General features: G+C 64.4%; 55 protein-coding genes (1 of these 55 cut by a window edge). 29 read left to right on the top strand and 26 right to left on the bottom strand.

All coding sequences use genetic code 11. The annotated features are described in order from the left end of the window. Positions 1-1,139, bottom strand: the 5' portion of a protein-coding gene (locus ATI53_RS04470; RefSeq protein ID WP_111549813.1) for a SulP family inorganic anion transporter. It extends 490 nt beyond the left edge of the window; the window shows 1,139 of its 1,629 coding nt (coding positions 1-1,139); the start codon lies at positions 1,137-1,139; its stop codon lies off the left edge, out of view. A gap of 188 nt (positions 1,140-1,327) precedes the next feature. Here ATI53_RS04470 and ATI53_RS04465 point away from each other — a divergent pair, with 188 nt between their 5' ends. Together ATI53_RS04465 and ATI53_RS04460 are read left to right on the top strand one after the other, a co-directional pair. After that, positions 1,328-2,203, top strand: a complete 876-nt coding sequence (locus tag ATI53_RS04465) for an S-methyl-5'-thioadenosine phosphorylase (RefSeq protein ID WP_009505245.1) — start codon at positions 1,328-1,330, stop codon at positions 2,201-2,203. 84 nt (positions 2,204-2,287) lie between these two features. Beyond that, positions 2,288-2,911 carry a LysE family translocator gene (locus ATI53_RS04460; protein ID WP_111549812.1) on the top strand — a complete coding sequence of 208 codons (624 nt, stop codon included), beginning with the start codon at positions 2,288-2,290 and terminating at the stop codon, positions 2,909-2,911. 74 nt (positions 2,912-2,985) lie between these two features. Here ATI53_RS04460 and phaZ read toward each other — a convergent pair whose 3' ends face one another. After that, complete coding sequence (phaZ, locus tag ATI53_RS04455; RefSeq protein ID WP_009505247.1) at positions 2,986-4,245, bottom strand: polyhydroxyalkanoate depolymerase; 1,260 nt, start codon at positions 4,243-4,245, stop codon at positions 2,986-2,988. Between the two features lie 216 nt (positions 4,246-4,461). Between phaZ and ATI53_RS04450 the strand changes: the two genes are divergently transcribed. The 3 genes from ATI53_RS04450 (at position 4,462) to ATI53_RS04440 (ending at position 7,658) form a co-directional block, all read left to right on the top strand. Continuing rightward, positions 4,462-6,255 carry a PHA/PHB synthase family protein gene (locus ATI53_RS04450; protein WP_009505248.1) on the top strand — a complete coding sequence of 598 codons (1,794 nt, stop codon included), beginning with the start codon at positions 4,462-4,464 and terminating at the stop codon, positions 6,253-6,255. Between the two features lie 131 nt (positions 6,256-6,386). After that, on the top strand, positions 6,387-6,833 hold the full coding sequence (locus tag ATI53_RS04445; protein ID WP_009505249.1) for a phasin family protein: 447 nt from the start codon (positions 6,387-6,389) through the stop codon (positions 6,831-6,833). A 294-nt stretch (positions 6,834-7,127) separates the two neighbouring features. Beyond that, a complete protein-coding gene (locus ATI53_RS04440; RefSeq protein ID WP_111549811.1) occupies positions 7,128-7,658 on the top strand; it encodes a phasin in 531 nt (176 codons plus the stop codon). Positions 7,659-7,731: 73 nt separating this feature from the next. On the opposite strand, the gene ATI53_RS04435 is transcribed toward ATI53_RS04440, so the two are convergent. The 5 genes from ATI53_RS04435 to tldD form a co-directional block, all read right to left on the bottom strand. Continuing rightward, positions 7,732-8,358, bottom strand: coding sequence for a 3-oxoacid CoA-transferase subunit B (locus ATI53_RS04435; protein WP_009505251.1), 627 nt, complete (start codon positions 8,356-8,358; stop codon positions 7,732-7,734). Next, positions 8,358-9,062, bottom strand: a complete 705-nt coding sequence (locus ATI53_RS04430; protein WP_111549810.1) for a CoA transferase subunit A — start codon at positions 9,060-9,062, stop codon at positions 8,358-8,360. The genes ATI53_RS04435 and ATI53_RS04430 overlap by 1 nt, the downstream gene beginning before the upstream one ends. Positions 9,063-9,153: 91 nt before the next feature. Beyond that, positions 9,154-11,916, bottom strand: a complete 2,763-nt coding sequence (topA, locus tag ATI53_RS04425; RefSeq protein ID WP_009505253.1) for a type I DNA topoisomerase — start codon at positions 11,914-11,916, stop codon at positions 9,154-9,156. A 177-nt stretch (positions 11,917-12,093) separates the two neighbouring features. Beyond that, on the bottom strand, positions 12,094-13,245 hold the full coding sequence (dprA, locus tag ATI53_RS04420) for a DNA-processing protein DprA (protein WP_170134523.1): 1,152 nt from the start codon (positions 13,243-13,245) through the stop codon (positions 12,094-12,096). Positions 13,246-13,413: 168 nt separating this feature from the next. Beyond that, positions 13,414-14,835 (bottom strand): metalloprotease TldD, encoded by a 1,422-nt coding sequence (gene tldD, locus ATI53_RS04415; protein WP_009505255.1) that lies wholly within the window; start codon positions 14,833-14,835, stop codon positions 13,414-13,416. 243 nt (positions 14,836-15,078) lie between these two features. Here tldD and coxB point away from each other — a divergent pair, with 243 nt between their 5' ends. The 6 genes from coxB (at position 15,079) to ATI53_RS04390 (ending at position 20,001) form a co-directional block, all read left to right on the top strand. Further along, positions 15,079-15,957, top strand: coding sequence for a cytochrome c oxidase subunit II (gene coxB / locus ATI53_RS04410; RefSeq protein ID WP_009505256.1), 879 nt, complete (start codon positions 15,079-15,081; stop codon positions 15,955-15,957). A gap of 64 nt (positions 15,958-16,021) precedes the next feature. Then, positions 16,022-16,972, top strand: a complete 951-nt coding sequence (gene cyoE, locus ATI53_RS04405) for a heme o synthase (RefSeq protein WP_009505257.1) — start codon at positions 16,022-16,024, stop codon at positions 16,970-16,972. Beyond that, a complete protein-coding gene (locus tag ATI53_RS23175; protein WP_009505258.1) occupies positions 16,969-17,145 on the top strand; it encodes a cytochrome c oxidase system small membrane protein in 177 nt (58 codons plus the stop codon). The genes cyoE and ATI53_RS23175 overlap by 4 nt, the downstream gene beginning before the upstream one ends. Then, positions 17,135-17,716: a cytochrome c oxidase assembly protein gene (locus tag ATI53_RS04400; RefSeq protein ID WP_009505259.1), complete on the top strand. Its 582-nt coding sequence runs from the start codon at positions 17,135-17,137 to the stop codon at positions 17,714-17,716. Before ATI53_RS23175 ends, ATI53_RS04400 begins: the two co-directional genes overlap by 11 nt. 32 nt (positions 17,717-17,748) lie before the next feature. Then, on the top strand, positions 17,749-18,549 hold the full coding sequence (locus ATI53_RS04395) for a cytochrome c oxidase subunit 3 (RefSeq protein WP_009505260.1): 801 nt from the start codon (positions 17,749-17,751) through the stop codon (positions 18,547-18,549). A gap of 174 nt (positions 18,550-18,723) precedes the next feature. Next, positions 18,724-20,001, top strand: coding sequence for an O-acetylhomoserine aminocarboxypropyltransferase/cysteine synthase family protein (locus ATI53_RS04390; RefSeq protein ID WP_009505261.1), 1,278 nt, complete (start codon positions 18,724-18,726; stop codon positions 19,999-20,001). 27 nt (positions 20,002-20,028) lie between these two features. On the opposite strand, the gene ATI53_RS04385 is transcribed toward ATI53_RS04390, so the two are convergent. Together ATI53_RS04385 and fabG are read right to left on the bottom strand one after the other, a co-directional pair. Continuing rightward, the gene (locus ATI53_RS04385) at positions 20,029-20,697 is read right to left on the bottom strand and encodes a cysteine hydrolase family protein (protein ID WP_009505262.1); all 669 of its coding nucleotides are present in this window, start codon (positions 20,695-20,697) and stop codon (positions 20,029-20,031) included. Continuing rightward, positions 20,697-21,476, bottom strand: a complete 780-nt coding sequence (fabG, locus tag ATI53_RS04380; protein ID WP_009505263.1) for a 3-oxoacyl-ACP reductase FabG — start codon at positions 21,474-21,476, stop codon at positions 20,697-20,699. Before fabG ends, ATI53_RS04385 begins: the two co-directional genes overlap by 1 nt. A 142-nt stretch (positions 21,477-21,618) precedes the next feature. Here fabG and ATI53_RS04375 point away from each other — a divergent pair, with 142 nt between their 5' ends. Next, a complete protein-coding gene (locus ATI53_RS04375; RefSeq protein WP_009505264.1) occupies positions 21,619-22,617 on the top strand; it encodes a phosphotransferase enzyme family protein in 999 nt (332 codons plus the stop codon). Continuing rightward, positions 22,614-23,915: an aspartate aminotransferase family protein gene (locus tag ATI53_RS04370; RefSeq protein WP_111549808.1), complete on the top strand. Its 1,302-nt coding sequence runs from the start codon at positions 22,614-22,616 to the stop codon at positions 23,913-23,915. Before ATI53_RS04375 ends, ATI53_RS04370 begins: the two co-directional genes overlap by 4 nt. Here ATI53_RS04370 and ATI53_RS04365 read toward each other — a convergent pair. The 6 genes from ATI53_RS04365 to ATI53_RS04340 form a co-directional block, all read right to left on the bottom strand. Then, a complete protein-coding gene (locus ATI53_RS04365; RefSeq protein WP_111549807.1) occupies positions 23,907-24,677 on the bottom strand; it encodes a DeoR/GlpR family DNA-binding transcription regulator in 771 nt (256 codons plus the stop codon). The genes ATI53_RS04370 and ATI53_RS04365 overlap by 9 nt on opposite strands. A gap of 58 nt (positions 24,678-24,735) precedes the next feature. Continuing rightward, the gene (locus ATI53_RS04360; protein ID WP_009505267.1) at positions 24,736-25,212 is read right to left on the bottom strand and encodes a copper chaperone PCu(A)C; all 477 of its coding nucleotides are present in this window, start codon (positions 25,210-25,212) and stop codon (positions 24,736-24,738) included. Positions 25,213-25,239: 27 nt separating this feature from the next. Next, positions 25,240-26,544 (bottom strand): ABC transporter permease family protein, encoded by a 1,305-nt coding sequence (locus ATI53_RS04355; RefSeq protein WP_009505268.1) that lies wholly within the window; start codon positions 26,542-26,544, stop codon positions 25,240-25,242. Next, positions 26,531-27,229 carry an ABC transporter ATP-binding protein gene (locus tag ATI53_RS04350; RefSeq protein ID WP_111549806.1) on the bottom strand — a complete coding sequence of 233 codons (699 nt, stop codon included), beginning with the start codon at positions 27,227-27,229 and terminating at the stop codon, positions 26,531-26,533. Before ATI53_RS04350 ends, ATI53_RS04355 begins: the two co-directional genes overlap by 14 nt. Next, positions 27,226-27,660 carry a hypothetical protein gene (locus tag ATI53_RS04345; RefSeq protein WP_034452860.1) on the bottom strand — a complete coding sequence of 145 codons (435 nt, stop codon included), beginning with the start codon at positions 27,658-27,660 and terminating at the stop codon, positions 27,226-27,228. Before ATI53_RS04345 ends, ATI53_RS04350 begins: the two co-directional genes overlap by 4 nt. A 69-nt stretch (positions 27,661-27,729) precedes the next feature. After that, entirely contained in the window at positions 27,730-29,229 is a 1,500-nt protein-coding gene (locus ATI53_RS04340; RefSeq protein WP_009505271.1) for an alkaline phosphatase, read from the bottom strand. A gap of 228 nt (positions 29,230-29,457) precedes the next feature. Here ATI53_RS04340 and metH point away from each other — a divergent pair, with 228 nt between their 5' ends. Beyond that, positions 29,458-33,222 carry a methionine synthase gene (metH, locus tag ATI53_RS04335; protein ID WP_111549805.1) on the top strand — a complete coding sequence of 1,255 codons (3,765 nt, stop codon included), beginning with the start codon at positions 29,458-29,460 and terminating at the stop codon, positions 33,220-33,222. Between the two features lie 148 nt (positions 33,223-33,370). Here metH and der read toward each other — a convergent pair whose 3' ends face one another. From der to ATI53_RS04320, 3 genes are all read right to left on the bottom strand, one after another. Then, complete coding sequence (der, locus tag ATI53_RS04330) at positions 33,371-34,822, bottom strand: ribosome biogenesis GTPase Der (protein ID WP_111549804.1); 1,452 nt, start codon at positions 34,820-34,822, stop codon at positions 33,371-33,373. 70 nt (positions 34,823-34,892) lie between these two features. Next, positions 34,893-36,218, bottom strand: coding sequence for a PQQ-like beta-propeller repeat protein (locus tag ATI53_RS04325; RefSeq protein ID WP_009505274.1), 1,326 nt, complete (start codon positions 36,216-36,218; stop codon positions 34,893-34,895). A gap of 64 nt (positions 36,219-36,282) precedes the next feature. Continuing rightward, positions 36,283-36,939 carry a tetratricopeptide repeat protein gene (locus tag ATI53_RS04320; protein ID WP_009505275.1) on the bottom strand — a complete coding sequence of 219 codons (657 nt, stop codon included), beginning with the start codon at positions 36,937-36,939 and terminating at the stop codon, positions 36,283-36,285. A 717-nt stretch (positions 36,940-37,656) separates the two neighbouring features. On the opposite strand from ATI53_RS04320, the gene ATI53_RS04310 reads away from it, so the two are divergent. The 4 genes from ATI53_RS04310 to ATI53_RS04300 all read left to right on the top strand — a co-directional run bounded on the left by ATI53_RS04310 (position 37,657) and on the right by ATI53_RS04300 (position 39,972). Then, complete coding sequence (locus ATI53_RS04310) at positions 37,657-38,115, top strand: hypothetical protein (RefSeq protein WP_146609882.1); 459 nt, start codon at positions 37,657-37,659, stop codon at positions 38,113-38,115. After that, a complete protein-coding gene (locus ATI53_RS23170) occupies positions 38,112-38,252 on the top strand; it encodes a hypothetical protein (protein ID WP_170134522.1) in 141 nt (46 codons plus the stop codon). The genes ATI53_RS04310 and ATI53_RS23170 overlap by 4 nt, the downstream gene beginning before the upstream one ends. A gap of 111 nt (positions 38,253-38,363) precedes the next feature. Then, a complete protein-coding gene (locus ATI53_RS04305; protein ID WP_111549801.1) occupies positions 38,364-38,915 on the top strand; it encodes a hypothetical protein in 552 nt (183 codons plus the stop codon). A gap of 16 nt (positions 38,916-38,931) precedes the next feature. After that, complete coding sequence (locus tag ATI53_RS04300) at positions 38,932-39,972, top strand: AI-2E family transporter (RefSeq protein WP_111549800.1); 1,041 nt, start codon at positions 38,932-38,934, stop codon at positions 39,970-39,972. A 168-nt stretch (positions 39,973-40,140) separates the two neighbouring features. On the opposite strand, the gene ATI53_RS04295 is transcribed toward ATI53_RS04300, so the two are convergent. After that, positions 40,141-40,401, bottom strand: a complete 261-nt coding sequence (locus ATI53_RS04295; protein WP_009505281.1) for a DUF2312 domain-containing protein — start codon at positions 40,399-40,401, stop codon at positions 40,141-40,143. A gap of 154 nt (positions 40,402-40,555) precedes the next feature. Here ATI53_RS04295 and ATI53_RS04290 point away from each other — a divergent pair, with 154 nt between their 5' ends. Beyond that, positions 40,556-40,771 carry a hypothetical protein gene (locus tag ATI53_RS04290; protein WP_009505282.1) on the top strand — a complete coding sequence of 72 codons (216 nt, stop codon included), beginning with the start codon at positions 40,556-40,558 and terminating at the stop codon, positions 40,769-40,771. 132 nt (positions 40,772-40,903) lie between these two features. Here ATI53_RS04290 and ATI53_RS04285 read toward each other — a convergent pair whose 3' ends face one another. After that, positions 40,904-41,128 carry a hypothetical protein gene (locus tag ATI53_RS04285; protein WP_009505283.1) on the bottom strand — a complete coding sequence of 75 codons (225 nt, stop codon included), beginning with the start codon at positions 41,126-41,128 and terminating at the stop codon, positions 40,904-40,906. A 13-nt stretch (positions 41,129-41,141) separates the two neighbouring features. Next, entirely contained in the window at positions 41,142-41,423 is a 282-nt protein-coding gene (locus tag ATI53_RS24325) for a TraR/DksA family transcriptional regulator (RefSeq protein ID WP_375342727.1), read from the bottom strand. A 212-nt stretch (positions 41,424-41,635) separates the two neighbouring features. On the opposite strand from ATI53_RS24325, the gene ATI53_RS04275 reads away from it, so the two are divergent. From ATI53_RS04275 to ATI53_RS04260, 4 genes are read left to right on the top strand one after another with little or no spacing between them, the layout of a single operon-like run. After that, a complete protein-coding gene (locus ATI53_RS04275) occupies positions 41,636-42,502 on the top strand; it encodes an MBL fold metallo-hydrolase (RefSeq protein ID WP_009505285.1) in 867 nt (288 codons plus the stop codon). Positions 42,503-42,550: 48 nt separating this feature from the next. Continuing rightward, a complete protein-coding gene (locus ATI53_RS04270) occupies positions 42,551-42,976 on the top strand; it encodes a YeeE/YedE family protein (RefSeq protein ID WP_111549799.1) in 426 nt (141 codons plus the stop codon). A 1-nt stretch (position 42,977) separates the two neighbouring features. Further along, a complete protein-coding gene (locus ATI53_RS04265; RefSeq protein WP_009505287.1) occupies positions 42,978-43,415 on the top strand; it encodes a DUF6691 family protein in 438 nt (145 codons plus the stop codon). A 10-nt stretch (positions 43,416-43,425) separates the two neighbouring features. Next, positions 43,426-43,857, top strand: coding sequence for a protein tyrosine phosphatase family protein (locus ATI53_RS04260; RefSeq protein ID WP_009505288.1), 432 nt, complete (start codon positions 43,426-43,428; stop codon positions 43,855-43,857). A gap of 5 nt (positions 43,858-43,862) precedes the next feature. Here ATI53_RS04260 and ATI53_RS04255 read toward each other — a convergent pair whose 3' ends face one another. The 5 genes from ATI53_RS04255 to ATI53_RS04235 form a co-directional block, all read right to left on the bottom strand. Further along, a complete protein-coding gene (locus ATI53_RS04255; RefSeq protein WP_223865889.1) occupies positions 43,863-44,927 on the bottom strand; it encodes a flagellar motor switch protein FliM in 1,065 nt (354 codons plus the stop codon). 206 nt (positions 44,928-45,133) lie between these two features. Then, entirely contained in the window at positions 45,134-47,815 is a 2,682-nt protein-coding gene (locus ATI53_RS04250; protein WP_111549798.1) for a sensor histidine kinase, read from the bottom strand. Next, a complete protein-coding gene (locus tag ATI53_RS04245) occupies positions 47,812-48,111 on the bottom strand; it encodes a hypothetical protein (protein ID WP_111549797.1) in 300 nt (99 codons plus the stop codon). The genes ATI53_RS04250 and ATI53_RS04245 overlap by 4 nt, the downstream gene beginning before the upstream one ends. Position 48,112: 1 nt before the next feature. Next, positions 48,113-48,493: a response regulator transcription factor gene (locus ATI53_RS04240; protein ID WP_009505292.1), complete on the bottom strand. Its 381-nt coding sequence runs from the start codon at positions 48,491-48,493 to the stop codon at positions 48,113-48,115. Between the two features lie 172 nt (positions 48,494-48,665). Then, on the bottom strand, positions 48,666-49,970 hold the full coding sequence (locus ATI53_RS04235; protein WP_111549796.1) for a helix-turn-helix domain-containing protein: 1,305 nt from the start codon (positions 49,968-49,970) through the stop codon (positions 48,666-48,668). Positions 49,971-50,195: 225 nt separating this feature from the next. Between ATI53_RS04235 and ATI53_RS04230 the strand changes: the two genes are divergently transcribed. From ATI53_RS04230 to ATI53_RS04205, 6 genes are all read left to right on the top strand, one after another. After that, on the top strand, positions 50,196-51,542 hold the full coding sequence (locus ATI53_RS04230; RefSeq protein ID WP_009505294.1) for a substrate-binding protein: 1,347 nt from the start codon (positions 50,196-50,198) through the stop codon (positions 51,540-51,542). A gap of 106 nt (positions 51,543-51,648) precedes the next feature. Further along, on the top strand, positions 51,649-52,680 hold the full coding sequence (locus ATI53_RS04225) for a branched-chain amino acid ABC transporter permease (protein WP_009505295.1): 1,032 nt from the start codon (positions 51,649-51,651) through the stop codon (positions 52,678-52,680). Between the two features lie 4 nt (positions 52,681-52,684). Beyond that, positions 52,685-53,881 carry a branched-chain amino acid ABC transporter permease gene (locus tag ATI53_RS04220; RefSeq protein ID WP_111549795.1) on the top strand — a complete coding sequence of 399 codons (1,197 nt, stop codon included), beginning with the start codon at positions 52,685-52,687 and terminating at the stop codon, positions 53,879-53,881. A 10-nt stretch (positions 53,882-53,891) separates the two neighbouring features. Then, on the top strand, positions 53,892-54,647 hold the full coding sequence (locus tag ATI53_RS04215) for an ABC transporter ATP-binding protein (RefSeq protein ID WP_009505297.1): 756 nt from the start codon (positions 53,892-53,894) through the stop codon (positions 54,645-54,647). Positions 54,648-54,659: 12 nt separating this feature from the next. Beyond that, entirely contained in the window at positions 54,660-55,415 is a 756-nt protein-coding gene (locus ATI53_RS04210; RefSeq protein WP_009505298.1) for an ABC transporter ATP-binding protein, read from the top strand. Positions 55,416-55,572: 157 nt separating this feature from the next. After that, on the top strand, positions 55,573-56,299 hold a 727-nt coding region (locus ATI53_RS04205), incomplete at its 3' end, for an AMP-binding protein (protein ID WP_146609881.1).

Genomic DNA, 56,299 nt, shown 5'->3' with positions numbered 1-56,299 from the left:
TTGAACAGGATGCGCAAGGAATTCCACGCAAAGGTGCCGATCACCACCATGAACATCACGCCGACCAGCGCCGCCAGCGGGATGATCTCGATCAGCGGCGAGGCGACGAGGATGAAGCTCAGCAGGAACAGCGCCGCCGCGATCCCGGCGATGCGCGTGCGCCCGCCGGATTTCACGTTGATCATCGACTGGCCGATCATCGCACAACCGCCCATGCCGCCAAAGAACCCGGTGACCACGTTCGCCGCGCCCTGCGCCATGCATTCCTGGCTGGCACCGCCGCGCTGGCCGGTCATCTCGCCCACAAGGTTCAGCGTCAGCAGCGATTCGATCAGGCCGATGGCCGCCAGGATCACCGCATAAGGCAGGATGATCTGCACCGTGTCCCATGTCAGCGGAACCGCAGGAATGTGGAACGGGGGAAAGCCGCCCTCGATCGACGCAAGATCCCCGACGCGCGGCGTATCAAGCCCCAGCACGATGACCACCGCCGCCGTGACCGCGATCCCGGCCAGCGGCGCGGGCACGATCCGGGTCACGCGCGGCAACAGCCAGATCACCGCCATGGTCAGCGCCACGAGCCCCAGCATCACAACCAGCGGCAGCCCCGACAGCCAGGCCCCACCCGTCGTGCCATGCCCCGTCACCTCGGTCGTGCCGGGGACCTTGAATTGCGTCAGCTGCGCCAGAAAGATCACAATGGCCAGACCGTTCACAAAGCCAAGCATCACCGGATGCGGCACCAGCCGGATAAATTTGCCCCAGTGCAGCGCCCCCGCGATCAGCTGCAAAACCCCCATCAGGACAACGGTCGCGAACAGATATTCGACCCCGTGCTGCGCCACCAGCGCCACCATGACCACGGCAAGTGCACCAGTCGCGCCGGAAATCATCCCCGGACGCCCGCCGAAAATCGCGGTGATCAGACCGACCATGAACGCGGCATAAAGCCCGACCAACGGGTGAACCCCAGCGACAAAGGCAAAGGCCACCGCTTCGGGCACCAGCGCAAGCGCCACGGTAAGACCGGACAACACGTCGGTCTTGGCCTGCCCCGCCGTCAGCGCGGTGGTCGGAGACACCCGAAGATCGGGCATGGTGATGCTGTCGGCGTATCGCGCCAGTAGGGCCTTGGCCATGTCGGTTCCTGTTCCATTCGGTGTCGGTTCAGCCGCTCATACTGCGCCGCAGCGAAAAACGCCACCACCCCCACCCGCATGACCCGCCGCTTTGCCGCGTCAAAGCCGGCGTGCGATGTCAAAGCCGCTTGCAACCGCGAACAAGCCGTGCGCCAACTTGCAAAGCACCCCCAGCGCAGGAACGGACCATGACCCCCATAAGGATCGGCGTGATCGGAGGCTCGGGCCTTTATGACATGGACGCGCTTGAAAACAAGCACTGGACCCGCGTCGATACCCCCTGGGGGGCGCCCTCGGACGACATTCTGACCGGTACACTGGCCGGCGTCGCGATGGTCTTTTTGCCCCGGCACGGGCGCGGGCATGTGCACGACCCGGCTACGGTGCCGTATCGCGCCAATATCGACGCGCTCAAGCGGCTCGGGGTCACCGACGTGATCTCGGTTTCCGCCTGCGGGTCGTTTCGCGATACCATGGCGCCGGGTGATTTCGTCATCGTCGATCAGTTCATCGACCGGACCGTTGCGCGCGACACAAGCTTTTTCGGCACCGGATGCGTGGCGCATGTGTCGCTGGCGCATCCCGCCTGCGCCCGGCTGGGGGCCGCCTGCCACGCCGCCGCGCTGGACGCGGGCATCACGGTCCACGACGGCGGCACATATCTTGCCATGGAAGGCCCGCAATTCTCGACCATGGCGGAATCGAAGATGTATCGCGAACAGTGGGGCGCGGACGTCATCGGCATGACCAACATGCCCGAAGCCAAGCTCGCCCGCGAGGCTGAGCTTTGCTATGCTTCCGTGGCCATGGTGACCGATTACGACAGCTGGCATCCCGACCACGGCGCCGTCGAAATCACCGACATCCTGCGGCTGATGCAGAGCAACGCAGACAAGGCGCGCGCATTGCTCACCCGGCTGCCCGCGCTGCTGGGGGCCGCGCGCGCACCCTGCCCGCATGGCTGCGACCGGGCGCTGGACCACGCGCTGATGACCGCCCCCGACAAACGCGACCCGGCGGTGCTGGCCCGGCTGGATGCGGTCGCCGGGCGCGTTCTGGGCTAGGCGCGCGTCGGCGACGGCCGTGCGACGCCGGCCTTGCCCGCGCACGCGAACCCTGATTAAGTGACACGAAAGAGCCACCGCACCATGCCCCTCGACCTCTGGTTGACCTTTGTCGCCGCCTCGACCGCCCTGCTGTTGCTGCCCGGCCCGACGGTGTTGCTGGTGTTGTCTTACGCACTGTCAAAGGGTCGCCCTGTCGCGCTTGCCTCGGCCGCGGGCGTGGCGTTTGGAGACTTCGTCGCCATGACGCTGTCGCTCGCGGGGCTGGGCACGCTGATCCTGGCCTCGTCGACGCTGTTCGTCGTGCTCAAATGGATCGGGGCGATATGGCTGATCTGGCTGGGACTGAAATTGCTGCGCTCGGCGCCCGGCACAGGCGTTGCCCTGCCCGAAACCGCGATCACCGGCCGGGGTGTGTTCGGCCATACCGCAGCGGTCACGGCGCTGAATCCCAAGAGCATCGGCTTCTTCATCGCCTTCGTGCCGCAGTTCGTCGACACGACCGCCCCCTTGCTGGGCCAGTTCGCCATACTCGTCGCGACGTTCGTCACCCTCGCGGCGATGAACGCGCTGGCCTATGCGCTGGCCGCCGACCGGCTGCGCCGAGTCATCGCGCGCCCGTCGGTCCTGGTCTGGCTGACCCGTGCCGGGGGCACCGCCTTGATCGGGATGGGCCTGCTGACAGCCACGCTGCGGCGCAGCAGCTAGCCCGCCGCCGAAGGTTCGCCGTCCCGCCCGGCGCCAAGCACGAGACGCCGGGCAGGTGCGATTGCCCGCCGGGATCAGGCCGCGTTGGCCGCCTTGCGCGGAGTCGCTGCGTTCTGGTCGATGAAGTCAAGCACCAGAGGGCGGATGTTGTTGCGCCAGCTCTTGCCCGCGAAGATGCCGTAATGCCCAGCGCCGGGTTCAAGATGGCTGGCCTTCTTTGAATCCGGCAGGCCGGTGCACAGATCCAGCGCCGCGACGCATTGGCCCGGCGCGGAAATATCGTCATTCGCGCCTTCGACCGTCTTGACCGCCACATCGGTGATCCGACCGATATCGACCTTGTGCCCGTCAACGACAAAGGTGTTCTTGGCGATCTCGCCGTTCTTGAAGATCCGCTCGACGGTCGACAGATAAAATTCCGCCGGCATGTCCATGACCGCAAGATATTCATCGTAGAACCGGTTGTGCGCGTCATGGTCCGTCGCCTCGCCGCGCGCCACCTTCATGATCTCGTCCGAGAACGCCTTGGCGTGGCGTTCAAGGTTCATCGCCATAAAGGACCCGAGTTGCAAAAGCCCCGGATAGACCAGCCGCCCGACGCCGGGGTATTTGAACCCGACCCGCTGAACCATCGTTTCTTCCAGCTGGCCCATGGTCACGCGATTGCCGAAATCGGTCACTTCGGTAGGGGTCGCATCCGGGTCGATCGGCCCGCCGATCAGCGTCAGCGTGCGCGGCTGCGCCTTGGGATCGAGTTCGGCCAGATACGCCGTCGCCGCCAGCGTCAGTGGCGCCGGCTGGCACACCGCGATCACGTTGGTGTCAGGGCCGAGGTGGCGCATGAAATCGACCAGATACAGCGTGTAATCCTCGATATCGAACTTGCCGCAGCTCACGGGGATGTCACGGGCGTTCTTCCAGTCGGTCACATAGACCTCGGCATCCGGGATCAGCGAGATCACGGTCGAGCGCAGCAGCGTCGCGTAATGTCCCGACATCGGCGCCACGACCAGGACCTTGCGCGGCTTTTCCTCGCGCTCGGCGACGTTGAAATGGATCAAATTGGCGAACGGCTTGTCCAGCACGGTTGTCTTGTGAACGAGGTGGTCCTTGCCGTCGTTGCAGGTGATCGTCCGGATCCCCCAGGACGGCTTGACCGCCATGCGTTTGTAACTGCGCTCGGCCACTTCGCCCCAGGCCGCCATCCAGGTGATCGCAGGGTTCGGAATCGCGGAAAAGGCGGGGTATGAGGCCATCGCCTTGGCCGTCGCACCCGCCCACTGGTTGGTGTTGCGAAATGTTTCCATCAGGTCGTAGGTCGCCATGTACCGCATGTGCGATGTCTCCTGTCTTTCTGCCCGCATCGGTACAGTACGCACCGCCAGGTGCCCCCATACGACCATTTCCTTACGGACCTGCTACGGGAACAAGCTGCGCGCCACCCTGCTGTGCGCGCGCGACCCGCGTCCTGTCAAACAAATTCGCCGCTTTGAGCATCGGGGCAGGCTCGTTATCCTTGGTCCATGTAAAGATAGGGGGGATTCGCAACCATGACAACAAACGCCGATGTCATCAGTCCCGAGCGCGAGAAGCTCGAGGAAAATCTTGCGAAAGTCGAAGCACTTACACAGCGTCTGCTTGGGGCGCTCGCCGCCCGCAAACCCGTGAACTCGGCGCTGGCCGGACCCGATCCCGCGCTTTACGCCCAGGCGATGAGCGCCTATTGGCAGGACTGGGTCAAGAACCCCGCCAAAGTCTTCGAACAACAGGTCGGGTATTGGGGAAAATCGTTTCAACACTACCTGGAGGCGAACCAGGCGCTGGCCGAGGGTCGCCTTTCCCCACCCGAAGACACCGGCCCCTCTGACAAGAGGTTCCGCAACCCGCTGTGGGACAGCCATCCCTATTTCAACTTCGTCAAGCAGCAATACCTGATAAACGCCGACGCGATCCGCACCGCGGTCGACGAGATCGACGATCTTGGCCCGACCGAAAAACGCCGTCTGCGCTATTTCGCCGAGCAGATCACCGACATGATGGCGCCGACCAATTTCTTCGCCACCAACCCCGACGCACTGCAAAAGGCCATCGACACCGAAGGCGACAGCCTGGTGAAGGGGCTGGAAAACCTCGTCGCGGACCTTGAGGCCAACAACGGCGAACTAGTGGTGCGGCTGGTCGATGAAGAGGCGTTCGAAATCGGCGGTAACATCGCCACCGCGCAGGGCAAGGTGGTCTGGCGCAACCGGATGATGGAGCTGATCCAGTATTCGCCCACCACCGACACGGTTCATGAAACGCCCGTCGTGATCTTTCCGCCCTGGATCAACAAGTTCTACATCCTTGACCTGAAACCCCAGAACAGCCTGATCCGTCACATCGTCGATCAAGGGTACACGCTGTTCGTTGTCAGCTGGGTGAACGCGGATGAAAGCTATCGCGATGTCGGGCTCGAAGATTACATCGAAGAAGGTTACCTGACCGCCATGCGCCATGTGCGCGAGATCTGCGGCACCAGGCAGGTCAACGCGGTGGGCTATTGCATCGCGGGCACCACGCTGGCGCTGACCCTGTCGTTGCTGAAAAAGCGCGGCGACAAGCAGGTGAAATCCGCGACCTTCTTCACCACCCTCACCGATTTCAGCGACCAAGGCGAATTCGCCCCTTTCCTTCAGAACGATTTCGTCGACGGCATCGAAAAGGAAATCGAGGCCAGCGGCGTTCTGAAAAGCTTTATCATGGCGCGCACCTTTTCGTTTCTGCGCTCGACCGACCTGATCTACACGCCTGCGATCCGGTCCTACATGATGGGCGAAACGCCGCCCGCCTTCGATCTGCTGTACTGGAACGGCGATGGTAGCAACCTGCCGGGCAAGATGGCGATGCAGTACCTGCGCGAGCTGTGTCAGCGCAACGAATTCGCCGAAGGGCGGTTCAAGCTGATGGGAGAGACGCTGAACATTCGCGATGTCGATGTCCCGGTGATTTCGATCGCGGCGGAAACCGACCACATCGCCGCGTGGAAGGATTGCTATCGCGGCGTGCAGAAGATGGGCGGCCGGTCCAAGGCGTTCATCCTGTCAGAATCCGGTCACATCGCGGGAATCGTGAACCCTCCGAGCAAGAAGAAATACGGGCATTACCTGAACCCCGATCTGAGCCAGGCGGCCCCCGACTGGCAGGCCGGCGCCGAGTTTCACGAGGGGTCGTGGTGGCCGACGTGGGAAGCCTGGCTCAAGAAACGGTCGGGCAAGCAGGTGCCCGCGCGCGCGCCAGGTGATTCGGCGCATCCGGTGCTTTGCGACGCGCCGGGAACCTATGTTCGCGTGAAAGCTAACCACTAAACACGGCCAAACGCTTATTTATGCCGCGTCGCAGAAATTTTTCTTGAAATGCTGCGGTGCAGCATTCATATTGGTGTCAGCCGATCAAATCGGGGGGTGGGCCCCTGAGGCAGACAGACAGGAATTTTGAAATGGCCGCCAAGACGCAAGACTTCACCGCCATGATGAAAGACATGATGGGGTCCTTTCCCGTTGACACCAAGGCCATGGACGAGGCCTTCAAGACCACCGCGACGCTGAACGAAAAGCTGTCGTCGGTCGCGCTTGAAGCCGCCGAAAGGTCGACCGAGATCTCCGCCAAGTGGACCAAGAACACGCTGACCAAGATGTCGGAAATGGCCAAGGTCAAGGCAGAGCCCGCCGACTACGCCAAGGCGATGACCGATTTCGCCTCTGCTCAGGCCGAGACCGCTGCTGAAAACATGGCCGCCTTCGCCGAGATCGCAAAAAAGGTCCAGATGGACACCGTGGAACTGATGATGGCCGCCGGCAAGGACTTCACCGAAGACGCGTCTGCCGCCGTCAAGAAGGCCACCGACGACATGACCTCAGCCGCCAAGAAAGCGTCCACCAAGTAAATATGCCTTGTCGCCGCCCCTCGCGCGACACTTGCTGCATTGCTCCCCTCTCCTCCCGATCAGGGCGCAATATGGTGGGGCGGGTTCCTTGGCGAGCCCGCCCTTTTTTTATCAGTCGGCCCATGCCCTCCTCCGTCACCGGCAGCATCGGCGGATGGGCGCCGGGAATATGACGCTTTTGAGAAATATCGCTGCCACCCCTTGCAATGCTGCGTCGCAGCATAGACATTTGCAGCAACACCCCCAAGGCGGCGGTGCCCCGCCGCAAATCCCCCTGAAGGAGGAGATTTCAAGATGGCAATGACCGAAGACTTCACCGCCAAGATGAAAGAAATGATGGACGGGTTCCCGATGGATACCGTCAAGCTGGAAGAGGCGTTCAAGACCTCGGCGGCCTACAGCGAAAAGGCAAGCTCGATCGCGCTTGATGCGGCAGGCAAAAGCACCGACATCTCGGTCGGTTTCACCATGGAAACGCTGGGACGGATGGGCGACCTTGCCAAGGCGCGCCCCGAACCGATGGATTACGCGCAGGCGATATCGGATTTCACCTCGGCGCAGATGACATCGCTGTCGGACAACATGACCGCCCTCACCGAAGTCGCAAAGGCCGCCCAGAGCGAAACGATGGAACTGTTGATGTCGTTTGGCCAGGACATGGCCGACGAGGCGTCAGCCGCGACCACCACCGCCGCCAAGGCCACAAGCAGCGCCGCGACCAGCACCGCAAGCGCGGCCAAGACCACCACGCGCCGCGCCACCAGCACCGCGAAAAAGGCCGCGACCGACACCGCGGATGCAGTGACGCCCCCGGCCGACAGCTGATTGCAGCCAATCGGGTATGACAAAACGCGGCCCCGTTTTGGGCCGCGTTTCACGTTCCGGGGCCGGCCTTACGTCAATCGACGATGGTCGCCGCGGTCGCCGCGCGCAGATCTTCTGCGCTGACGCCTTCGGCGGTTTCGACGATCTTCAGACCGCCGTCGACCACATCCAGCACGCCCAGGTTGGTGATGATCCGGTCCACCACGCCCTTGCCGGTCAGCGGCAGGGTACAGGCCTTCAGCACCTTGCTGTCGCCGTGCTTGTTGGTGTGATCCATGACCACGATGACCTTGCCGACACCGGCCACCAGATCCATCGCGCCGCCCATCCCCTTGATCAGCTTTCCGGGGATCATCCAGTTCGCCAGATCGCCGTTTTCGGCCACCTCCATCGCGCCCAGGATCGCCGCCGCGATCTTGCCGCCCCGGATCATGCCAAAGCTGGTGGCACTGTCGAAATAAGACGTGCGCGCAAGCTCGGTGATGGTTTGCTTGCCTGCGTTGATAAGGTCGGGGTCTTCTTCGCCCTCGTACGGAAAAGGCCCCATGCCCAGCATGCCGTTTTCCGATTGCAGCGTGATGTCCTTGTCGCCGACATAATTGGCGACAAGCGTCGGAATGCCGATCCCGAGGTTCACATACCAGCCGTCTTCCAGCTCTTGCGCCGCACGGGCGGCCATCTGATTGCGATCCCAGGGCATTACGCGTCCTCCCGCTTGCGTGTGGTGCGCTGTTCGATGCGCTTTTCGTGCTCACCCTGGATGATCCGGTGCACATAGATGCCGGGCAAGTGGATATGATCCGGGTCAAGGGATCCGCGCGGGACGATCTCTTCGACCTCGACGACGCAAACCTTGCCGCACATCGCGGCGGGCGGGTTGAAATTGCGCGCGGTCTTGCGGAACACCAGATTGCCGGTGTCGTCGGCCTTCCAGGCCTTGACGATGGACAGGTCGGCAAAGATGCCCTCTTCGAGGATGTAATCCTCACCGGCCCAGTTTTTCACCTCCTTGCCCTCGGCGATCACCGTACCCACACCCGTCTTGGTGTAAAAACCCGGAATGCCGCTGCCGCCCGCGCGCATTCGCTCGGCCAGGGTGCCCTGAGGGTTGAACTCCAGCTCAAGCTCGCCCGACAGATACTGACGCATGAATTCGGCATTTTCACCGACGTAAGAGCTCATCATCTTCTTGATCTGCTTGGTATCGAGAAGCTTGCCAAGCCCAAAGCCATCCACGCCGCAGTTGTTCGACGCGACGGTGAGATCCTTGACGCCGCTTTCGACCACCGCGTCGATCAGCAGTTCGGGAATGCCGCAAAGGCCAAATCCGCCCGCGGCGATCAGCATCCCGTCATGCAGAAGGCCGTCAAGCGCCTCTGCCGCGGAACCGTAGACTTTCTTCATAAGAAGCTCCTCCAAGGTCAGGTCGCACGCAGTGTTGCCGCGCCCTTGAAGGAGAGTCAACGAAGGCATCGCCCCCGCCGCCGCCAACAGTTCAGCCGTCGGAAGATGCCTGTTTCGCTGCGGTTTTTTTCGCCGCAGGTTTCTTTGCGGGCGCCTTGCCCGCAGCCGATTTCCTCGGCGCGGCTTTCTTGGGCGCGGCTTTCTTGGCCGCGGGCTTTTTCGCCGCGGTCTTTCTGCCACCTTTCTTCGCGGATTTCTCGGCGATCAGCGCCAGCGCCTGCTCCATAGTCAAATCGGCGGGTTCGACATCCTTGGGCAGCGTCGCATTCACCTTGTCCCATTTGACATAAGGACCGTACTTGCCCTCGAACACCGCGATCTTGCCGCCATCGGGGTGATCGCCCATTTCACGGATCGCCTTGGCGGCGGTGCGCCCGCGACCGGGATTGGCCCGCTTGTGCGCGATCAGTTCGACCGCGTGGTTCATGCCGATCTCGAAAACTTCCTGAAATTCCTTGAGGTTGACATAGGTCGGTTTTTCCTCGCCCTCGGCCTGGTGCATGATGTAGGGGCCGAACCGGCCAAGGTTCGACTTGATCTCGCCGCCCTCGGGATGGGTGCCCACGACGCGCGGCAGGGTCAGCAGCGTGATCGCCTTTTCCAGCGTGACATCTTCGGGCGCCCACCCAGGCAGATACGCCCCGCCCTTCTTGGGCAGCGAGGCGCGCGGGGGTTTCTTGTTCTCGGGCGTGGGTTCACCGCGCTGCACATAGGGACCGAACCGCCCGGCCTTGAGCCAGATCTCGTCGCCCTCGTGTTCACCAAGCAGCTTTTCCTCGCCATCCGCGCCCTCGCCCGCGATCGGACGGGTGTAGGTGCATTCGGGATAATTGCCGCAGCCGACAAACCCGCCGGTGCGCGAGGTTTTCAGATGCAGGCGCCCCTGTCCGCATTTGGGGCAGATGCGCGGGTCCGACCCGTCTTCGCGGGGCGGATAAAGCTGCGGCGCAAGAGCGTCGTCCAACACGTCAAGCACTTCGGAAATCCGCAATTCGGAGGTTTCCGAAATCGCCGCCGAAAAGTCGCGCCAGAACTTGGCGAGAACCGCCTTGTAGTCCATCTCGCCCGCCGACACCTCGTCAAGCTCGTTTTCAAGCTCGGCGGTGAATTCGTATCCAACGTATTTGCGAAAGAAATTCAGCAGGAAGATCGTGACGATGCGGCCCTTATCCTCGGGAAACAGACGGTTCTGTTCCTTGCGGACGTATTCGCGTTCCTGAATAGTCGTGATGACGCTGGCATAGGTCGACGGGCGCCCAATGCCCAGTTCTTCCATGCGCTTGACCAGCGTCGCCTCGGTGTAGCGCGGCGGCGGCTGGGTAAAGCTTTGTGTGCCAAGTACGGCGCCGTTTTCGGCGAGCACCGCCGAAGAGCTTTTCTGCATGCCGGGCTTTGCGTCTTCGACCACGCTGTCGCCACGTTCGGCGGCCTTGTCGTATTGCGCCTGAAGCGTCGCCTTCGCGAAATTCGCCGGTTCGCCCTGCATGATCTGCGGCAGGCGGCTGTCGTCGTCTTCGGCGACGTCGTCGCGACCTTCCTCATAGACCCGCAGGAAACCATCGAACAGCACCACCTGACCGGTGGCGCGCAGGCCGACCTGTCCGTCCTGGGACCGAATGTCGACGGTGGTGCGTTCAAGCCGCGCGCCTTCCATCTGCGCGGCAAGCGTGCGTTTCCAGATCAGATCGTACAGCTTGCGCTGATCTTCCTCACGCAGCTTCAGGCTGGCCGCATCCTTTGTCATATCCGTGGGGCGGATGCATTCATGCGCTTCCTGCGCGTTCTTGGCCTTGTTCTTGTAGATGCGCGGGCTTTGCGGCACATATTCCTTGCCGTAGCGATCCGCGATGGCGTCGCGACAGGCGCCGATCGCCTCGGGCGCCATGTCGATGCCGTCGGTCCGCATATAGGTGATGTGCCCGGCCTCGTACAGACGCTGCGCCGCGTTCATGCACACCCGCGCGCCCATGCCGAACTTGCGGCTTGCCTCTTGCTGAAGGGTCGAGGTCATGAACGGGGCCGAGGGGTTGCGGCTGCCGGGCCGGGCCTCGACGCTGTCGATAAACAGCTTGCGCGAGGTGACGGCCTGCACCGCAAGTTCGGCCTCGGTGGCGTTGGGAATGTCGAAGCGGTCAAGCTTGCGCCCGCCCAGAAGCGTCAGACGCGCCTCGTAGTCCTGGCCCCGCGGCGTGGTCAAAAGCGCCTTGACCTGCCAGTATTCGCGGGCGTCGAATGCCTCGATTTCCATCTCGCGTTCGACGATGAGCCGCAGGCAGACCGACTGCACGCGTCCCGCGCTGCGTGCGCCGGGCAGTTTGCGCCACAGCACCGGCGACAGGTTGAACCCGACAAGGTAATCAAGCGCCCGGCGGGCGAGATACGCCTCGACCAGCGGCGCGTCGATCTCGCGCGGATTGTTCATCGCCTCGGTGACCGCCGCCTTGGTGATCGCGTTGAAGGTTACGCGGCTGACGGCGGTGTCCTTCTTGATCGAGCGCCGCTTGGTCAGCGCCTCCTTGAGGTGCCACGAGATTGCCTCCCCCTCGCGATCGGGGTCGGTTGCGAGGATCAGCGCGTTGTCGGTTTTCAGCGCCTCGGCGATGGCAGACACATGCTTGCGGGAATCGTTGCCGATCTCCCATGTCATGTCGAATTCGTTGTCTGTGTCGACCGAACCGTCCTTGGCCGGCAGATCGCGCACATGCCCGTAAGATGCCAGAACCGTATAGTCGGGCCCCAGATACTTGTTGATTGTCTTGGCCTTGGCAGGGGATTCGACAACGACGACGGGCATGGATGAAAGACCTTTTTCTCGTAAAGCGTCCGACGGACGGACCGCTTGGCGTATGGCGGGGCACGATGTGCCGTGCAAGGGGGAAATGTCAATCGACCTGCCGTGACGTCCCTGTGACACACGCCTTGATTGTGCCTTTTTCGCGGTTTTCGCCAGGATTTCGGCTTGCACGAGGGGTCAGGCCCGCGACAACATGCCCCCCGGCCGACGCCTGATATGGCCGTCCAGTTCGAGGTCGGTCAGCACCGGAGTCACCACGCCGGACGGCGCATCCAGATCGCGGATGAGTTGATCTTCGGGCACCGGTGAATGGCCAAGCCGCGACAGGATTTCGCCATGCAGGTTCGCCGTTTCGCGCAGCCCCCGCTTTTCCGGGGCCGGCGCGGGCACGATCGGCAAATCCATTTCGACCTGCGCCACCTGCACGGCCGGCGCAATCGCCTCGATCACGTCATCGGCGCCGCGCACCAGGCGCGCGCCGTCGCGGATCAGCATGTTGCAGCCGCTGGCGCGCGCGTCGAACGGGTGCCCCGGCACAGCCAGGACCTCGCGTCCCTGATCAAGGGCAGCGCGCGCAGTGATGAGAGAGCCTGATTTCGCCGCCGCCTCGACCACCACCGTGGCCCCGGACATCCCCGATACGATGCGGTTGCGCGCGGGAAAATGGCGGGCATGCGGCTGAGCGCCCATCGGCTGTTCGGACACCAGCGCACCACCGCCATTGCGAATATCTTCGGCCAGGCGGGTGTTTTCGGACGGGTACAGCACGTCGACACCACCCGCCATCACAGCGACGGTGCCGCTGCCCAGTGCCGCCTGATGCGCCGCCGTGTCGATACCACGCGCCAGCCCCGAGACCACGACGAACCCTTCCTTGCCAAGCTCCTTGGCAAGCGATTTCGCCATCCGTCCGCCCAGAGACGACGCATTGCGCGCGCCCACCAGCGCCACTGCAGGCCGACCGAGCGCGGCCACATCCCCCGCAACCCACAGCATCGGCGGCGCGTCGGCGATCTGTGCCAGCAGGGGCGGATAGCCCGGTTCGCCCGCGAAAACCGCCCGGGCGCCATAAATCCTTGCGGCCTTGAGTTCGGCCATCGCCACCCCGGTCGGGCAGACGTGATAATCGTCGACCCCGGCGGCGGCCGCGATAACGGGAAGTTCCGCCAGCGCGGCCTCTGCGCATCCATGTTCGGAGAGAAGTCGCCAGAAGGTCGCAGGACCCACCCGGCGTGAGCGCAAGAGACGGAGCCAGGCCAACCGAGCCTCTTCCGTGGTGGGTGGGAGTGGGGGGTGATTGGAAGAAAAGCTGTTGCTGTTCTCGGTCATCCCGTGCTCCGTCTGCTTGCTGAGATATTGGTAGCCCCTGACTGGTTAATGCGCGGTAAACCAAACAAGGCGCGAATTTGAATTCGCACAAGCCGTTGTTTCAAAGCGAAACATCCCGACGATTCCGCGCCGGGATGCCACCATGACCCCAGAATCGGGCAGAATCGCCTAAGCTGCGGCGCCCCCCACCGTCAGCCCGCCGATCATCACAGTCGGCTGCCCGACGCCCACCGGCACCCATTGCCCCTGCTTGCCGCAATTCCCCATGCCCGGATCAAGCGCCATGTCGTTGCCAAGCGCGCGGATATGCTGCAACGCGGTGGCGCCATCGCCGATCAGCGTGGCGCCTTTCACCGGTGCGCCGACCTTGCCGTTCTTCACCCGATACGCCTCGGTGCAGGAGAACACGAACTTGCCGTTGGTAATGTCCACCTGCCCGCCGCCGAAGCCCACGGCCCAGATGCCATCGCGCAGATCGGCCACGATATCCTGCGGGTCGGTCTCTCCACCCAGCATATAGGTGTTGGTCATGCGTGGCATCGGCGCATGGGCATAGCTTTCACGCCGCCCGTTGCCTGTGGGGGCGACCCCCATCAACCGGGCGTTCTGACGATCCTGCATGTAGCCCACCAGAATACCATCTTCGATCAGCACGTTCCTGCCCGACGGCGTGCCCTCGTCATCCACCGTCAGCGATCCGCGCCGATCGGGCAGCGTGCCATCGTCCAGCACCGTGACGCCCGGCGCCGCGACGCGTTGCCCCATCAGCCCGGCAAAGGCCGAGGTCTTCTTGCGGTTGAAATCGCCCTCCAGCCCGTGGCCGATGGCCTCGTGCAGCAATATCCCCGGCCAGCCCGGCCCCAGCACGATGTCCATGACCCCGGCGGGCGCGGGTTCGGCGCGCAGGTTCACCAGTCCGATGCGCAGCGCCTCGCGGGCCTTGGCCTGCCAGTCCGACGCTTCGAGCATACCGTCGAGCACATAACGTCCGCCGCCCGAGGCGCCGCCGCTTTCGCGGCGCCCGTTTTCCTCGACGATGACGCTGACGGTCACGCGGGTCATGGGACGGATATCGGTCACCAGCCCGCCCTCGGGCCGCAGGATCGCGACCTCCTGACAACTGGCGGCGATGGTCGCGGTCACCTGAACGACGCGGGAATCCAGCGCGCGGGTGTAAGCGTCGATCTCACGCAGGATGTCCACCTTGACGGGAAAGGCCTGCCCCGCGATCGGGTCGGCGTCGGTATAAAGCGTGCGGTTGGTGCCCATCGGCGGCGCCGCCATGATTCCGCCGCCGTCACCCACCGCAAGGCGCGCGGTTTCGCCGGCGCGCCTGATCGCCTGTTCGGAAATCTCGGTGGAATGGGCGTAGCCGGTCACCTCGCCGTTGACCGCGCGCAGACCGAATCCCTCGGACGCATCGTAGCTGGCCGTCCTGATTCGTCCGTCGTCCAGAACCAGAGCCTCGCCGCGCCTGCGTTCCAGGAACAGCTCGCCATCCTCGGCCCCCGCCAGCGCCGCACGCACCAAAGACAGCGTGCGATCCTTGTCCAGCGCGGTTTCGAAAGGGCGAAAAGGGGCGTCGGGCATGGGGTTTCCTTCGTCTTGGTTGATCCGGATCAAAAAAATCTCTTTTTCGCGACCTTCGATCCGGTTTAATTGCGGCACAACATGTGCTCTTTAGGGTGCGTGGACAATGGGGAGGAGGATCAAACCCGCGCGCTTTGCCCGGGTTTGATCCTCCTGTGACGATTCAAGACCGACCGCAACGGCGTAAAGAGGATGCGCGCCGCAGCGGTTACAGACCGATAAACAGGATCAGGTGACAGACAGATGCGCAAGATTTCGATGCTGACGGGCCTCGCAGCCAGCCTTACGGCAGCCCCCGCTCTCGCCCAGGGGCTCGAGGTGGTTGGGCGCCCGCACCAGGGCGGGATCGGCTTTCAGCCCGCCGCGACGGAACTCGCCCGTGACCTGCAATGGCTCGACGGGATGCTGCTGGTGATCATCACGGCGATCTGCCTGTTCGTCATCGGCCTGCTGATTTATGCCTTCGTGCGGTTCAACCGTCGCACCAACCCGACGCCCGCCAGCTTTACCCACCACACCCCGGTCGAGGTGGCCTGGACCCTCGGTCCGATCCTGATCCTGCTGGTGATCGGCGCGTTCTCGCTGCCGGTCCTGTTCAAGCAACAGGAAATCCCCGAGGGGGACATCGTCATCAAGGTGACCGGATACCAGTGGTACTGGGGCTATGAATATGTCGGCGAGGATCTGGGCTATGAAGGCTACATGATCGGCGCGCCGGCCACCGGGGGCGACAACCGCCTGAACGCCGATGTCGAGGCGCAACTGGTCGAAGCCGGCTACACCCGTGACGAATGGTTGCTGGCAACCGACACTTCGGTCGTCGTTCCCGTCGGCGCCACGGTCGTGATGCAGGTGACCGGCGCGGACGTGATCCACAGCTGGACCATCCCCGCCTTTGGCGTGAAACAGGACGCGGTACCGGGCCGGATCGCGGAACTGTGGTTCGCCGCCGAGCGCGAAGGCGTGTATTTCGGTCAGTGTTCCGAGCTCTGCGGCATCAGCCACGCCTACATGCCGATCACCGTCAAGGTTGTCAGCCAGGAGGCATACGACGCCTGGCTGGCGGCCTCCAAGGAAGAGGGCGGCTATGTGGATGTGCGCCAGTTCCTCGCCAACAGCTGACAGAGACCCATCTTGCGAGGGGCGGCCGATCCGCCCCTCCTTCTGACAGGTAAAGACCAACGGCATGACCGATCTTTCGACCAACAGCAGCTTTTCCGACACCCGGCCTCAGGATGCCGGGTTCGCCGATTACTTTGCCCTGCTCAAGCCGCGGGTGATGACCCTTGTGGTGTTCACGGCGCTGGTCGGACTGCTTGCCGCGCCCGTCCCCGTTCACCCGTTCATCGGCTTTTGCGCCATCCTGTTCATCGCCGTGGGCGGGGGCGCGTCCGGCGCCCTGAACATGTGGTGGGATGCCGACATCGACCAGGTGATGAAGCGCACTTCCAAGCGTCCGATCCCGTCGGGGCGGGTCGATAGCGGCGAGGCGCTGGCCATCGGGCTGGTGCTGTCGGCGTTTTCCTGCGTTTTTCTTGCCCTGGCGACGAATCTTCTGGCGGGCGGACTGCTGGCCTTTACCATTTTCTTCTATGTGGTGGTCTACACCATGTGGCTGAAACGCTCGACGCCGCAGAACATCGTCATCGGCGGCGCGGCGGGCGCCTTTCCCCCGATGATCGGCTGGGCGGCCGCGACCGGGCAGATCGGCATCGAATCGGTCCTGATGTTCTGCCTGACCTTCATGTGGACGCCGCCGCATTTCTGGGCGCTGGCGCTGTTCATGCGGTCCGATTACGACGACGCGGGCGTGCCGATGCTGACGGTGACCCACGGCCGCCGGTCGACCCGCGTGCATATCCTAGTCTATACCGTGCTGCTGGCGGCCCTTGCCGTCGGCACCGGGTTCACCGCGATCGGCGGGCCGGTCTATCTGGCCGTGGCCGTGGTGCTGAACGCGCTGTTCCTGAAAGGCGCATGGAACATTTACCACCGCGACGAGACCGCGTCGGAACTGGACAATTTCGCCACTGAACGGCGCTTCTTCAAACTGTCACTGCTGTACCTGTTCGCCCATTTCGGCGCGATCCTGCTAGAGGCCGGGCTGGCCCGTTTCGGCATGGGAGGCTGGACATGAGCATCACCAAGACGCACGAGCTGCACAAGCGCAGGTTCAGCCGCAACGTCGGTGTGGGGCTGCTGCTCGCCGCGTTCATCGCCATCGTCTTCGGCATGACCGTGGTCAAGATCACCAGCGGCGATGTCGGCGCCGCCCTTCAGGGCAAGTCGAGGGTTGAAAATGGCGATTGACCGGAAATCCAGAACGGTTCTGCAACTGGTCGGCGTCGTGGTTTTCATGGGCGCGATGGCTTGGGCGTCGGTGCCGTTCTACAACTGGTTCTGCCGCGTCACCGGCTTTGCCGGGACCACGAATGTCGCGACGGGACCATCGTCGGAAATCCTCGATCGCAAGATCAAGATCCGTTTTGACGGCTCCAAGGCGCGGGGCTTCGGCTGGGATTTCAAACCCGCGCAGACCGAAATGACCCTGCGCATCGGCGAAGAAGGCCTGGCCTTTTACGAGGCATACAACCCCACCGACCGCCCCATCGCCGGGCAGGCGGCCTATAACGTCTACCCCTATGAGGCGGGCGGATATTTCAACAAGATCGAATGCTTCTGCTTTACCGAGCAGGTGCTGATGCCCGGAGAACGCGTGATGATGCCGGTCAGTTTCTTCGTCGACCCCGAAATCGTGGACGACGAAGATGCCAAATATACCAAGCACATCACGCTTAGCTACACTTTCTACGAGATCGACCTGCCCGACGGCGCGCAGGCCGCTCTTGACACCGAAACCACGGGCACAACCGTGAATTAAGACCGCCTTACCGCGAGGGAGAACGAGACGACATGGCGCACGCGAAGAATCACGATTACCACATATTGCCGCCCTCGGTCTGGCCGCTCATCGCCGCAGTCGGGGCCTTTGTCATGCTCTTCGGCGCGGTGCTGTGGATGCACGGATCGGGCCCCTGGATTTTTCTCGCGGGCTTTGTCGCCGTGCTGTATGTGATGTTCGGCTGGTGGTCGGACGTCGTCAGCGAAAGCAAGGTCGGCGACCATACCCCGGTGGTGCAGATCGGCCTGAAATACGGCTTCATCCTCTTCATCATGTCCGAGGTGATGTTCTTTTTCGCCTGGTTCTGGAGCTTCTTCAAGCATGCCATGTATCCGATGGGGCCGAACTCTCCGGCGGTCGATGGTGTCTGGCCCCCTGCGGGGATCGAAACCTTCGACCCGTGGCACCTGCCGCTGATCAACACCATGATCCTGCTGTGCTCGGGCTGTGCGGCCACCTGGGCCCACCACGCCCTGGTGCATGAAAACAACCGCGAAGACATGAAATGGGGGCTGATCCTGGCCATCGTGCTGGGCGCAATCTTTACCGTGTTCCAGGTCTACGAATACAGCCACGCTGCCTTTGGCTTTTCGGGTAACATCTACGGGGCCAATTTCTTTATGGCGACCGGGTTTCACGGCGCGCATGTTTTGATCGGAACGATCTTTCTGTTCGTCTGCCTGCTGCGTTTGCTGAACGGCCATTTCACACCGACCAAGCATGTCGGTTTCGAGGCCGCGGCCTGGTACTGGCACTTCGTCGATGTGGTATGGCTGTTCCTGTTCGCTGCGGTCTACGTCTGGGGCGGCTGATCTCGCGCACCCTGTGCAATGCCAAAGAGCGGGCCCGGCGCCCGCTCTTTTCATGTCTGCCGCCCTGCGCCCCGCTGTTGCGCATCGAACCTTGCGCACCGCCGGCGGGCAGTGTTGTGAGGCCGGCAGGGATGCAGTACCCATAGGCTGATCGCCATCCACAGGGAGGACAGGATGACACACGGTATCGACACGTTGCAGGTTCACGCCGGGGCACGCCCCGATCCTGCAACCGGCGCGCGGCAAGTGCCGATTTATCAGACGACCGCCTATGTCTTTCGCGATGCGGACCACGCGGCCGCGTTGTTCAACCTTCAGGAGGTCGGATATATCTATTCCCGGCTGACCAACCCGACGGTGTCTGCCCTGCAAGAGCGTGTGGCGACGCTGGAAGGCGGCGCCGGGGCCGTCTGCTGTTCATCTGGGCACGCGGCACAGATCATGGCGCTGTTCCCGTTGATGGGGCCGGGGCTGAACATTGTCGCATCGACGCGCGCCTACGGCGGCACGATCACCCAGTTCAGCCAGACCATCAAGCGCTTTGGCTGGTCCTGCACCTTTGTCGATTTCGACGATCTGGCCGCGGTCGAGGCCGCCATCGACGACAACACGCGCGCGGTGTTTTGCGAAACCATCGCCAACCCCGGCGGCTATGTCACCGACCTTGACGCCATCGCCGCCATCAGTGACCGCGCGGGCATTCCGCTGATCGTCGACAACACCGCGGCCACGCCTTACCTGTGCCGCCCGATCGACCATGGTGCGACGCTGGTGGTGCATTCGATGACCAAGTACCTCACCGGCAATGGCACCGTGACCGGCGGCTGCGTGGTGGATTCCGGGAAATTCGACTGGTCGGCGAGCGACAAGTTCCCGTCGTTGTCCGCGCCCGAGCCCGCCTATCACGGGCTGAAGTTTCACGAGACCTTTGGCAACCTTGCCTTTACCTTCCATTCCATCGCCATCGGCCTGCGCGATCTGGGCATGACTCTGAACCCGCAGGCGGCGCATTACACCCTGATGGGAATCGAAACGCTGTCGCTGCGGATGCAAAAGCACGTCGAAAACGCGGGGCGCATTGCGGCCTGGCTGGAAAATCATCCGGCGGTCGAACAGGTGACCTATCCGGGGTTGCCGTCTTCGCCCTACAACGACCGGGTGTCGCGGATCTGCCCCAACGGCGCGGGCGGATTGTTCACCGTAACGCTGAAATCGGGCTATGAGGGCTGCATGAAGTTCGTCGATTCACTCGAAATCTTCAGCCATGTCGCCAATCTTGGCGACACGCGCAGTCTGGTGATCCATTCCGCGTCGACCACCCACCGGCAGCTGAGCAAAGAGCAGCAGGTCGCGGCGGGCGCGGCACCGAATGTGGTGCGCATTTCCATCGGCATCGAAGACCCCGAGGATCTGATTGCCGATCTGGATCAGGCGCTGACCGCGTCGATGTGACCCGCAGGGGCGCCCGCTGCGGCGCCCCTAGCCGACCAGGCCGCGCACCTCTTCGCTGCTGACCACATGGCAGTAGATCATGTTGATGATGCGCAGCTCGGCCTCATGCAATTCACGCGTCGCCGCCGCACAGCAATCTTCGACCACCACGACGCCAAAGCTTTCGTCCGCGAGGCTGCGCACAGACGAGCTGATGCACTGGTCGGTAAAGATCCCGGCCACGATCACGTCCCGCACCCCCAGATTATGCAGCACCATCCGCAGGTTGGTGCCGGTCAGCGCGGAATCCGTGGTCTTGGTCACGACGATCTCGTCCCCCTGGGGGCCGACCGCATCCACGATCTGCGCGTCGGCGCGATCCTTGGGAAGCAGCAAGTGGTTGAAACCGGGCTTCTTTTGACTAAGCGAGCGGTCGCGCCCGTCTGCCTTGAGACAGGCGATGCGGGCGTGGATCACCTCGATCCCCTTTTCGCGTGCCCAGGCCTGCAAGCCGGCGGTGTTGGGAATCACTGTATCGTGCATCCGATTGATGAAGGGCCGCCAGCGGGCGGCTTCGACCGGATCGACAGACACCTCCAGATAGGTGTTCTGAATGTCGATCACCAAAAGCGCCGTGGCGGCCGGATCAAGCTGGATGTCATCGGGTTCGGGCGCGGCTTCGTAGTAAAAGCTGCGCCAGTCGGTCTTCCAGCCCATCAAATTTCGCCGATGGCGTCGACACTTTCGGGCAGGATCTGCCCGCCGTCGACCACGATCTGCTGGCCGGTGATATAGCCCGCCTCGTCGCTGGCAAAGAAAAGCGCGGCATTGCCGATGTCGGCCACCGCGCCCAGCCGTTGCAGCGGGATCGCGGCAGCCATACTGTCCAGATATTCCTGCCCCAGACCGGCCAGCCCTTCGGTCATGATGTTGCCCGGCAGCACCGCGTTGATCGTGGTGCCATAGCGCGCCAGTTCCATCGCGGCGGTGCGCAGGAATCCCAGCTGGCCTGCCTTGGACGCGCCGTAATGCGACCAGCCCGGATAGCCGGTGACCGGCCCTGTGATGGACGAGGTCAGCACCACCCTTCCCTTGCCTGCCGCCTCGAACACCGGGATGCAGGCCTTGACGCACAGAAAGCTGCTTTTGAGGTTCACCGACATGACGTCGTCCCAGTCTTCGGGGGCCATGTCGACCATCTTGACCTGTGGAAAGATGCCCGCGTTGGCGCACAGGATATCGACCCTGCCAAACGCCGCGAGGGTGGCGGCGACCATCTGCTGCACGCTTTCCCAGTCGGCAACGTCGGTCGGATGCCAGACCGCCGTGCCGCCGGCCGCGTCAATGGCGGCGACCGTATCCTGCGCCGCCGCTTCGCCACGCGCGGCGATCATCACCCTGGCGCCTTGCGCGGCAAATACCTCGGCGATGCCCCGGCCGATCCCCTTGGACCCGCCGGTGACGATCACCGATTTTCCTGCGATGGATGTCAGCATGGGGCGCTCCTGTTTTTGGCGCCCTGCATTTGGGCGTTTGCCAAAGCTGAGCGCGGCGGCCCGCGCGGGCACAAGTGAAAATGTTGCGAGTCGCAGATTTTACCCCTAGCCAGAGGGGGCGTGCAAAAGAAAAGGGCAGCAGATGGCAGATCTTTACGACGCGGGCTTTACCGAACGGCTGCGGCACGGCGCGCTGTCGCTGCGCGATCAGTGGGGCCTGAGCGATGCCACCGAAGTGCGCCTGCTGACCCTGTCGGAAAACGCCACCTTCCTTGCCACTGATCCGGCCCGAGACGCGCCCGTCATCCTGCGCGTGCACCGTCCCGCCTATCACAGCCGCGCCGAAATCGACTCGGAACTCGCCTGGATCGACGCCCTGCGCGACAGCGGCGCGGTGGACACGCCAGAGCCGCTGACCACCCGCGGCGGTGGCCATGTCGCCAGCTTCCAGGACGGCGCGGAGACGCGCCATGTGGTCGGCTTTACCTTCATGTCCGGCCATGAACCGGCGGCGGGCGAAAGCCTGGTGCCGGGGTTCGAGATGCTGGGCGCGATTTCCGCGCGGCTGCACGCCCATGCCCGCGCGTGGCCCCGGCCAGACGGGTTCACCCGCAAGACATGGAATTTTGACAGCGCCTTTGGCGCGGCACCGCTCTGGGGCGACTGGCGCGCCGCTTTGGGGCTGGATGATGCGGGGCGCGCGGTTCTGGAACGGCTGTGCGACGTGCTGCGATGCAAGCTTGCCGCCTACGGCGCGGGCAGCGACCGTTTCGGGCTGGTGCACGCCGACCTGCGGCTGGCGAACCTGTTGCAGGACGGCGCGCGCCTTGGGGTGATCGACTTCGACGACTGCGGGTTTTCGTGGTTCGTCTACGATTTCGCCGCCGCGATTTCGTTTTACGAAACCGAATCCTACATCCCCGCCCTGAAGGCCGCCTGGCTGAAGGGCTACCGCTCGGTCGCGCCGCTGGACCCGGAACACGAGGCAATGATCCCCACTTTCGTGATGTTCCGCCGCCTTTTGCTGACCGCCTGGATCGCGTCGCACGCCGAAACCCTGACCGCCGCCGAGGCCGGCCACGGCGCCTATACCGCCGGCACCGTCGCGTTGGCCCGCGCCTGGCTGGAGGCCAACGCATGAGCACGGTGCGCCCGATACTCGACATGAACGCCTTTGACGCATCGAACGGCGCCAAGGGGGCTGTGGGGCGCAGGCTGGCCAATCTTGGCGCCGCCTCGGTGCTGTTTTATCGCGAGCCGATCCAGATGGTGTCCGCCAAGGGCGCCTGGATGACGGCGGCGGACGGCACGCGCTACCTGGACTTTTACAACAACGTGCCCTCGGTTGGGCATTCCCATGCCGCGGTCGTTGAGGCGCTGAGCGCGCAGATTGCAACATTGAACACCAACGCACGCTATGTGGTCAGCGTTGTCGACGACTACATCGAGGCGCTCAAGGCGCGCCTTCCGGACGCCCTGTCGAACGTCGTGCTGACCTGTTCGGGAAGCGAGGCAAACGACCTTGCTCTGCGCATCGCCTTTGCCGCGACCGGCAGACGCGGCGTGATCGTCACCCGGACGGCCTATCACGGCAACACCGCGCTGGTGACGGATGTGTCACCGTCGGCGCTGAAGCGCGGTGCGCCCCCCGATTGGGTGGAAACCGTGCCCGCGCCGGGGCGCGAGGCCTATCGCGATGACATCGCGGGCGGGTTCAGCCGTGCCGTGCGGGACGCCATGGCGCGACTGGACGCCAGGGGCCACGGCACTGCGGCGCTCTTGGTGGATTCGATCTTTTCATCCGACGGCATATTCGCGGACCCGGCGGGATTTTTGCATCCCGCGGCAAAGGCGGTGCAGACGGCCGGCGGTCTGGTGATCGCCGATGAGGTTCAGCCCGGCTTTGCCCGCACCGGCGCGGCGTTCTGGGGGTTTCAACGTCACGGCATCGCACCGGACATCGTCACCATGGGCAAGCCGATGGGCAACGGTTTTCCCATGGCGGGGCTTGCGGCGCGCCCCGCACATCTGGCGGATTTCTGCGCGACAACGGGCTATTTCAACACGTTCGGCGGCAACCCGGTGGCGGCGGCGGCAGGCCACGCAGTGTTGCGGGTGATCGAGCGCGAGGCGCTTCAGCGCAATGCCCTGGACGTGGGCGCACTGCTTCTGGACGGGCTGCGCGGAATCGCCGCCGGGCACGAGCGCATCACGCAGGTGCGCGGCGCGGGCCTGTTTCTGGGCGTCGATCTGGGGGATGCCGGCGCGCCGGATGCGGCGTTCACCACGCAGGTGATCGACCGCATGCGCGATCAGGGCGTGCTGATCGGCGCGGCGGGACGTTATGGCGCGACGCTGAAACTGCGGCCGCCGCTCTGCCTGACCACGGAGGAGGCGGCACGGTTTCTCGACATCTTTGAACGCGCCGTATCAGCCTAGACGCGCCAGCCGCACCTTGACCCCCGCCGCATCAAGCGCCTGCGCCAGCGGGCCGCGCGGCGCGGCGTCGGTCGCCAGATGGTCTATCTCGCGCCAGTCGGCATAGCGGGCGGTCGCGATGCGGTCGAACTTGGAATGATCGGCAATCACCATGGTGCGCGCGCATTGCCGCAGCATGGTGGCATAGACGTCGCCCGCTTCGATCCGCGCATCCGAAGGCCCCAGCGGCGACAGCGCGCTGGCCCCGGTCACCGCCCAGTCGGCGGCATAATCCGACAGAAAGCGCACCGTCTGCGCGCCGTGCATGGCGCCTTCGCCGGCGTGATAGACACCCGGAGCCATGATGATCCGGATCGACGGGTTCGACGCCAGCGCGGCGGCAATGCTAAGGCTGTGGGCGATCACCGTCAGGTCCGACATCTGACAGGCCATGCGCTGTGCCAGTTGCGTCGTGGTCGCGCCCGACCCCAGCATCACCACGCGCGCGTCCGACATCAGCGCCACCGCCTCGGCCGCGATGGCCGCGCGTTCCGCGACGAGCGACTTGTGGCGTTCGGCAAGCGCGGGTTCCATCGGCTGGCGCATCATCGCGCCTCCATAGGTGCGCGCGATCAGGCCGCGTGCGGCAAGCTCTTCCAGATCGCGGCGGATGGTTTCGGTGGTAACATCGCTGTCACGGGCCAGTTGCCCCACCCGCAGCGTCGGCGCGATCGCGAGCCGGTCCAGGATCGTCTTTTGACGCGCGTCCTTTCTGCGTGACATGCCCGGCCCCCTGCTATCCGGTCGATCCAAGCAGAGCTGCGGGTGGGCATCAAGCCCGTCAGTGCATATGCCCCGCGTGGCTGTGCTGTGCCGCGCCGGCGGCCTCGACCGCGACATGCAGGTCAAGTTCGCCGATGCCGGTCAGCAGGTGCATGTCAAACGTGTCCCCCCGGTGCAGGTCCTGCGTCAGCCCTCCAAGGCGGATCGCCAGCGCGTCCGGTTCAAGATGCAGTTCGCGCCCCGGCGCAACCGGAACGGTGGGGATGTCCACCCAGCGGGCCTCGCCGTTTTCAAGCGTGAATCCCACCAGCGCGCCGGTTTGGGCGATATCGGACCTGGCGCCGTGGATAAGAACCGGCGCGGCGCCGTGGTTTTCCAGGTCGACGAATACATAGGTCGTGCCGTCGCGGGCGCTGGCACGGGTCCAGGCGTGCATCGCGTGCAGCGTGCCGTGATGGGACAGGTGGTCGTCGTGGTCCTGCGCGATGGCGGGCAGCGGCAGCACCAGCAGGGCAATAATCGCGGGGTAACGCATGGCGGGAATCCTTTTCGAAACAGCGGGTCAGGAACGCAGACCCTGCACCACCGGCTGGCGCAGGACGATGGCGGCAGGCAGCAGCGACAGCAGCAGCGTCACCGAGACGAAGACGGCGAGGAAATGGATCTCGGTCCAGCCAACGGGCGCGGCCACAAGCACATCGGTGCGCGCCGTGACCACCCGCGCCAGCACAGATGCCGTGCCGACACCGGCGCAAAGGCCCAGCAGCGCGCCCGACAGCAGCAGCGCCGCGCCAAAGCACCACACCACCGCAAAGACGAACCGCGCCGGCGCGCCAAGCGCGCGCAGCAGCGCGATCTGCCGGCGAAACAGCCGCGACAGGATGAACAGGCCCAGCAACACCGATGCTGCCACCAGCGCCTGCGTCACCAGCGCCATCAAAGACATGACCTGCCGCACATCCCCCAGCACGCCGTACAGTTGCGCCAGCACCGCGCCGGGAAAGAACGCCATCGTCTCGCGGTCGCGGGTGAATTCCGAGCGCAAGGCATAATTCGCCCAGAGCGCATCGGAATGCACCACCACCGCCGGGGCGCCGGGGAAATAGGCGGCATCGAACGGCGGGCCAAGGCGGCCCGTGCCCGGCGCGTGGCCATTGGCAAGGCCGTGTACCTCCCAGACGGTTTCGATGGGCACCAGAATGGCGCGATCCCACGGCGTTCCGCTGCGCCCAAGCCGCCCTACGACGCGAATATGCGCATCGCCATGGGCGTGATCGTCGACGGCATCGCCCACGCCGTGGGCGGGAGTGAATTCGGCGCCGATTTCAAGCGGAACCAGAGCGCCGATCAAGGCCTCTCCCTCGGCCTGCCAGGGGCGTCCGGTGATCTGCCCGTCGGCCAGGTAACGGGCGAACCCAAGCGTCGTGCCGACCACCGCCGACGCACCAAAGCTGTCGCCGAACGCCAGAGGTGCCGCCAGCGCCACGGAATCGTGGCCCGCGATCTCGTCCCATGTGGCGCCATCCAGCAGCCCCATGTCCGCCGGTTGCAGGAACACCGTCGCCAGCATCGCGGTCAGTTCCGATCCGGGCGCGGTGATCACCAGATCGAACTTGTCCGCCGCCTGCGCGGTGCCGCGCCGCAATCCGCGTTCCTGTGCCAGCAACCCGATGCCCATGCCCACCGACACCGCGATCAGCAGCACGAACAGCGCCGAGGCCCCCCGGAACCGCCACAGGATCGCCCGCACCAGCGGCCAGGGCGCATAACCGCGCAGCACCAGCGCGCCGGTCAGCAACGCGGGCACAAGAAACAGGACCGTCAGCGCGATATCCTGCCACAGCGCGGACACGTCATTCCAGGCCATGCGGCGCCGCCTCGTCCGAGACCAGCGCGCCGTCGGCGATGGTCAATACCCTGTCCATCCGGTCGATCAGCCGCGCGTCATGGGTCACCACCACCAGCGTTGTGCCGTTGCCGCGCACCAGTCCGATCAGATCCGCGGTCAGCCGGTCGGCGGTGCCCCGGTCGAGCGAGGCGGTCGGCTCGTCTGCCAGCAGCACGGGCGCACCCGATGCCATGGCGCGTGCGATAGCGACGCGCTGACGCTCTCCTCCGGAAAACGACGCGACGGAGCGCCCGGCGTGATTGCCAAGCCCCAGCGCCGATAGCCGCGCATCCGCGCGTGCGCGCAGTTCCCGGCGTTGCGCACGGGGAAGGAACAGCGCGGACAGCGCGGCGTTGTCCCCGGCACCGAGTTCTTCGAACAGCAGGAAATCCTGAAAGATCATGCCGATGTTGCCAGCGCGGAACCGCGCGCGTTTCTCGGCGCTGAGCGGCATGATGTCGGTGTCGCCCCAGCACACCCGGCCCCGCGCCGCGATCAGGCCGGCCAGCGCATACAGCAGCGTGGATTTGCCCGCCCCCGACGGCCCGCGCACGCCCACCAGCGCCCCCGGCGGCAGCGCCAGCGACGACACCGACAGCAGCACCCGCCCGCCCGCGCCCGTCACGCAGAGCCCAGAGACCGACACTGGCAGGCCCCCGGTCATGCGTAGCTTGCATCCGACAGACGGACCATGCTGACAAAGCCGGTGTCGGGGTCGCGATAGCTGCCCAGCTCCAACACGCCCGAGACGGTTATCAACACGTTGAACGGCGACACATCAACGACGCGCTTGGTGTAGACGGCAAGGATGTCGTTGGGCCAGTCGGCCTCGGATTCGCAGAACGGGCAGACGGCCATCGGGCGCTTGGTCAGCACGAAAAACCGGCTTTCCGCCTTGAGAGGCGGCGCCATGAACCCCGACACCGAAAGCCGCTGACCTGCGCTGGCCCGGGCCAGATCCGACAGGCCGGTGCCGCGCACCCGATACAGATCGCGCAGCCTGATCGACGTATCCGCCAGCGCCGGCCGGGCCAGCATCGGGGCGGCGAGCGGTGTGGCCAGCGCGCGTGCGATGAAAAGGCGTCTTGTCGGCATCATCGGCTCCATCGAAAGGAAACAGGAGGCCCCGGCAAGGGGCCTCCTGCGCAAAGTCGCAGGCCGGGATCATTCGGCAGTGATGGCGTGGTTCATCACATGAAAGATCACGTTCTGCTCAAGCGTGCTGTCGAACAGATGCGCCCAGGGGCCCTTGGCATAAACGGCGACGTCTTCGCCCGAATGCGATTCCGAGGATTTGGGAACCAGCGCCTGCTGGACGTAATCCAGATCGGTCGCTTCTTCCTGTGTGATGTCGGCACGGCCTTCGGGGGCGGCAAAGCTGCCATCGGGCTGTTCGACCAGAACCGAACCTGCGCCGTTCAGATAACCGACCACGGTAAAGGGCTTCCCATCGGATCCAAGCACCAGCTCGTCCGAATGCTTGTCGCCGGACTGGGCCACGTCGTAGCACAGGCCCATGATGTCGGACCCGCGGCCGCAATAGCCGTTCATGGCGATCGAATGCTCGTGGTCGGCGGTGACGATGATCAGCGTGTCGGATTCATCGGTCAGCTCGTCGGCCATGGCGACGGCCTCGGCAAAGGCGACACCGTCGCGCACCACACGGGCGGCGTTGCCGTCGTGGTTGGCGTGATCGACGCGGCCCGCTTCGATTTCCAGATAGTAGCCGTTTTCGTTCTGGCTCAGGAACTCGATGGCCTTCCTGGTCATCTCGGCAAGGCTTGGCTCGTCGTCATCGGCGCGGTCGGCTTCGTATTCCATGTGGCTGTCGTTGAACAGCGCCAGCACCGGAGCATCCATGGTCAGCGCATCGAACGACGCGGTGTCGTTGGCAAACTGCACGCCAAGGCCGGTGGCACGGTCGATCAGGTTCACGCCATCGGTACGGCGGCCCGTGGACTGGCCGTTGGCCTCGCCCTCGGGCAGAAAGGCGCGCCCGCCGCCGCCCATGGCGAAGTCGATGATGCCGGCTTCCATGCTGTCAATCAGCTGGGTGGCGATGTCGGTCTGGCTGTCGCAACCCTCGGGGACGCTGCCTTCCCAGTTGCGGTTGGCGGTCTTGGCGTAGACGGCCGCCGGAGTCGCGTGGGTCAGCCGCGCGGTCGACACGGCGCCGACCGACTTGCCCATGTCGGATACGATCTCGGCGAATGTGGTCAGCTCGTTGCCGGTCACGGTGGCGCAATCGTCGTGGATCGCATCGCCGCCCAGGTTGATCAGGTTGAACCGCTGCTTGACCCCGGTATTCATCGCGCCCGCCGTGGGCGCCGAATCCGGCGTCTGGGCGTTGATGTTATAGGTCTTGATCAGCGCGCTGGACCATTCGGGAGTCTCGTAGGGCAGCACGTTTTCCTCGCCCAGCATGCCTTTTTGCTGACCGTCGAACAGGCGCGTGATGTAGTTGGTGCCCACGCCGTTGCCATCCGCGACCAGGACGATCACGTTCCTGGCGCGCGCGGTGTTGGGCTGACGGGCGATCATCGCCGCGACAGCAGCCTGGCCATCGGTGAACCACGGGCTGGACGCTTGCGGCAGCGCAGCGTCCTGCGCGTGGGCCGACGTTGCAGCGGCAAGGGCAAGAGCGGAAATCAGGGTGCGTTTCATGGGCGGGCAACCTCCGTTTGATGATGGTCCGGCGGCGGATGCCGGGAGTTCGTTCGATCGCGCTTCGATTGGGCCTCGAATGTAACGATCCCGTGACGTTTCTGCGAAGTTCCCATGAGATCCGGCGCGGTCGGATGTGAACAGATTTCATGATCTCCTTGTTCAATATGAATTGGATTTCATCGCCCCAGAGGCATACATGACCCCAAAGCCCGTAAGGATATGTCCATGACCCGTACCGCCCCAGTCCGTTCTTCCGTATTTGACCAGCTTGAAAAGGCCGCGAGCGATCGTATCCTGATCCTGGATGGCGCGATGGGAACGCAGATTCAGCAGCTTGGGCTGGCCGAGGGCGATTTTCAGGGCTGCGGCGGCGGGGCCTGTTCGTGCCACCTGCCCCATGCCAGCGACAAGCCGCAGCAGGGCAACAACGACATCCTCAACCTGACCGCGCCCGACAAGGTCGAGGAAATCCACTATCTTTATGCGATGGCGGGTGCCGACATCGTGGAAACCAACACGTTTTCATCGACCACCATCGCGCAGGCCGATTACGACATGCAGGGAGCGGTGCATGATCTGAACGTCGCGGGCGCGCGCATCGCCCGCAAGGCGATGGACCGGGCCGAGGCGACCGACGGGCGCGCCCGTTTCGTCGCCGGCGCGCTTGGGCCGACCAACCGCACCGCGTCGATTTCACCAGATGTGAACAATCCCGGCTACCGCGCTGTCAGCTTCGACGACCTGCGCGCCGCCTATGCCGAGCAGTTGCACGGCCTGATCGAGGGCGGCATCGACATCGTGCTGATCGAAACGATCTTCGACACGCTCAACGCCAAGGCCGCGATCTTTGCCTGCGAAGAGGTGTTCGAACAGACCGGAACGCGCCTGCCGGTGATGATCTCGGGCACCATCACCGATCTTTCGGGGCGCACGCTGTCCGGGCAGACCCCGACCGCATTCTGGCATTCGGTGCGTCACGCCCAGCCCTGGACCATCGGGTTGAACTGCGCGCTGGGGGCCGACGCGATGCGGCCGCACCTGGCCGAAATCTCGGGCGTGGCGGATACGCTGACCTGCGCCTACCCCAACGCGGGCCTGCCCAACGAGATGGGCGAATACGACCAGACCCCCGAAGAGATGGCCGACCTGATCGCAGGCTTCGCGCGCGAAGGCCTGCTGAACGTGGTCGGCGGATGCTGCGGGTCGACCTATGACCATATCGCCGCCGTCGCGAAGGCGGTAGAAGGCCACGCCCCCCGCGCCATTCCCGCCCACAAGCCGCTGATGGGGCTTTCAGGGCTGGAACCGTTCACGCTGACCAGCGATATTCCGTTCGTCAATGTAGGCGAACGCACCAACGTCACCGGCTCGGCCCGGTTCCGCAAGCTTGTCACCAACGCCGATTACGCCGCCGCGCTGGATGTCGCCCGCGATCAGGTGGAAAACGGCGCGCAGATCATCGACATCAACATGGACGAAGGCCTGATCGATTCCAAACAGGCAATGGTCGAGTTTCTGAACCTCATCGCCGCCGAACCCGACATCGCCCGCGTGCCGATCATGATCGACAGTTCCAAATGGGAGATCATCGAGGCCGGGCTGAAATGCGTTCAGGGCAAGTCGGTGGTCAATTCCATCTCGATGAAGGAAGGCGAAGAGGCGTTCCTGCATCAGGCCACCCTGTGCCGCCGCTACGGTGCCGCCGTCATCGTCATGGCATTCGATGAAAAGGGCCAGGCTGATACCGAGGACCGCAAGGTCGAAATCTGCACGCGCGCCTACAAGCTGCTGACCGAACAGGTCGGATTTCCGCCCGAAGACATCATCTTCGATCCCAACGTGTTCGCCGTCGCCACCGGCATCGAGGAACACGACAATTACGGCGTCGATTTCATCGAAGCCACCCGCCGCATCACCACCGATTGCCCGCATGTGCATATCTCGGGCGGCGTGTCGAACCTGTCGTTCTCGTTTCGCGGCAACGAACCCGTGCGCGAAGCAATGCACGCTGTGTTCCTGTACCATGCGATCCAGAACGGCATGGACATGGGCATCGTCAACGCAGGGCAACTTGCGGTCTATGACCAGATCGACGCCGACCTGCGCGAAGCCTGCGAAGACGTGGTGCTGAACCGCACCCCCGCAAGCGGCACGCCCACCGAAAACCTGCTGGACATCGCCGAACGCTATCGCGGCAAGGACGGCGCCAAGGGCCGCGAAAAAGATCTGTCCTGGCGCGAACTGCCGGTGGAAAAGCGCATGGAGCACGCGCTCGTCAACGGCATCACCGAATATATCGACGCCGACACCGAAGAGGCGCGCCTGCAAGCCGACCGCCCCCTGCATGTCATCGAAGGCCCGCTGATGGCCGGCATGAACGTCGTCGGCGACCTGTTCGGCGCGGGCAAGATGTTCCTGCCGCAAGTGGTGAAATCCGCCCGCGTGATGAAACAGGCCGTCGCCCTGCTGCTGCCCTACATGGAAGAAGAAAAGCGCCTGAACGGCGGCAGCGGACGCGAAAGTGCGGGCAAGGTGCTCATGGCCACGGTCAAAGGTGACGTGCATGACATCGGCAAGAACATCGTCGGCGTTGTGCTGGCCTGCAACAACTACGAGATCATCGACCTCGGCGTGATGGTTCCCGCCGAAAAGATCCTTGCCACCGCCAGGGCCGAAGGCGTCGACGTGATCGGCCTGTCGGGTCTTATCACGCCGTCGCTGGACGAAATGGTGCATGTGGCGTCGGAAATGGAACGTACCGGCTTTGACATCCCGTTGCTGATCGGCGGCGCGACCACCTCGCGCGTGCACACGGCGGTCAAGATCCACCCGCGCTACGGCAAGGGTCAGGCGGTCTATGTCACCGATGCCAGCCGCGCTGTCGGTGTGGTCAGCTCATTGCTCTCGCCGACGCAAAAGCCGGGCTATGTCGCCAATATTCGGGGCGAATACGCCGATGTGGCGCAGAAACACGCCCGCGCCGAACTGGCGAAAAAGCGCATTAGCGTCGAACAGGCCCGCGACAACGCGCTAAAGCTCGACTTCGGCAACCATGCGCCCGCGCCGTCCTTCCTTGGCAACAAGACGCTGGCGGATTGGGATCTGGCCGAGCTGGCCGACTACATCGACTGGACGCCGTTTTTCCAGACGTGGGAGCTGAAAGGCATCTATCCCAAGATCCTGAACGATGAAAAGCAGGGGGAGGCCGCCCGCGCCCTGTTTGCCGACGCGCAGGCCATGCTCAATCAGATCATCGCCGAAAAATTGTTCACCCCTAGGGCGGTCGTCGGGTTCTGGCCCGCCAATGCCACCGGCGACGACATCGCAGTTTTCACCGACGAGACGCGCAGCATGCCGCTGGCCACGCTGCACACTCTGCGCCAGCAGACCGCCAAACGCGATGGCCGTCCCAACGTTGCGCTGTCCGATTTCGTCGCCCCCATCGGCAAACCCGACTACGTCGGCGGCTTTGTCGTGACCGCAGGCGCGGAAGAAGAAACCATCGCCAAACGGTTCGAGGCGGAAAACGACGACTACGCCGCGATCATGGTCAAAGCGCTCGCCGACCGCTTTGCCGAGGCGCTGGCCGAACGGATGCATGAAAAGGTACGACGCGAACTCTGGGGCTACGCGCCCGACGAATCGCTTAGCCCGGCCGATCTTATCGCCGAAAAATACGACGGCATCCGGCCCGCGCCAGGCTACCCCGCACAGCCGGATCACACCGAAAAACGAACGCTCTTCGACCTGCTCGGCGCGACCGAAGCCACCGGCGTCGAACTGACCGAAAGTTTTGCGATGTGGCCGGGATCGTCAGTCTCGGGGCTCTATATCGGCCACCCCGACAGCTACTACTTCGGTGTGGCGCGCGTCGAACGCGATCAGGTCGAAGATTACGCCGCGCGCAAAGGCATGTCTCTGACTGATGCCGAACGCTGGCTGGCCCCGATCCTGAACTACGTTCCGACCAAGGCCGTGGCCGCCGAATAAGGGGCCAGCCCCTCTTGGCCTGACGGCCAATTCACCCCGGAGTTTACCTGGCAAGATGAAGCGCAACCCGCCCCTTCATCTTGCCCTTGAACTCCGGGGGTGCGGGGGCCGGCCCCCGTGTTGCGACGAGACAGTCCAGCGCCGCGTCTCAGCGTTTTCCGAGGTGTTTCTTCAGCGCGCCTGCGTTCTTTTCACGGCGGCCCTTGTATGGATTCTTGTCCGCCCCGCCGCGCATATATAGCCGGATCGGCGTGCCCTGCATGTCAAAGCTTTCGCGCAAGCCGTTGACAAGATAACGCGAATAGCTTTCCGGCATCTTGTCGGGGTGCGAGCATTTCACCACGAAGGCGGGCGGGCGCGTTTTCGCCTGTGTCATGTAGCGCAACTTGATCCGCTTGCCCTGCGGCGCGGGCGGGGGATGAGAGGAGATCATGCCTTCCAGCCAGCGGTTCAACTGCCCCGTGGTCACCCGGCGATTCCAGGTTTCCCATGCCTTGACGATCGCGGCGTTCAGCCGGTCCAGCCCCCGGCCCGTCTTGGCCGAAACGGTCACCAGCGGCGCGCCGCGCAACTGCGGCAGCAGCCGGTCGAAGGCTTCTTTCAGGTCGCGCAGCTTTTCCTGTTTGTGCTCTTCGACGTCCCACTTGTTGACGGCGACAACTACTGCGCGCCCCTCGCGTTCGGCAAGGTCGGCGATGCGCAGATCCTGTTGTTCGAACGGGATCGCCGCGTCCAGCAGAACCACCACCACCTCGGCGAATTTCACCGCGCGCAGACCATCGGACACGGACAGCTTTTCCAGCTTTTCCTGCACCTTGGCCTTTTTGCGCATGCCGGCGGTGTCAAAGATCCGCATCGGGGTATCTTCCCAGTCGATGCGCACCGAGATGGCATCGCGGGTGATGCCGGCTTCGGGGCCGGTGAGCAGGCGGTCCTCGCCCATGATCTTGTTGATCAGCGTCGATTTGCCCGCGTTGGGGCGCCCCACCACGGCGATCTGCATCGGGCGCGCTGCGGTGATCTTGGGCAGCGGGCTGTCCATGTCGTCGTCGTCGGACAGGTCGATATCGGTTTCCGGGGCCTCTGCGGCGGCACGCTCGGCGAATTGATCCGCGAGCGGTTGCAGGATGCCGTAGAGATCCGGCATCCCCTCGCCGTGTTCGGCGGACAGGCGCAGCGGCTCGCCCAGGCCCAGCCCGTAGGCTTCGAGCACGCCGGCTTCGGCGGCCGAGCCTTCGGCCTTGTTGGCCGCAAGGATGACGTGCTTGGCCCGCTTGCGCAGGATCTCGGCCAGGATTTCATCCGTAGGGGTCACACCAGCGCGCGCGTCGATCAGGAACAGGCAAATGTCGGCCATGTCGACGCCGCGTTCGGTCAGGCGGCGCATCCGTCCGGGCAGGCTGTCGTCGGTGGCATCTTCAAGGCCCGCGGTGTCGATCACGGTAAAGCGCAGGTCGCCCAGTTTGCCCTCGCCCTCGCGCAGATCGCGCGTCACACCGGGCTGGTCATCGACCAGCGCCAGGCGCTTGCCGACAAGGCGATTGAAAAGCGTGGACTTGCCCACGTTCGGGCGCCCCACGATGGCGAGAGAGAAGGTCATGTCAGGCACCCTGGATCACAAGCCGCCCCAGTAGCGCATTTGCGCCCCCCGCGAAAGGGGGCGCAGACGTTCAGCGGTAGCCGAGCAGTTGTCCCGACTTGCCGAGCACGAACAGCGTGCCCCCCGCGATGGCGGGTGCGGTGGTTGCGCCGCCGGGGATCGCCACGGCCGACAGCAGCGCGCCGTTCACGGGATCGAAACTGCGCAGGAGCCCGTCCGACGACGGCACGACCAGTCGTCCGCCCGCGATGACCGGGCCGTAATGGGCATAGGCGCTGTCGCGACGTTTCTGCGGTTTGCGCACGTTCTCGTAGCCCGGCAGGTCGACCGACCAGATCTGTTCGCCCGTCCCGGCATCCAACCGCACGAGGCGATTGAGATCGGAAATCAGGTACACCGAATCCGCCGTGGGCCAGACCGGGCCCAGCGCGCCCATCCGTGCCGTCCAGATCCGTTCGCCGCTGCCCAGGTGAAAGCCGACCACACGGCCCGAATGGTTGCCCACGAACACCTTGTCGCCAAAGATCACCGGCCCGCCGGTGATGTCGGTGATCGACGCCAGCGCCGAGCCCTGCCGCGTGCCGACCACATCCGCAGACCAACGGCGCAAGCCTCCCTCGCGGAACAGCGCCTGCACGCCGCCGGTGCCATAGGCGAAAATAACAAGGTCGTCGGATACCGCCGGCGCCGGGGCGCCCGCCACGTTGTTGACATCGCCAAGCCCGGTGCTGTCCCAGCGGATGCGGCCCGTGTCCGCCTCCAGCGCCCAGCCCCGTTCGTCGCCCGAGGTCAGGTAAACCAGCCCGCCCGCCACGGTCGGCGCGCCGGTGGCGGTGTTGCCCAAGCGCTGTACCCAGATTTCCGCGCCGGTCGCCGCGTCCAGTGCCGCGATGCGCCCAAACCCCGAGGTGACGTACAACCGCCCCGCATCGAACGCCAGTCCACCGCCCTGCGCCTGTTCGGCGGTGTCGCGGATCGGGGTCATCTCCTTGCGCCACAGCACCTGGCCCGTGGGGCTGACGGCGCTGACCACATGGGCCGCATCCATCACATAAACCCGACCGCCGCCCACAACGGGATCGACGTTCAGCCGCCTGCGTCTGCCGTCACCCGTGCCGATGTTCACCGCAAATGCGAGTTGCGGCGCGCGGCTGAAGGCGGCATTGCCGACGCGCGTGAACGGCGACACCGGGCTTTGCGCCCAGTCCGCGTTCGCGACCGCCGCCGGGACCGCCGCCGGACGGGCGCTGTTGACGCGCGTGCCCGCGTCGGGGTCGCCTGCCTCAAGCACTTCGCGCGTGCCGAACCGTTCGCCCTGAAGGATCGGTTCCTGCTCTTCGCACGCGGACAGCACCATGAGGCCGACGAGCCCCGCCGAAATCATCGTGATACGCAAAACACCTGCCCCCTGCCGTTCCTGCCTGGTTCGCGCCGGTTCACCCGGCCTCGAGCGTGCCCTCTTACCCGGCATCGAGCGAGCCGCCCAGCGCCACAATCAACTGAGACGCACGCTGGCGCAAGCCCGCGGTGGTTTCGGAATCCTCGACGATCCGGCGCAGCCGGTCGAGCGCGCCCTCGGTGTCGCCGGTTTCGATATCCAGCAGCGCCAACTGTTCTTCGGCCAGCAACCGCAGGGGCTTGCCCGGAATCGCCAGCCCTTCCAGCCCGGCGCGGCGATCGTCGGTGCCAAGCGGGCTGTCTTGCAGGGTCATCGCCTTCCAGATGGCGATCTCGCGGTAGATTTCGGGCAGGTCGCCATCGACGGTGACCGACTCAAGCGCCTGCGCCGCGGTATCCGGGGCCCCGGCCTGCGCGGCCTCGGACGCCAGCAGCATGGCGACGATGGCGCCGGATTCGGGCGTGGGCGCGTCGATCGCCGCAAGCGCGTCACTGCGCGCCTGCGCGGTCTCGCCGTCCAGCGCCGCCAGCACCTCGCCGCCCAGCGCCCGCGCCGCTGCCCGGTCCTGCGCCTGCGCGTATTCGTGCCATGCCGCACCGCCGACCAGGGCGATGACCGCGACGATGGCGATCCAGCCGTAGCGCCGCATCAGCGCAAAAAGCCTGTCGCGGCGGACCTCTTCGGTCACCTCGTCGATGAAACTGTCCGGGTTGCTCACGGGGGGCCTCGTTTTTCCGTCGTTGGCCCTTCCTTACAGTCCGCGGCCCGTCATGCCAAGGCCACCGTGCCTTAACCTCATGCGGCCCCCCGGGCAGCCGGACCGCCAAGCCTGATCGGTACAAGGCGAGGGGCGCAGCGCCCGATTCCCGCGTATCAGGGGGCATCCTCTTTCCAGAAGTTCCATGGACAGCCCGTCAAGCCATGCGTTTCGTTTCGATCCTGACCGCCGTGGTTTTCGTTGCCGTGCTGTACGGGCTTGTGGTCGAACGCGACCGCCTTCGGGGCTTTGCGCGCGACATCGCGCCCGCGCAGAACGCGCCAACCGCACCCCCAAAGCCCGTGCGTGACGGGGCCGCGGTCGTGATGGCGATGGCGACGAGCGCGCATGAAATCGACGATGCGGTGTTGCGGCGCGGCCAGACCCGGGCCTTGCGCGGGGTGCAGGTGTCGCGAAAATCGCGGGGCGCGGGGTGTCCGACCCGCAGCCCGGCGCCCCGGGGTCGAGGCACGCATCCCCGAGGCCGAAGCCGCCCGGCTTCTGGCACAGGCCCAGCTGGACGAGGCGCGGATCAACCCGACCGCCGCCGAAAAGCCGCCTGTCAGCGGGTGTTGGTCACGCACGGCGCGGGCAGCGGCGCGCGCGGGCGCTTGCGATATGCGTGTCCAGGCTGTCTATCCCGACGCGGCGGCCTTCAACCCCGCCCCGGCGCTGCGGGTGGGCTTTGCGATCCAGGCGTCGTTCCTGCTGAGTTGCCTGTTGCAGATGGCGATGGACATAATCATGTCCAACATCGTGATGATCGGGCTGATCCTCGCGGTGGGCATGCTGGAGGACGGCGCCATCGGGATGATCGCATACGCCGACAAGCGAATTTCGCCGGTCAGCGGCCCGATACACCCCTATGTCGAGACGGTTCAGCCGCGTGCCGCACACCAGGGGCAAGACCTTGCGCCGCGCCCTGCCGCACTGGTGGATGCGCGCGGCGCCAGTGGCGGCGGCCTGGCCGGGCATGTTCCTGGCGTTTGCCGCCAAGGCCGCGGTGACGCTGGACGCGGCGCACATCGAACACCGGCGCAAGCGCATCCAAAGCGCATATCGGCGCACTCTCTTTCGCCGGCTGTTCGCGCTGGTGACAAACAACCCGATCATGCCCCCGAACCACCGGGGCGGTGATCTTTTTCGTCGTGGCGGTCTTTGGCTATTATGGCGAAAACAACAACAGCACCGAATTTCTTACCGAATCCGAGCCCGAACAGGCCATCGTCCATGCGCGCGCGGCAACCTGTGCCTTGCTGAAAAGGGCGCCCTGATGCGCCGCGCGGAAACCATCGTGCTGACCATCCCGGCATCGAAACCGCGTTTTCCTTTGCCGTCGACGGGCGCTGTCGTCCAATACCGGCGAAGCGCAACCGCCCAGGGACGTGATCGGCCGGATCCAGCTGGAAGTCGTGCCTTGGGAAAACCGGCGCGATCGCCCAGAGCTGGGCAGCGATCCGGTGCTGGCCGAATTGACCGACGCGCTGTCATCGCCGCCTGGGATCGCGATCCTCGGTCGGACCATGGGTCCCGCTTCGGCCAAGCCGGTTCAGCTGCGGTTGGAATCGGATGGCTGGGAAACGCTGTTGGCCGCCGCTGTTGGCGCAATAAAGCGGCCGGTGACGCGCGGGACACCGTGCGGGTCGACAGCTCAGGCGCGCGCCTGCCTGAAGCCGACCGCGTGCTGTCCACGCTGGATACGCTCAGGATGCGCCCGACCGATGGCCCGGTGCCGCTGGGACGCGGCGGGCGCGCGGCGGGCGACCAAGACGGGCCTCATCTCTGAAGGCGGAGGAATAGCGCCGCAAAACCCGCCGCCCCGCGGTGTTCGCGCCGCGGCCCCCGCCCGCAAAGATCTTGATGTGACCGACGTTCTGGTCATTTTCGATTATGGTGGCGATACTGCCGCGCACCTCTATCTCAGTTCCAAGCCTTGATGGAAAACGCACCGGTATGATCTCGTTTCGCGAACCCGCCTATTTTGTCGCCCTGCTTATCATGCTGGGCTGGCTGCTGCATATCGGCAAGCCGGTGCTGTTACCGATCATGCTGGCGCTGATTTCGCTGTATATCCTCAGCAACCTCACCGCGCGGCTCGGAGAGTTGCCGGTGGTCGGCCTGCTGCCCGCGCTGCTGCGGCGGCTTCTGGTGCTGCTAACCTTCATCGCGCTTGTCGTGCTGGTCAGCTTTTACGTCGTCGAGACCTTTACCCAGGTCGCCGTCGTGCTGCCCAGCTACGAAAGCAACCTTGACGGGGTCGTCACCCGCCTTGCGCGGATGGTCGGGATCGAGGATCAGCCGACCTGGGCCAGCATCCGCGCGCTGACCTTCGATCAGGTCGAACTGGGCACCCTGGTCGGTCCGGTGCTGGCATCGCTGCGCGGATTCGGCGGCATGATCTTCGTGGTGATCCTTTATGCGGCCTTCTTCATGGCCGAACGGGCGGGCATGGTGAACAAGCTGCGCATCGCGCTGGCCGACAGCCGCAAGGAGGCCAAGACCGTCGATCTGTTCGACCGCATCAACACCCGCATCGGCGATTATCTGGCGGTCAAGACGGTGGTGAACATCATCCTTGGGCTGTTGTCCTATGCGGTGATGCTGCCGCTGGGCATCGACTTTGCGCTGTTCTGGGCGATCCTGATCGGGCTGCTGAACTACATCCCCTATATCGGGTCGATGATCGGCGTGTTCTTTCCGGTGCTTCTGAGCCTTGCGCAATCTGGATCGCTGGGCCTGACGGCCACGGTCATGGTGGCACTTACGGCGGCGCAGATGTTCGTGGCCGGGTTCCTTGAACCACGCATGATGAGCCGCGCATTCAACCTGTCGCCCTTTGTGGTGCTGCTGGCGCTGGCCTTCTGGTCGTCGCTCTGGGGGCTGGCGGGGGCGGTGCTGGCGGTTCCGCTGACCGCCTCGCTCATCATCGTTATGGCCGAAATCGAAACGACGCGTCCGGTGGCGATCCTGCTGTCGGCATCCGGCAAGGTGTAAGCTACGGTCACGGCGCGCGGCAAACGCCGGCACGCAGAATCCGTCCGGTCGGCGGCGCGGAACTGGCGTTTGGCGCGCCGTTTTCCCACCGCAAACGCGCTGCGCCGCCCCCTGCGGACGCGCGCAACGCGTGGTATTCTTACGATATATCAGGTCCTCGCCTGACGCTCAGGACATCCCCAGCGCCGCCATGTACATTTCCAGCACCGCTTCTTCCTCGGCGATGTCATCCTTGTCGCGCTTGCGCAGGGCGACGATCTTGCGAATCACCTTTACGTCGTAGCCACGGCCCTTGGCCTCGGCCATGACCTCTTTTTGCTGCTCGGCGACTTCCTTTTTCTCCTCTTCGAGCCGTTCATAACGCTCGATGAAGCTGCGCAACTCGCCCGCCGCGATCCCGTACTTGTCGTCCGAAGTGTCGTCTTGCATTGCTCGTGTCTCCTGCCGGTTTGACGCCCTAGGTAGCGCATGCCTGCAAGGACGGGCAAGAGGGCGCGCTTGCGGGCGCGCCGGCTTTGGGGTACGCGCGATACCGGCCCGCCTAACGGTTCAGGAAAACGGCCCGCGGAAAAGGAAAAGCACCATGGAAGCACTTGTCTGGCTGGGCGCCCTCATCTCGGTGCTGGGGCTGTTGGGATTGATCTGGAGCATCGTGCAGGTCTGGAAAGCGCGTCGCGGCGGGATGGATGACGAGGCCCTGCGCGCCGTCGTGCGCAGAATGGTTCCCATCAACATGGGCGCGCTGATGGGTTCGGTGCTGGGCCTGATGATGGTGATTATCGGGATCTTTCTGGGCTGATCGTCAACGGGCGCGCGCAGCAGCGCGTGCGCCCACGACAGGGTCGCGTGACACAGCAGGGTGTCCGACCGGTGTCCCTATACCATCCCCGGAATCGCAACGTCCGGACCTGCGGGTCGCCATTCGCCGCAATCAGATAGGCATGTTGTCAAAGAAATCCTCGGCCATTTCATCTTCGCCGGGACGCACGCGCGCGCGCGCGGAGGGGGGAACATGGCCACCTCTGGCCTCAAGTTCCTCGACATGCCGCTCAAGATCCTCAAGCAATTCGGCCCGTGCGGCCTTGTCCGCAAGGGTGGTCGCACGGTCGATCTCGGTTTCAAGTTCCGCGATCCGTTGGGTCAGGGCCTTCAGCATCTGGTCTCTCTCCTCATGTTGCGCGGGGTTCCCCGGGCCCCGCCTGCGGTTGCCTGCCTCCGGCACAGCTGGCGCAAAGCGGCGCCTCCGGAACAAGCGCGATCCGTTTCTCAGCGATCGGCGCGCCGCATGCGACGCAATCGCCGTACGTTCCCAGTTCCATTCGGTGCAACGCGGCCCTTATCTGGCCAAGTTCGCGCAAACCCTGCGCACCAAGGCCTTCGAGCACCTCGTCGCCTTCGCGTTCGACCGCGCTTTCCGCCCAGTCGGCGGGCCGTGCCGCGTCAAGCGACATCTCTATCCCGACCAGCCGCGCCTCAAGATCACGACGTCGCCGTTCCAGTACCGCCTTTTGCTTTTCCCACGCCATCGTCGCCACCATCGCAAGGTCACGTTGAAACGATGACGCGCCCGGCGATCCCGATCAATGATTCATATCAATACCAAAGCCCCCTTGATAACATATTCCTTTTTACTTATGTGATTTGAGGAACGGAGAACCGCCCCATGACGTCACCCGAAGTCACCGCATTTTTCGACGAGGCCACCAACACCATTTCCTATGTGGTGAGGGACCCCGAGGGCGACGCCTGCGCGGTCATCGATTCGGTTCTGGATTTCGATTATGCCTCGGGACGCACCGACACCCGCTCGGCCGACGCGATCATCGCCTTTGTGCGCAAACGCGATCTCAGGGTGGAATGGCTGCTGGAAAGCCACGTCCACGCCGACCACCTTTCGGCGGCCCCGTACATCCAACTGGCGGTGGGCGGAAAGATCGGCATCGGCGATCATATCAAGATCGTCCAGGATACCTTTGGCAGGGTCTTCAACGAAGGCGCCGAGTTCCAGCGCGACGGATCGCAGTTCGACCTGCTGTTTTCCGGGGGCGACAGCTTTCAGATCGGCCAGCTCCGCGGCGACGTCCTGCATACGCCGGGCCACACCCCGGCCTGCCTGACCTATGTGATCGGCGACGCCGCCTTTGTCGGCGATACCCTGTTCATGCCCGATTTCGGCACGGCACGCTGCGATTTTCCCGGTGGCTCGTCCGGGACTCTGTACGATTCGATCCAGAAGATCCTTACCCTGCCGGACGAGACCCGCATCTTCGTAGGGCACGACTACAAGGCGCCCGGACGCAACACCTATGCCTGGGAAACCACCGTCGGGGAACAGAAAGCCACGAACATCCACGTCGGCGCCGGCGCCTCGCGGGATGATTTCGTGACCATGCGCGACGCCCGCGACGCATCGCTTGCCATGCCCAGGCTGATTATCCCGTCGCTGCAAGTGAACATGCGGGCGGGCCAGATGCCTGCGCCGGACGACAAGGGCGACGTTTTCCTCAAGGTCCCGGTGAACAAGCTGTGAGCCTTGCCCCCCTTACAAACAGAATGACAGAAACGGAAAGCGCAAAAAATGCAGATTGACTGGATCTGGGGCCTGATCGGAGGCGGGCTGATCGGCACAGCGGGCGCCATGTTCCTGCTGGTGAACGGGCGGATCATGGGCGCGTCGGGCCTGATCGGCGGGCTGGTCGACGGCTCGGCCGGGAACACGAAATGGGAACGGGTCGCGTTCCTGACCGGGGTCGTGCTGATGCCGATCCTGCTGCGCACGCTCTACCCGTCGGGCGACCCCCATCTCTCTGACAATCTGATCGTGCTGGCGGCCGCCGGGCTGCTGGTGGGCGTGGGCACGCGGCTGGCAAACGGCTGCACGTCAGGGCACGGTGTGTGCGGCATGTCGCGGCTGTCGATTCGCGGTTTCGCCGCGACGGCCTGCTACATTCTCGCCGGCGGCGTCAGCGTGCTGCTGTTTCGGCATCTTCTGGGGGTGATCTGACATGGCGCGTCTTTTCTTCGCATTCCTCGCGGGCGGTCTGTTCGGTGCCGGACTGCTGGTATCGGGCATGACCGACGCCGCCAAGGTGCAGGGCTGGCTTGACGTCTTTGGCGCCTGGGACCCGACGCTTGCCTTTGTCATGGGCGGCGCGATTGTGCCCATGGCCATCGCCTGGCGCATCGCCGCGCGCCGCCGCGCGGCGATGCTCGGCTCTGCCCTGCCGCCGAAACCCTCGACAGAGGTCGACCGGAAGCTGGTGATCGGCTCGGTGCTGTTCGGGGTCGGCTGGGGCCTTGCCGGACTGTGCCCCGGCCCGTCGATCGCATTGCTCGGGCTGGGCGCTCCGGGCGTTTACATATTTGTCGCGGCGATGCTGACCGGCATGATCCTTGCGCCGCGTGTCAGATCACGGCTGGACAAAACCGTCCCGGCAGAGTGATCTTGCGGGTATGTCCATGATCAACATATCGGGCGACTTCAACGCGTCGCCGCAAATCTCAGTCGAGGATGTGCCCGCGCTCAAGGCGGCGGGCGTCACCCTCGTCATATGCAACCGCCCTGACGCCGAAGTTCCGGCGCCGCTTCAGGCCGACGCGATCCGCGCTGCGGTGATCGCCGAAGGGATGCGCTTTGCCTATCTTCCGATTCTGCCGCAAGGCGTGACGATGGAAACCGTCTCCGAGATGGGCCGACTGCTGGAATCGCCCGACGGCGCGGTTTTGGCCTATTGCCGATCCGGCACCCGAAGCACCACAGCCTGGGCGCTGTCGCAGGCCGGGCGAATCGAAACGGATGCGATCATCGACGCGGCCGGCCGGGCCGGGTATCAGCTTGACGGGTTGCGCCCGTCCATCAACGCGCTGGCGATGCAGCGGCGCTGACGCGCCTAGCTGCCGTCGAAATCCATCGTCGCCGATGCGAAATCGAACTCTTCTTCGCCCTCCTCAGGCGCGGCGTCGAAATTGAAATCTCCGGTATCGAATTCCATCGGCGGCAGATCCGGCAGATCCCCAGCTATATCCGCAGGGTCCAATTCCGGCTCCCGCGCGGCTGCCGGTTCCGGGGCAGCCGCCGGTTCCGGGGCGGCAAACATCGCATCGGGCTGCGCGCCGGTCATGTCGCCGTCTTCCGTGCCCATCAGCGGCATGTCGAGCACCGCCCCGGACGGCTCCCTCGACTGGGCGGCGCCTTCGGGCCAGGCCAGCCGGACAGCACGCATGCCGTTCATCTGACCAAGCCGCCCCCCGGCGATGGCATCGCCGGACCCCGCCATCAGTTCAAGACCGTCAAGCGCGTCGGCGGGAAGCGGGATCAGATCCCCCGCCTTGAGCTTCTGCGCCGCGCCAAGCGACAGCGTCACGCGGCAGAGCACAGCGTCCATCTGCACCGGCAGCAGCTTCATCTTGCGCTCATGCGGGCCCGGCGTCTCGTCGTCTTTGCTGTGGTTTGTCGTCTGACCCGCATCGGGGCGGTCGGGCAGGACAAAAAGGATTTCGCCCTTGCGCCGCCCGAGCGCCAGGTCGACCGACACACGGAACGACCGGTAGCTTGGCGCATCCAGCAATAGCCCCGCGGTGCGCGCATCCTCGACCATCGCGCCGAAACCGTAGCCTTCGAACTGGGGACGGTCCGGATGCCCGTCAAGATAACGCGCCAGCCGTTCCAGCGTGCCATTCACCAACGGCGCCATCATGGCGGCGTCGGTCTGGGTGAGCGGGCGGTCTTCGACCGGCATCTGTGTCACCTGCAGGATGGTCTGCACCTCGATCAGCCCGGTCATCACCTGACGATCGACCATGGCCAGCCCAAGCGCGCCAGCAGGCCCGTCAAGCAGCAGCAGCAGGTTGTTCGCCCGCAGCGAATCGACCACGCCGTCCTGATCGAGCATGTCCTGGGACACACCATGCGTGACCAGCGCAAGATCCCACAGGACATCGGCCGTGCGGGACATCGCGCGTCGGATAGCCTTGGTTGGCGACATCGCCCGCGCTTCATGAGCGCGGCGCGCGGCGCTGGCCTTCTGCCCCAGCACGTCGTCCTGTCTTCCGGGATCTCCCATCACCTACCTGGCCCGTTCTATGCCCATTGTGTTGACCTCGGTATGGCGGCATTTGGTTACCAAGCAATTTATATTGCCCGATTTCCGCACCCTTCCGTTCACTGTGCCGCAACTGCGTAACGCGCGGGCACAACAACCCGGAAAGCAGTGCCGCCCTGCCCGGAAAGATAGGAAACCTCGCCCCCGAGACGGGTCATGATCTGCCGGCAGATCGCCAGCCCCAGCCCCGCGCCCCCGGCCTTCTGGTCGCTCACCCGGCTGAATTTCTCGAAGATCACATCCTGCGCCTCGGCCGACAGGCCCGCCCCATTGTCGATGAAATCAATCACCACCGTCGCGCCGGGGCGCACGCGGATGTCCAGCCTGGGCCGCGCGGCGTCGCAATATTTCCGCGTGTTGGCGACAAGATTGATGAAGACCTGGCTCAGCCGGTCCAGATCGGTGTTCAGCATGACCTCTTCGGCCCTGGGGTCGCGCCAGATCCGCACACGCGCGCCGTGCTCGTCAGCCGCCGCCGCCGCGACTGCCCGGTCAAGAACGTCCGACAACAGGCCCGGCCGCAAATTCAGGTTCACCTGACCGTTTTCCAGCACCGACAGATCCAGAAGATCGTCCAGCAACCGCGTCAGGCGGATCGCCTCGTCGTGGATGATCGAGGCGTATTTGCCGTGCTCTTGCGGGGTCAGCCCGTCGGCATCGCGCAGAATTTCCGAAAACGCGCGGATCGAGGTCATCGGCGTGCGCAATTCATGGCTGATCTGCGACAGGAACGCATCTTTCTGCACCGAAAGCCGGGTCAGCTTGCTGTTGGCTTCGCGCAGCTTGGCGGCGGTGCGCGCCAGTTCCTGCGACTGCGCTTCGAGCCGGGCGGAATATTCCATCAGCTGCGCGGTCTCGTCCGCCACCGCCATCAGATCCTCGACCGATACCGACATGCCGCCGACGATCTGCCCGACCATGGCGTGGGCCGTCGCCGCGCCGACCGATCCGGCCAGCTCCCGTTCCAGCCTTTCCAGAAAGTCCGGAGTCGGCGCGGGCAATGTGCCGCCCGTCGCTTGCCGGCGCGCCTCGTGTTCGAACAGCGCCTGCGCGTCGCGCGCGCCCAGAATGCGCTGCGCCATGATCATCAGGTCCTCGGTCTGGGCCACCTTGCCCGACCAGCGGGGCGGGCCGGTGGAATGGTCGAACACATTGACGAACTGCGCGCCCTGCAAGCGTTCCAGCGGGCGGGGAAAGCTGGCAAGCGAGGCGAGCACGAAGCCGCCCGCGTTCAGCGTCAGCGACCAGACCACCGTGTGCAGCAGCGGGTCCATGCCTTCGATGCCGAACAGCGCCTGCGGGCGCAGCCAGGCGATGCCGAACGGCCCCGCCACCATCCAGCTGTCGGGCACGAACACCCCCGCGCCAAAGCTGGGCAGGAACAGCGTGTAACCCCAGCAGCCAAACCCCAGCGTCAGCCCCGCGAGCGCGCCGACGCGGCTGCCCCCCCGCCAGAAAATCCCGCCCAGCATCGCCGGCAACACCTGCGCGACCCCGGCAAAGCTGACCTCGCCGATCGAGGACAGCGCCGCACCGCCCCCCGACAGGCGGTAATAAAGATAGCCCAGCATCACCACGCCGACGATCGACAACCGCCGCGCCAGCAGCACCACATGGCGCACGTCCCCCGACACCTTGGCGCCGCGCTTGGCAAAGCGCAGGAACAGCGGCATCACCACATGGTTCGACACCATCGTCGACAGCGCAATCGCCGCGACGATCACCATCGACGTGGCCGAGCTGAACCCGCCCAGAAAGCTCAGTACCGCCAGCCCGTCCCGCCCCTGGCTCAGCGGCACCGTCAGCACGAACAGGTCCGGGTTGGACCCCGCGGGCAGCAATTCCAGCCCGGTGACGGCGATTGGCACAACGAACAGGCTCATCAGCCCGAGGTACAAGGGAAAGGCCCAGGACGCGGTGCGCAGGTGGGTTTCATTGTCGTTCTCGACCACCAGCACCTGAAAGATGCGCGGCAGACACAAAAACGCCGCCCCGGACAGCACGATCATACCCGTCCAGCGCCCGCCGTTGATGCGCCATTGCCCCAACTCGGACGCATCAATCCGCTCCAGTGCGCCCGACACCCCCCCAAGCAGCCCCCAGACCACGAAGATTCCCACCGTCAGCAGCGCCGCCAGCTTGACCACCGCCTCAACCGCGATGGCCATGACGACCCCGTTGTGGCGTTCGTTCGCATCCAGATTGCGCGTGCCAAAGATCACCGTGAACAGCGCCAGCCCCGCCGCGACCCACAGCGCGGTATGGCCCGATTCCTGCCCCGACACGATATCGCCGACCCCGAAAACCTCGAAGCTGAGCGTCACCGACTGCAATTGCAGCGCGATATAGGGGGTGGTGCCCACCACGGCCAGAATGGTGACCCCCACCGCCAGCAGGTTGGATTTGCCATAGCGCGACGAAATCAGGTCCGCGACCGACGTCAGCCGCTGCGTGCGCCCGATGCGCACCAGCTTGCGCAGGATCCACCACCACCCCATCAGCACCAGCGACGGACCAAGGTAGATCGCCAGGTATTCGAACCCCGTCCGCACGGCGCTGCCGACCGCGCCGTAAAACGTCCAGGCGCTGCAATAGATCGACAGGGACAGCGTGTAGACCAGCGGCGAGCGCAACCAGCGCGCCTGCCCCCTCATCGCCGCCCGGTCGGCGGCAAAGGCGATGGCGAACAGGAACAGCGCATAAAGCGAACACACCGCCACAAGCGTGTTGAGCATGGTCATTCGCCCATGCCCCCCGGACCGGCCCCCCCCGGCTCGCGCGCCTGCGCCGCCAGCTTCCACGACAGCACCGCCGCCGCGCCCACCAGTGCGAACCATGTGCCGAACAAAAAGACGATGGCGCTGGAACTGCGCACGGCAGCGGCGCCCTCTTCGCGCCACAGCAGCGGCAAAAGCCACAGCAACAGTCCGATAAAGGGCAACACCCGCGCCGCGTCGATCACCCGCCGTCGGCGATAGGATTGCCGTTCCAGAAACACCAGCGGCTTGCCCCGCAGTCCGGCGCCATCCTGCGCCATCTCAGACCCGCGGCGCCGAGGCCAGAAGCCTGCGCACCTGATCCAGCATCTCGGCGTTGGAAAACGGCTTGGTCATGAAGGCGGACACGCCCGCGCGTTCCGCCGTCTCGCGGTCGCGCGACTGGCCGCGCGCGGTAAGCATCAGCACCGGCAGATCCGCCGTGGCGGCGTCGTCACGCAATTCGCGTAGGATGTCATAGCCGCTCTTGCCCGGAAGCATGACATCCAGGATCAACACATCGGGCCGGTTGGCGCGCAGCTTGTCGTTGGCGGTTGTGCCGTCCGAGTGGGTGTCGACCGTCAACCCCTCGCGCGACAGGATGAAACCGATCGCCTCGATGATGTTCGGCTCATCCTCGATCAGCATCACGCGTTTTGTCATGCTCGTCCCTTCCCGCAGGCTCCGCGAGGCGCGCACGGCCCGTGGATGTCCCTCTCCCCTGTCGACAAGGTATCGCGAAACTGAGCGCCGGTGTCAAAAAAACGTCGCGGCGCGGCACCGGGCAGCGCGTCACCCCGCAGTCGATGCCGGGACGGGCATCGTTGCTGCGCGGTCACACGCCGCCCGGCTCCCCCAGCAAGGACGGCTCGCGCCGGGCCGGACAGGCGGCGCGCGGGCAGATGCGACAGGTCACGCCGACCTCTTCGGGCTCGTCGCCGCTGCGCCATTGGCCTTGCGCGATCATCATATGCGCCTCGAACACGGGTTCGCGGTTGATCTGCGGCGGCCCAGAGGGTTGCGCGAACGCGATCGCCGTGACCGACCCGCTTTGGCGCCCCGCCGATAGCAGCACTCGCGACAGCACCGACATGGGGCGCGACAGTGCGGCGAACAGCGGCCACAGCGGGCAGTCGGCGCCAAAGCGCGGGATCGGGAAATCCGGTAGCGGCTTGCGAAACAGGAACACGCCCGACGCATCGCAGATGGCCAGCCCGACCTGCCCGCAGGGCGCGTCTGGCGGCAGGGATGCGAGACGGCGCATCGCCCGCGCCGGATCGGTGCCAAAGCGTTGCGCCAGGGCCAGCGGATCCGTGCCCGTGCGCGCCACCGCGCCAAGCACCTGCGCCAGCGGCATCGCCGCCGCGTCCGCCGCGTAGCGGGTCAGCACACGCACCAGCAGCCCCCGCCCTGCCAGCGACAGCTGCGCGCCGATCCGCCCGGCCACGGACTCGGGCGGGTGGCCCGCATCAATCGCCGCGACGTGGTAATCCATCCCTTCGAGCAGCTTGTCGACTTCTTCCTGCGGCGTGCCGCTTTCAGCGGCCGCCTTGTCTTCGGCCTCCAGGTAGGACGCGATGGACCGGCTGGTTTCGGCCAGCCGCGCGCTGTCTTCGTAGATGTTGCGGTGAAAGCGGCGGCGCCATTCGGGGTCGATCTCGCCCGGTTCTGCCAGGATCGACGCGGTCGAACGGATCGAGGTCACGGTCGACAGCATCTCGTGCAGCGCGTCCGCCAGATGGGGGTCGTGCGCCAGCCGGTCCGACAGCGCCGCGACCGACCGTTCCAGCGTCTCGACCCGCGCGCGACTGCCGGCCAACAGACGTGCCCAACCGGGAAACCGCCCCGCAAATTCATCCAGCCGGTCCATCTCGGCCCCGGCTTCGCTTGCATGCAGCGCCGCCTCGCGCAGGCTGGCGATCAGCGCAGCCTCTGCGCCTTCGGTCAGGACCGACGGTTCGACCCCGAGGATCTCGGCCAGGTCCAGCAGCAGTTTTCCGCCGATTCTCCGCCGGTTGTGTTCGATCAGATTAAGGTACGAGGCCGAGATTTCGGCCCGCCGCGCCAGTTCGGCCTGCTTCATCCCCAGGATGATGCGCCGTTCGCGAATACGCGATCCCGTCAGCGTGTCGCGGGCCATGTCGGCATTCTCCCTTTCTTTCAACGCCTTTCTGCGACGCAGTATAAGCTATTTTACAGAACGCCATGGCAAATTGTTCAGTCGTTGACAAAAAAACTTCACAAGTCAAAGCAGTTGTTGATCGGTTTACCCATCGCGGCAAATACTGTTTTCGCACACCATCGTGCAGGTGCCGTCGCGGAAGAGGAGCCCGGCAGCACGGTTTCAAAATTCGGGAGGATTTCCATGTCCAAGTCGACTCTGTCGCGTCGTGGGCTGCTGAAGACGGGTGCGCTTGGCACTGCCGGTCTCGCGGTGCCGACGATCTTTACCGCAAGCTCGGCGCGCGCCTTTACAAACGCCCCTTCGGGCGGATCGGTAACGCTGGGCTTCAACGTGCCGCAGACCGGTCCCTACGCGGACGAAGGCGCCGACGAACTGCGCGCCTATGAACTGGCGGTCGAACATCTGAACGGCGGCGGCGATGGCGGCATGCTCAACACCTTCAGCTCCAAGGCGCTGAACGGCGTGGGGATCAACGGACACAAGGTCGCCTATGTGACCGGCGACACCCAGACCAAATCGGACGCGGCGCGCGCATCGGCCAAGTCGATGATCGAAAAAGACGGCGCGATCATGATCACCGGCGGGTCGTCATCGGGCGTGGCCGTCGCCGTGCAGGGCCTGTGCCAGGAAGCGGGCGTCATCTTCATGGCGGGCCTGACCCATTCCAATGACACCACCGGCAAGGACAAGAAAGCCAACGGCTTCCGCCACTTCTTTAACGCCTACATGTCGGGCGCGGCGCTGGCGCCGGTGCTGGCCAAGCAATACGGCACCGACCGCAAGGCCTATCATCTGACGGCCGATTACACCTGGGGCTGGACCCAGGAGGAATCCATCATGGCCGCCACCGAGGCCTTGGGCTGGGAGACCATCGAGGCGGTCAAGACCCCGCTCGCGCAGACCGATTTCTCATCCTATATCGCCCCGGTGCTGAATTCCGGCGCCGACGTTCTGATCCTGAACCACTACGGCGGAAACATGGTGAATTCGCTTACCAACGCCGTGCAGTTCGGCTTGCGCGAGAAGGTGGTCAACGGCAAGCAGTTCGAAATCGTCGTGCCGCTGTTTTCGCGCCTGATGGCGCGCGGTGCCGGCGAAAGCGTCAAGGGCATCCTTGGCTCGACCAACTGGCACTGGTCGTTGCAGGACGAAGGTTCCAAGGCGTTCGTGCAATCCTTCGGCACCAAATACGGTTTTCCACCCAGCCAGGCGGCGCACACCTGCTATGTGCAAACGCTGCTTTATGCGGATGCGGTGCAACGTGCGGGCAGCTTTGATCCCTGTGCGGTGGTCGAGGCGCTGGAAGGCTACGAATTCGACGGTCTGGGCAACGGTCCGACGCTGTACCGTGCCGAAGACCACCAGTGTTTCAAGGACGTTCTGGTGGTGCGCGGCAAGGAAAACCCGACCTCGGAATTCGACCTGCTGGAAGTGGTCGAGATCACCCCGCGCGCCCAGGTGGAATACGCACCCGATCACCCGATGTTCTCGGGCGGCGCGCTGGGGTCGTGCAACCCGGGCGCCTGATCCCTGCCGAAACCGGGGCGGTGCGCGCTTCGCCCCTTTCTTGCAGCGGTCCCGGACTTCGCGCCGGGACCGTATGGCATCCTCTTGACCTCCGAAGGCCGGGACCATGGACGCAATCATCCTTCAAATTCTAAACGGGCTCGACAAGGGCTCTGCCTATGCGCTGATCGCGCTGGGGCTGACGCTGATCTTCGGCACGCTGGGTGTGGTGAATTTCGCCCATGGCGCGCTGTTCATGGTCGGCGCGTTTTGCGCCGTGACGCTCAGCCGGCTGCTGTCCCTGTCCCATCAGGTGGTGGACGAGACGCGCACCGACTTTCTTGGCAAGCCGCTGAAAGTGGATGTGCCCTACGTCATGGATATCTTTGGCGAAACAACGGGCGCGGCCATTATCGACTGGGCGGTGCCTCTGGCAATCCTGTTTTCGATCCCGGTGATGATCGCCCTCGGCGTCATCATGGAACGCGGGTTGATCAAGCATTTCTACAAGCGTCCGCATGCGGACCAGATCCTGGTGACATTCGGCCTTGCCATCGTGCTGCAAGAGATCATCAAGCAGGTCTATGGTGCCAACCCGATCCCGACGCCCGCACCGGATGTGTTCAAGGGCTCGCTGGATTTCGGGGTGCTGATGGGCTTTGATCCCAATGCGATCATCTACCCCTACTGGCGCCTGGTCTATTTCGGCTTTGCCGCCATCATCATCGGGGCGGTGTTCGCGTTCCTGCAATTCACTACATTCGGCATGGTCGTGCGCGCCGGCATGGCGGATCGTGAAACCGTGGGGCTGCTGGGCATCAACATCGACAAGCGATTCACCATCATGTTCGGGCTGGCAGCCGCCGTCGCGGGGCTTGCGGGGGTGATGTACGCCCCGATCAATTCGCCGAATTATCACATGGGGATGGATTTCCTGGTGCTGAGCTTTGTCGTCGTTGTTGTCGGCGGCATGGGCAGCCTACCCGGAGCGGTGCTCGCGGGGTTTCTGCTGGGCATTCTGGAAAGCTTTGCGTCGATGAACGAGATCAAGGCCATCCTGCCCGGCATCGACCAGATCATCATCTACCTCGTCGCGATCATTATTCTGCTCACCCGTCCGCGTGGCCTTTTGGGCCGCAAGGGCGTGATGGAGGACTGAGCCCATGTTCGGACTTGGAAAAAGAGACTTCACTCTGTTCCTGTTGGTGGCGGTGCTTGCGATCTTCGCACCGTTCATCCTGAACCCCTTTCCCACAGACAGCGCGATGGCGCAGTTCAACGCCGGCTATCCCGATTTGATGCAGCGCTTTGTGATCTTTGGCATCCTCGCGATCGGGTTCAACATCCTGTTCGGCCTGACCGGATATCTGTCATTCGGCCACGCCGCGTTTCTGGGGGTGGGCAGCTATTCGGCGGTGTGGATGTTCAAGCTGCTCAGCATGAATGTCATCCCCGCCATCCTGCTGTCGATGATCGTGTCGGGGCTGTTCGCGGTGGTCATCGGCTATGTGTCCTTGCGCCGCTCGGGGATCTACTTTTCGATCCTGACGCTCGCCTTTGCGCAGATGAGCTATAACCTCGCCTATTCGGTGCTGACGCCGATCACCAATGGCGAAACCGGGTTGCAGATCACGCTGGACGATCCGCGCCTGCTGGGCGTGTCGGCCACCGCCGACGGGGGCATCCCGGTCACCAACCTGTTCGGGCTGGAAATGCGCGCCTATGAAACCGTGACTATGGGGCCTTGGGAATTCCAGTTCTCGGTCGGCTACTATGTCGCCGCGATCATCATGCTGGCGTCGTTCTACCTGTCGATCCGCATCTTCCGCTCGCCCTTTGGCATGATGCTGCGGGCGATCAAGTCGAACCAGAACCGGCTGTATTACACTGGCCTGAACGCCAAACCCTATACGCTAGCGGCCTTTGTGATTTCCGGCATGTACGCGGGGCTTGCGGGCGGCTTGCTGGCCTGCATGGACCCGCTTGCTGGCGCCGAACGGATGCAATGGACCGCGTCCGGCGAGGTGGTACTGATGACTATCCTTGGTGGCGCGGGCACGCTGATCGGCCCGGTGCTGGGGGCAGGCTTCATCAAGTATTTCGAAAACATCTTCTCGAAAATCAACGACCAGGTCGTGCACAGCTGGGTGTCCTTCCTGCCCGACGGGATCGAGGATTTCGTGGTCGGGATCATCCACCCCTTTGTGGGCAAGGGCTGGCACCTGACGCTGGGCCTGATGTTCATGGCCATCGTCATCTTCCTGCCCGGCGGGCTTGTTGAAGGCGGCCAGCGCATCGCCCGTCGTCTGCGCAAGCGCGACGGCACCAAGACCGAAACCAGCACCACCCCCGCAGAATAAGGAACGAGCCATGGGCATTCTCGAAGTCAAGGACGTCGGCAAGCGGTTCGGCGGGTTGCAGGCGCTGTCGGATGTGAACCTGTCGGTGCAGGAAAACACCGTTCACGCCATCATCGGGCCGAACGGGGCGGGCAAGTCGACGCTGCTCAACTGCCTCGTCGGCAAGCTGATCCCCGACACCGGGTCGGTCATGTTCGACGGCCAGTCGGTGCTGGGGCGCAAACCCTATGAGATCAACCAGATGGGAATTTCCCGCGTTTTCCAGACGCCGGAAATCTTCGGCGATCTCACGGTGATGGAAAACATGATGATCCCGCTGTTCGCGCGGCGCGACGGGGTCTTTCGCCTGCACGCCATCCAGTCGGTCAGCGCCGAAACCGATCTGATCACCCGCGCCGAAGCGATGCTGGAGGACGTCAACATGCTGGACAAGCGGCACATGCATTCCGCGTCGATGTCGCGCGGTGACAAGCGGCGGCTGGAAATGGCAATGTGTCTCGTGCAGGAACCCCGGTTGTTGTTGCTGGATGAACCCACGGCTGGCATGGCCCGCGCCGACACCAACAACACCATCGACCTGCTCAAGGAAATCAAGGCCACGCGCCCGATCACCATGGCGATCATCGAACATGACATGCATGTGGTGTTTTCGCTGGCCGACCGGATCACCGTTCTGGCCCAGGGCACGCCCCTGGTCGAAGACACGCCCGAGAACATCAAGGGCCACCCCAAGGTGCGCGAAGCCTATCTTGGCGAGCACGCGTAAGGAGCACCGGAGATGAACGTCAGACCCGACTTTTCAAAGCACGCGAACCAGGCCGAAACCGCGCCGGCCTTCCTGTCCGTCTGGGACATGCATTCCTATTACGGCGAAAGCTACATCGTGCAGGGCATCAGCTTCAATGTGCACGAAGGTGAAATTCTGGCCCTGCTGGGCCGCAACGGCGCGGGCAAGACCACGACGCTGCGCTCGATCGCGCGCATGGACAATCCGCAGGTGAACCACGGCGAAATCTGGCTGGATCACCAGCCGCTGCACCGGATGGCGTCGCATCAGGCGGCCTCGGCCGGGTTGGGGCTCGTCCCCGAGGACCGCTGCATCATCCCTGGTCTCACGGTCGAGGAAAATCTGCAACTGGCCCAGATCGCCCCGCCCGTCGGATGGTCGATCGAGCGGCTTTATCAGCTGTTCCCGCGCCTTGGCGAACGACGCAAACAAGAAGGCGTGACCCTGTCGGGTGGCGAACAGCAGATGTTGTCCATCGCCCGCGCGCTTGCCCGCGACATCAAGGTGCTGCTGCTGGATGAACCCTACGAGGGGCTGGCCCCGGTGATCGTGGACGAGATCGAAAAGACCCTGCGCCACGTCAAGGAACAGGGCATGACGACGATTCTGGTGGAACAGAACGCCGTGCGCGCGCTGCAGCTGGCCGACCGGGCGATCATTCTGGACACCGGCTCCATCGTCTTCGACGGCTCCGCCGCCGAGGTGCTGGACAACGCCGAACTGCGGGCGGAGTATCTGGCGATCTGAAGCGGATGCGATCGCGGTGGGATCACACCTGCGCGACCACCACGCAATATGTGCGGCGTTTCAGCGGATCATGCTGAAATACACCACCAATGGGCTATTGCCTTCGCCGTCATGCAGCCGTCCAATGCCGCCAGATTTCCGTGGAGGAGGAAAGATCATGACCACGACCTACGCGCCCTCGCCCGAGTTCGCGGCGAACGCGCATGTGAGCGCGGCGCGGTATGATGAGATGTACGCGCGCTCGATCAGCGACCCGGACGGGTTCTGGGCCGATCAGGCGCGGCGGCTGGACTGGATGGCACGGCCGACGCGGATCAAGAACACCTGCTTTGATTTCGGCAAGGTCTCGATCAAGTGGTTCGAGGATGGCGTGCTGAACGTCGCCTACAATTGCGTCGACCGCCACCTGCCCGCCCGCGCCGACCAGACGGCCATCATCTTCGAACCCGACAACCCCGACGATCCCGCCCGGCACATCACCTATGCCCAGCTTTACGACAAGGTGAACCGCATGGCCAACGTCCTGCTGAGCCAGGGCGTCATGCGCGGCGATCGCGTTGTCATCTACCTGCCGATGATCCCCGAGGCGGCCTATGCCATGCTGGCCTGCGCGCGCATCGGCGCGATCCATTCCATTGTTTTCGCGGGCTTTTCCCCCGATGCGCTGGCCAACCGCATCAATGATTGCGGCGCCAAGGTCGTCATTACCGCCGACACCGCTCCGCGCGGCGGCCGCCGTACCGCGCTGAAATCAAACGCCGACGCGGCGCTGCTGCATTGCTCTGACAAGGTCCGCTGCCTGGTGGTCAAGCACACCGGCGACCAGACCAGCTGGGTGCAGGGCCGTGATGTCGATCTGAATTACCTGATGGAACACGCCGCGC

Source organism: Salipiger aestuarii, assembly GCF_003259905.1.
Lineage (GTDB): Bacteria > Pseudomonadota > Alphaproteobacteria > Rhodobacterales > Rhodobacteraceae > Salipiger > Salipiger aestuarii.
This window is presented reverse-complemented; position numbering and strand designations above follow the sequence as displayed.

Excerpts from the sequence above, each read along its gene's own strand:
- ATI53_RS04390 (WP_009505261.1), top strand. The coding sequence starts at position 18,724 with ATGACACACGGTATCGACACGTTGCAGGTTCACGCCGGGGCACGCCCC.
- topA (WP_009505253.1), bottom strand. The coding sequence starts at position 11,916 with ATGCCCGTCGTCGTTGTCGAATCCCCTGCCAAGGCCAAGACAATCAAC.
- ATI53_RS04345 (WP_034452860.1), bottom strand. The coding sequence starts at position 27,660 with ATGCCGACAAGACGCCTTTTCATCGCACGCGCGCTGGCCACACCGCTC.
- ATI53_RS04350 (WP_111549806.1), bottom strand. The coding sequence starts at position 27,229 with ATGACCGGGGGCCTGCCAGTGTCGGTCTCTGGGCTCTGCGTGACGGGC.
- ATI53_RS04450 (WP_009505248.1), top strand. The coding sequence starts at position 4,462 with ATGACAACAAACGCCGATGTCATCAGTCCCGAGCGCGAGAAGCTCGAG.
- fabG (WP_009505263.1), bottom strand. The coding sequence starts at position 21,476 with ATGCTGACATCCATCGCAGGAAAATCGGTGATCGTCACCGGCGGGTCC.
- ATI53_RS24325 (WP_375342727.1), bottom strand. The coding sequence starts at position 41,423 with ATGTCGCTTGACGCGGCACGGCCCGCCGACTGGGCGGAAAGCGCGGTC.
- tldD (WP_009505255.1), bottom strand. The coding sequence starts at position 14,835 with ATGCCCGACGCCCCTTTTCGCCCTTTCGAAACCGCGCTGGACAAGGAT.
- ATI53_RS04235 (WP_111549796.1), bottom strand. The coding sequence starts at position 49,970 with ATGGCCCGCGACACGCTGACGGGATCGCGTATTCGCGAACGGCGCATC.
- ATI53_RS04370 (WP_111549808.1), top strand. The coding sequence starts at position 22,614 with ATGAGCACGGTGCGCCCGATACTCGACATGAACGCCTTTGACGCATCG.
- ATI53_RS04225 (WP_009505295.1), top strand. The coding sequence starts at position 51,649 with ATGGACGCAATCATCCTTCAAATTCTAAACGGGCTCGACAAGGGCTCT.
- ATI53_RS04395 (WP_009505260.1), top strand. The coding sequence starts at position 17,749 with ATGGCGCACGCGAAGAATCACGATTACCACATATTGCCGCCCTCGGTC.
- ATI53_RS04385 (WP_009505262.1), bottom strand. The coding sequence starts at position 20,697 with ATGGGCTGGAAGACCGACTGGCGCAGCTTTTACTACGAAGCCGCGCCC.
- ATI53_RS04400 (WP_009505259.1), top strand. The coding sequence starts at position 17,135 with ATGGCGATTGACCGGAAATCCAGAACGGTTCTGCAACTGGTCGGCGTC.
- ATI53_RS23175 (WP_009505258.1), top strand. The coding sequence starts at position 16,969 with ATGAGCATCACCAAGACGCACGAGCTGCACAAGCGCAGGTTCAGCCGC.
- ATI53_RS04435 (WP_009505251.1), bottom strand. The coding sequence starts at position 8,358 with ATGCCCTGGGATCGCAATCAGATGGCCGCCCGTGCGGCGCAAGAGCTG.
- ATI53_RS04220 (WP_111549795.1), top strand. The coding sequence starts at position 52,685 with ATGTTCGGACTTGGAAAAAGAGACTTCACTCTGTTCCTGTTGGTGGCG.
- ATI53_RS04285 (WP_009505283.1), bottom strand. The coding sequence starts at position 41,128 with ATGCTGAAGGCCCTGACCCAACGGATCGCGGAACTTGAAACCGAGATC.
- ATI53_RS04460 (WP_111549812.1), top strand. The coding sequence starts at position 2,288 with ATGCCCCTCGACCTCTGGTTGACCTTTGTCGCCGCCTCGACCGCCCTG.
- ATI53_RS04355 (WP_009505268.1), bottom strand. The coding sequence starts at position 26,544 with ATGGCCTGGAATGACGTGTCCGCGCTGTGGCAGGATATCGCGCTGACG.
- ATI53_RS04445 (WP_009505249.1), top strand. The coding sequence starts at position 6,387 with ATGGCCGCCAAGACGCAAGACTTCACCGCCATGATGAAAGACATGATG.
- coxB (WP_009505256.1), top strand. The coding sequence starts at position 15,079 with ATGCGCAAGATTTCGATGCTGACGGGCCTCGCAGCCAGCCTTACGGCA.
- ATI53_RS04430 (WP_111549810.1), bottom strand. The coding sequence starts at position 9,062 with ATGAAGAAAGTCTACGGTTCCGCGGCAGAGGCGCTTGACGGCCTTCTG.
- ATI53_RS04340 (WP_009505271.1), bottom strand. The coding sequence starts at position 29,229 with ATGAAACGCACCCTGATTTCCGCTCTTGCCCTTGCCGCTGCAACGTCG.
- ATI53_RS04440 (WP_111549811.1), top strand. The coding sequence starts at position 7,128 with ATGGCAATGACCGAAGACTTCACCGCCAAGATGAAAGAAATGATGGAC.
- ATI53_RS04275 (WP_009505285.1), top strand. The coding sequence starts at position 41,636 with ATGACGTCACCCGAAGTCACCGCATTTTTCGACGAGGCCACCAACACC.
- ATI53_RS04360 (WP_009505267.1), bottom strand. The coding sequence starts at position 25,212 with ATGCGTTACCCCGCGATTATTGCCCTGCTGGTGCTGCCGCTGCCCGCC.
- ATI53_RS04230 (WP_009505294.1), top strand. The coding sequence starts at position 50,196 with ATGTCCAAGTCGACTCTGTCGCGTCGTGGGCTGCTGAAGACGGGTGCG.
- ATI53_RS04300 (WP_111549800.1), top strand. The coding sequence starts at position 38,932 with ATGATCTCGTTTCGCGAACCCGCCTATTTTGTCGCCCTGCTTATCATG.
- ATI53_RS04210 (WP_009505298.1), top strand. The coding sequence starts at position 54,660 with ATGAACGTCAGACCCGACTTTTCAAAGCACGCGAACCAGGCCGAAACC.
- ATI53_RS04270 (WP_111549799.1), top strand. The coding sequence starts at position 42,551 with ATGCAGATTGACTGGATCTGGGGCCTGATCGGAGGCGGGCTGATCGGC.
- phaZ (WP_009505247.1), bottom strand. The coding sequence starts at position 4,245 with ATGCGGTACATGGCGACCTACGACCTGATGGAAACATTTCGCAACACC.
- ATI53_RS04260 (WP_009505288.1), top strand. The coding sequence starts at position 43,426 with ATGTCCATGATCAACATATCGGGCGACTTCAACGCGTCGCCGCAAATC.
- ATI53_RS04365 (WP_111549807.1), bottom strand. The coding sequence starts at position 24,677 with ATGTCACGCAGAAAGGACGCGCGTCAAAAGACGATCCTGGACCGGCTC.
- dprA (WP_170134523.1), bottom strand. The coding sequence starts at position 13,245 with ATGACCGAGAACAGCAACAGCTTTTCTTCCAATCACCCCCCACTCCCA.
- ATI53_RS04265 (WP_009505287.1), top strand. The coding sequence starts at position 42,978 with ATGGCGCGTCTTTTCTTCGCATTCCTCGCGGGCGGTCTGTTCGGTGCC.
- ATI53_RS04465 (WP_009505245.1), top strand. The coding sequence starts at position 1,328 with ATGACCCCCATAAGGATCGGCGTGATCGGAGGCTCGGGCCTTTATGAC.
- metH (WP_111549805.1), top strand. The coding sequence starts at position 29,458 with ATGACCCGTACCGCCCCAGTCCGTTCTTCCGTATTTGACCAGCTTGAA.
- ATI53_RS04290 (WP_009505282.1), top strand. The coding sequence starts at position 40,556 with ATGGAAGCACTTGTCTGGCTGGGCGCCCTCATCTCGGTGCTGGGGCTG.
- cyoE (WP_009505257.1), top strand. The coding sequence starts at position 16,022 with ATGACCGATCTTTCGACCAACAGCAGCTTTTCCGACACCCGGCCTCAG.
- ATI53_RS04295 (WP_009505281.1), bottom strand. The coding sequence starts at position 40,401 with ATGCAAGACGACACTTCGGACGACAAGTACGGGATCGCGGCGGGCGAG.
- ATI53_RS04240 (WP_009505292.1), bottom strand. The coding sequence starts at position 48,493 with ATGACAAAACGCGTGATGCTGATCGAGGATGAGCCGAACATCATCGAG.
- ATI53_RS04375 (WP_009505264.1), top strand. The coding sequence starts at position 21,619 with ATGGCAGATCTTTACGACGCGGGCTTTACCGAACGGCTGCGGCACGGC.
- ATI53_RS04250 (WP_111549798.1), bottom strand. The coding sequence starts at position 47,815 with ATGACCATGCTCAACACGCTTGTGGCGGTGTGTTCGCTTTATGCGCTG.
- ATI53_RS04215 (WP_009505297.1), top strand. The coding sequence starts at position 53,892 with ATGGGCATTCTCGAAGTCAAGGACGTCGGCAAGCGGTTCGGCGGGTTG.
- ATI53_RS04255 (WP_223865889.1), bottom strand. The coding sequence starts at position 44,927 with ATGTCCCGCACGGCCGATGTCCTGTGGGATCTTGCGCTGGTCACGCAT.
- der (WP_111549804.1), bottom strand. The coding sequence starts at position 34,822 with ATGACCTTCTCTCTCGCCATCGTGGGGCGCCCGAACGTGGGCAAGTCC.
- ATI53_RS04245 (WP_111549797.1), bottom strand. The coding sequence starts at position 48,111 with ATGGCGCAGGATGGCGCCGGACTGCGGGGCAAGCCGCTGGTGTTTCTG.